At 73.9% G+C, this 56,321-nt stretch carries 56 protein-coding genes and 4 pseudogenes (1 of these 60 running past the window's edge); 24 read left to right on the forward strand and 36 right to left on the reverse strand.

The features are described from left to right. Nucleotides 1-33: 33 nt before the first annotated feature. The 3 genes from BBK14_RS38900 to BBK14_RS13480 form a co-directional block, all read right to left on the reverse strand. Nucleotides 34-213 carry a hypothetical protein gene (locus BBK14_RS38900; RefSeq protein ID WP_071062471.1) on the reverse strand — a complete coding sequence of 60 codons (180 nt, stop codon included), beginning with the start codon at nt 211-213 and terminating at the stop codon, nt 34-36. Nucleotides 214-350: 137 nt separating this feature from the next. Further along, nucleotides 351-689, reverse strand: a complete 339-nt coding sequence (locus BBK14_RS13475) for a hypothetical protein (protein ID WP_071062473.1) — start codon at nt 687-689, stop codon at nt 351-353. Nucleotides 690-695: 6 nt separating this feature from the next. Continuing rightward, complete coding sequence (locus BBK14_RS13480) at nt 696-1,508, reverse strand: DUF427 domain-containing protein (protein WP_071062476.1); 813 nt, start codon at nt 1,506-1,508, stop codon at nt 696-698. Between the two features lie 226 nt (nt 1,509-1,734). On the opposite strand from BBK14_RS13480, the gene BBK14_RS13485 reads away from it, so the two are divergent. The 6 genes and pseudogenes from BBK14_RS13485 to BBK14_RS13505 all read left to right on the forward strand — a co-directional run bounded on the left by BBK14_RS13485 (nt 1,735) and on the right by BBK14_RS13505 (nt 6,327). Continuing rightward, nucleotides 1,735-2,475 carry a CAP domain-containing protein gene (locus BBK14_RS13485; protein WP_071062478.1) on the forward strand — a complete coding sequence of 247 codons (741 nt, stop codon included), beginning with the start codon at nt 1,735-1,737 and terminating at the stop codon, nt 2,473-2,475. A gap of 128 nt (nt 2,476-2,603) precedes the next feature. Further along, nucleotides 2,604-3,932 carry a sensor histidine kinase gene (locus BBK14_RS13490; RefSeq protein ID WP_071062480.1) on the forward strand — a complete coding sequence of 443 codons (1,329 nt, stop codon included), beginning with the start codon at nt 2,604-2,606 and terminating at the stop codon, nt 3,930-3,932. An 83-nt stretch (nt 3,933-4,015) separates the two neighbouring features. After that, a pseudogene (locus BBK14_RS42820) lies at nt 4,016-4,243 on the forward strand (response regulator); the annotation flags it as partial. A gap of 277 nt (nt 4,244-4,520) precedes the next feature. Next, the gene (locus BBK14_RS42825; protein WP_241831471.1) at nt 4,521-4,679 is read left to right on the forward strand and encodes a response regulator transcription factor; all 159 of its coding nucleotides are present in this window, start codon (nt 4,521-4,523) and stop codon (nt 4,677-4,679) included. Nucleotides 4,680-4,762: 83 nt separating this feature from the next. Next, nucleotides 4,763-5,563: pseudogene (locus tag BBK14_RS13500) on the forward strand (ATP-binding cassette domain-containing protein); the annotation flags it as partial. Next, on the forward strand, nt 5,560-6,327 hold the full coding sequence (locus BBK14_RS13505; protein WP_071062484.1) for a hypothetical protein: 768 nt from the start codon (nt 5,560-5,562) through the stop codon (nt 6,325-6,327). The pseudogene BBK14_RS13500 and the gene BBK14_RS13505, both read left to right, overlap by 4 nt. Before the next feature lie 77 nt (nt 6,328-6,404). On the opposite strand, the gene BBK14_RS13510 is transcribed toward BBK14_RS13505, so the two are convergent. The 3 genes from BBK14_RS13510 to BBK14_RS38250 form a co-directional block, all read right to left on the reverse strand. Further along, entirely contained in the window at nt 6,405-6,707 is a 303-nt protein-coding gene (locus BBK14_RS13510; protein ID WP_083390919.1) for an Rdx family protein, read from the reverse strand. A gap of 33 nt (nt 6,708-6,740) precedes the next feature. Next, the gene (locus BBK14_RS13515) at nt 6,741-7,451 is read right to left on the reverse strand and encodes an MBL fold metallo-hydrolase (RefSeq protein ID WP_071062485.1); all 711 of its coding nucleotides are present in this window, start codon (nt 7,449-7,451) and stop codon (nt 6,741-6,743) included. 752 nt (nt 7,452-8,203) lie between these two features. Further along, nucleotides 8,204-8,374 carry a hypothetical protein gene (locus tag BBK14_RS38250; RefSeq protein ID WP_198541266.1) on the reverse strand — a complete coding sequence of 57 codons (171 nt, stop codon included), beginning with the start codon at nt 8,372-8,374 and terminating at the stop codon, nt 8,204-8,206. 225 nt (nt 8,375-8,599) lie between these two features. Here BBK14_RS38250 and BBK14_RS38255 point away from each other — a divergent pair, with 225 nt between their 5' ends. Continuing rightward, nucleotides 8,600-9,046 (forward strand): GGDEF domain-containing protein, encoded by a 447-nt coding sequence (locus BBK14_RS38255; protein ID WP_071062490.1) that lies wholly within the window; start codon nt 8,600-8,602, stop codon nt 9,044-9,046. Nucleotides 9,047-9,091: 45 nt separating this feature from the next. Here the strand turns inward: BBK14_RS38255 and BBK14_RS42830 are convergent. The 3 genes and pseudogenes from BBK14_RS42830 to BBK14_RS37795 form a co-directional block, all read right to left on the reverse strand. Further along, nucleotides 9,092-9,268, reverse strand: a pseudogene (locus tag BBK14_RS42830) (thioredoxin family protein); the annotation flags it as partial. Then, a complete protein-coding gene (locus BBK14_RS13530) occupies nt 9,265-9,717 on the reverse strand; it encodes a MerR family transcriptional regulator (RefSeq protein ID WP_071062492.1) in 453 nt (150 codons plus the stop codon). The gene BBK14_RS13530 and the pseudogene BBK14_RS42830, both read right to left, overlap by 4 nt. Before the next feature lie 111 nt (nt 9,718-9,828). Further along, nucleotides 9,829-10,434, reverse strand: a complete 606-nt coding sequence (locus BBK14_RS37795; RefSeq protein ID WP_241831463.1) for a CGNR zinc finger domain-containing protein — start codon at nt 10,432-10,434, stop codon at nt 9,829-9,831. A gap of 21 nt (nt 10,435-10,455) precedes the next feature. On the opposite strand from BBK14_RS37795, the gene BBK14_RS36975 reads away from it, so the two are divergent. Further along, on the forward strand, nt 10,456-11,142 hold the full coding sequence (locus BBK14_RS36975; RefSeq protein WP_071062493.1) for a maleylpyruvate isomerase N-terminal domain-containing protein: 687 nt from the start codon (nt 10,456-10,458) through the stop codon (nt 11,140-11,142). Nucleotides 11,143-11,190: 48 nt separating this feature from the next. Here BBK14_RS36975 and BBK14_RS13545 read toward each other — a convergent pair whose 3' ends face one another. Continuing rightward, on the reverse strand, nt 11,191-12,033 hold the full coding sequence (locus tag BBK14_RS13545; protein WP_235014426.1) for a CE1 family esterase: 843 nt from the start codon (nt 12,031-12,033) through the stop codon (nt 11,191-11,193). 517 nt (nt 12,034-12,550) lie between these two features. Between BBK14_RS13545 and BBK14_RS13550 the strand changes: the two genes are divergently transcribed. The 3 genes from BBK14_RS13550 to BBK14_RS13560 all read left to right on the forward strand — a co-directional run bounded on the left by BBK14_RS13550 (nt 12,551) and on the right by BBK14_RS13560 (nt 16,625). Further along, nucleotides 12,551-13,249, forward strand: coding sequence for a hypothetical protein (locus BBK14_RS13550; RefSeq protein WP_071062497.1), 699 nt, complete (start codon nt 12,551-12,553; stop codon nt 13,247-13,249). Between the two features lie 65 nt (nt 13,250-13,314). Then, nucleotides 13,315-15,063 (forward strand): NAD(P)/FAD-dependent oxidoreductase, encoded by a 1,749-nt coding sequence (locus tag BBK14_RS13555; protein ID WP_198541267.1) that lies wholly within the window; start codon nt 13,315-13,317, stop codon nt 15,061-15,063. A 41-nt stretch (nt 15,064-15,104) separates the two neighbouring features. Next, nucleotides 15,105-16,625: an ATP-binding protein gene (locus tag BBK14_RS13560; RefSeq protein ID WP_071062613.1), complete on the forward strand. Its 1,521-nt coding sequence runs from the start codon at nt 15,105-15,107 to the stop codon at nt 16,623-16,625. A gap of 102 nt (nt 16,626-16,727) precedes the next feature. Here BBK14_RS13560 and BBK14_RS13565 read toward each other — a convergent pair whose 3' ends face one another. Further along, nucleotides 16,728-17,426, reverse strand: coding sequence for an FMN-dependent NADH-azoreductase (locus tag BBK14_RS13565; RefSeq protein ID WP_241831464.1), 699 nt, complete (start codon nt 17,424-17,426; stop codon nt 16,728-16,730). A 199-nt stretch (nt 17,427-17,625) separates the two neighbouring features. On the opposite strand from BBK14_RS13565, the gene BBK14_RS13570 reads away from it, so the two are divergent. Next, on the forward strand, nt 17,626-18,573 hold the full coding sequence (locus BBK14_RS13570) for a LysR family transcriptional regulator (protein WP_071062499.1): 948 nt from the start codon (nt 17,626-17,628) through the stop codon (nt 18,571-18,573). Between the two features lie 87 nt (nt 18,574-18,660). Here BBK14_RS13570 and BBK14_RS40010 read toward each other — a convergent pair whose 3' ends face one another. Next, nucleotides 18,661-19,101, reverse strand: coding sequence for a hypothetical protein (locus BBK14_RS40010; RefSeq protein ID WP_241831472.1), 441 nt, complete (start codon nt 19,099-19,101; stop codon nt 18,661-18,663). Between BBK14_RS40010 and BBK14_RS42835 the strand changes: the two are divergent. Together BBK14_RS42835 and BBK14_RS41290 are read left to right on the forward strand one after the other, a co-directional pair. Continuing rightward, nucleotides 19,060-19,463: pseudogene (locus BBK14_RS42835) on the forward strand (winged helix-turn-helix domain-containing protein); the annotation flags it as partial. The gene BBK14_RS40010 and the pseudogene BBK14_RS42835 sit on opposite strands and share 42 nt — an antisense overlap. 15 nt (nt 19,464-19,478) lie before the next feature. After that, the gene (locus BBK14_RS41290) at nt 19,479-20,204 is read left to right on the forward strand and encodes an ATP-binding protein (RefSeq protein WP_338045460.1); all 726 of its coding nucleotides are present in this window, start codon (nt 19,479-19,481) and stop codon (nt 20,202-20,204) included. Between the two features lie 133 nt (nt 20,205-20,337). On the opposite strand, the gene BBK14_RS13585 is transcribed toward BBK14_RS41290, so the two are convergent. Next, a complete protein-coding gene (locus BBK14_RS13585; protein ID WP_083390920.1) occupies nt 20,338-20,838 on the reverse strand; it encodes a winged helix-turn-helix transcriptional regulator in 501 nt (166 codons plus the stop codon). A gap of 108 nt (nt 20,839-20,946) precedes the next feature. Between BBK14_RS13585 and BBK14_RS13590 the strand changes: the two genes are divergently transcribed. Then, nucleotides 20,947-22,500, forward strand: a complete 1,554-nt coding sequence (locus BBK14_RS13590) for an MFS transporter (RefSeq protein ID WP_241831465.1) — start codon at nt 20,947-20,949, stop codon at nt 22,498-22,500. 126 nt (nt 22,501-22,626) lie between these two features. Beyond that, nucleotides 22,627-22,923 carry a hypothetical protein gene (locus BBK14_RS13595; RefSeq protein WP_071062505.1) on the forward strand — a complete coding sequence of 99 codons (297 nt, stop codon included), beginning with the start codon at nt 22,627-22,629 and terminating at the stop codon, nt 22,921-22,923. Nucleotides 22,924-22,935: 12 nt separating this feature from the next. Here the strand turns inward: BBK14_RS13595 and BBK14_RS13600 are convergent, their stop codons facing one another. From BBK14_RS13600 to BBK14_RS13640, 10 genes are all read right to left on the reverse strand, one after another. Continuing rightward, complete coding sequence (locus tag BBK14_RS13600) at nt 22,936-23,181, reverse strand: DUF2630 family protein (RefSeq protein WP_071062507.1); 246 nt, start codon at nt 23,179-23,181, stop codon at nt 22,936-22,938. 56 nt (nt 23,182-23,237) lie between these two features. Beyond that, a complete protein-coding gene (locus BBK14_RS13605; protein ID WP_071062510.1) occupies nt 23,238-24,809 on the reverse strand; it encodes a DHA2 family efflux MFS transporter permease subunit in 1,572 nt (523 codons plus the stop codon). Next, a complete protein-coding gene (locus BBK14_RS13610) occupies nt 24,776-26,884 on the reverse strand; it encodes an MMPL family transporter (protein WP_420849156.1) in 2,109 nt (702 codons plus the stop codon). The genes BBK14_RS13605 and BBK14_RS13610 overlap by 34 nt, the downstream gene beginning before the upstream one ends. A gap of 541 nt (nt 26,885-27,425) precedes the next feature. Further along, nucleotides 27,426-27,899: a bacterioferritin gene (gene bfr, locus BBK14_RS13615; protein WP_071062512.1), complete on the reverse strand. Its 474-nt coding sequence runs from the start codon at nt 27,897-27,899 to the stop codon at nt 27,426-27,428. Between the two features lie 204 nt (nt 27,900-28,103). Continuing rightward, nucleotides 28,104-28,298: a (2Fe-2S)-binding protein gene (locus BBK14_RS35235; RefSeq protein WP_020459850.1), complete on the reverse strand. Its 195-nt coding sequence runs from the start codon at nt 28,296-28,298 to the stop codon at nt 28,104-28,106. A gap of 271 nt (nt 28,299-28,569) precedes the next feature. Then, nucleotides 28,570-29,400 carry a family 1 encapsulin nanocompartment shell protein gene (locus BBK14_RS13620; RefSeq protein ID WP_020459849.1) on the reverse strand — a complete coding sequence of 277 codons (831 nt, stop codon included), beginning with the start codon at nt 29,398-29,400 and terminating at the stop codon, nt 28,570-28,572. Then, nucleotides 29,397-29,798: an encapsulin-associated ferritin-like protein gene (locus BBK14_RS13625; protein WP_071062513.1), complete on the reverse strand. Its 402-nt coding sequence runs from the start codon at nt 29,796-29,798 to the stop codon at nt 29,397-29,399. The genes BBK14_RS13620 and BBK14_RS13625 overlap by 4 nt, the downstream gene beginning before the upstream one ends. Before the next feature lie 247 nt (nt 29,799-30,045). Continuing rightward, complete coding sequence (locus BBK14_RS13630) at nt 30,046-31,266, reverse strand: OmpA family protein (protein ID WP_071062515.1); 1,221 nt, start codon at nt 31,264-31,266, stop codon at nt 30,046-30,048. A gap of 343 nt (nt 31,267-31,609) precedes the next feature. Then, nucleotides 31,610-32,665, reverse strand: a complete 1,056-nt coding sequence (locus BBK14_RS13635) for a phosphatase PAP2 family protein (RefSeq protein WP_241831466.1) — start codon at nt 32,663-32,665, stop codon at nt 31,610-31,612. Between the two features lie 351 nt (nt 32,666-33,016). Next, on the reverse strand, nt 33,017-34,444 hold the full coding sequence (locus BBK14_RS13640; protein ID WP_071062517.1) for a L,D-transpeptidase: 1,428 nt from the start codon (nt 34,442-34,444) through the stop codon (nt 33,017-33,019). 763 nt (nt 34,445-35,207) lie between these two features. Here BBK14_RS13640 and pucL point away from each other — a divergent pair. Next, entirely contained in the window at nt 35,208-36,113 is a 906-nt protein-coding gene (gene pucL / locus BBK14_RS13645; RefSeq protein WP_020459844.1) for a factor-independent urate hydroxylase, read from the forward strand. Nucleotides 36,114-36,189: 76 nt separating this feature from the next. Here the strand turns inward: pucL and BBK14_RS13650 are convergent, their stop codons facing one another. From BBK14_RS13650 to BBK14_RS13660, 3 genes are all read right to left on the reverse strand, one after another. Beyond that, nucleotides 36,190-37,092 carry an SAM hydrolase/SAM-dependent halogenase family protein gene (locus BBK14_RS13650; protein WP_071062625.1) on the reverse strand — a complete coding sequence of 301 codons (903 nt, stop codon included), beginning with the start codon at nt 37,090-37,092 and terminating at the stop codon, nt 36,190-36,192. Nucleotides 37,093-37,177: 85 nt separating this feature from the next. After that, entirely contained in the window at nt 37,178-38,359 is a 1,182-nt protein-coding gene (locus BBK14_RS13655) for a CaiB/BaiF CoA transferase family protein (protein ID WP_071062627.1), read from the reverse strand. A gap of 10 nt (nt 38,360-38,369) precedes the next feature. Further along, nucleotides 38,370-38,822 carry a DUF3099 domain-containing protein gene (locus BBK14_RS13660; RefSeq protein WP_241831467.1) on the reverse strand — a complete coding sequence of 151 codons (453 nt, stop codon included), beginning with the start codon at nt 38,820-38,822 and terminating at the stop codon, nt 38,370-38,372. Between the two features lie 331 nt (nt 38,823-39,153). Between BBK14_RS13660 and BBK14_RS13665 the strand changes: the two genes are divergently transcribed. The 4 genes from BBK14_RS13665 to BBK14_RS13680 are packed head-to-tail and all read left to right on the forward strand — an operon-like array spanning nt 39,154 to nt 43,295. Continuing rightward, nucleotides 39,154-40,419, forward strand: coding sequence for a glycosyltransferase family 4 protein (locus BBK14_RS13665; protein WP_241831468.1), 1,266 nt, complete (start codon nt 39,154-39,156; stop codon nt 40,417-40,419). Beyond that, nucleotides 40,416-41,612 carry a glycosyltransferase gene (locus BBK14_RS13670; RefSeq protein WP_071062521.1) on the forward strand — a complete coding sequence of 399 codons (1,197 nt, stop codon included), beginning with the start codon at nt 40,416-40,418 and terminating at the stop codon, nt 41,610-41,612. The genes BBK14_RS13665 and BBK14_RS13670 overlap by 4 nt, the downstream gene beginning before the upstream one ends. A gap of 30 nt (nt 41,613-41,642) precedes the next feature. Beyond that, on the forward strand, nt 41,643-42,497 hold the full coding sequence (locus tag BBK14_RS13675; RefSeq protein ID WP_071062631.1) for an SGNH/GDSL hydrolase family protein: 855 nt from the start codon (nt 41,643-41,645) through the stop codon (nt 42,495-42,497). An 18-nt stretch (nt 42,498-42,515) separates the two neighbouring features. After that, a complete protein-coding gene (locus tag BBK14_RS13680; RefSeq protein ID WP_198541270.1) occupies nt 42,516-43,295 on the forward strand; it encodes a hypothetical protein in 780 nt (259 codons plus the stop codon). A gap of 100 nt (nt 43,296-43,395) precedes the next feature. Here the strand turns inward: BBK14_RS13680 and BBK14_RS13685 are convergent, their stop codons facing one another. The 8 genes from BBK14_RS13685 to fabG all read right to left on the reverse strand — a co-directional run bounded on the left by BBK14_RS13685 (nt 43,396) and on the right by fabG (nt 49,881). Next, nucleotides 43,396-44,121: an FtsX-like permease family protein gene (locus BBK14_RS13685; protein WP_071062523.1), complete on the reverse strand. Its 726-nt coding sequence runs from the start codon at nt 44,119-44,121 to the stop codon at nt 43,396-43,398. Next, entirely contained in the window at nt 44,118-44,591 is a 474-nt protein-coding gene (locus BBK14_RS13690) for a hypothetical protein (RefSeq protein ID WP_071062525.1), read from the reverse strand. Before BBK14_RS13690 ends, BBK14_RS13685 begins: the two co-directional genes overlap by 4 nt. Further along, nucleotides 44,585-45,712, reverse strand: a complete 1,128-nt coding sequence (locus BBK14_RS42840; protein ID WP_476739393.1) for an ABC transporter ATP-binding protein — start codon at nt 45,710-45,712, stop codon at nt 44,585-44,587. The genes BBK14_RS13690 and BBK14_RS42840 overlap by 7 nt, the downstream gene beginning before the upstream one ends. Further along, complete coding sequence (locus BBK14_RS13700; RefSeq protein ID WP_071062527.1) at nt 45,709-46,233, reverse strand: PadR family transcriptional regulator; 525 nt, start codon at nt 46,231-46,233, stop codon at nt 45,709-45,711. The genes BBK14_RS42840 and BBK14_RS13700 overlap by 4 nt, the downstream gene beginning before the upstream one ends. Before the next feature lie 439 nt (nt 46,234-46,672). Further along, on the reverse strand, nt 46,673-47,188 hold the full coding sequence (locus tag BBK14_RS13705) for a DUF3090 family protein (RefSeq protein ID WP_071062528.1): 516 nt from the start codon (nt 47,186-47,188) through the stop codon (nt 46,673-46,675). 18 nt (nt 47,189-47,206) lie between these two features. Continuing rightward, the gene (locus tag BBK14_RS13710; protein ID WP_071062531.1) at nt 47,207-48,460 is read right to left on the reverse strand and encodes a ferrochelatase; all 1,254 of its coding nucleotides are present in this window, start codon (nt 48,458-48,460) and stop codon (nt 47,207-47,209) included. A gap of 72 nt (nt 48,461-48,532) precedes the next feature. Next, nucleotides 48,533-48,838, reverse strand: coding sequence for a hypothetical protein (locus BBK14_RS13715; protein WP_071062533.1), 306 nt, complete (start codon nt 48,836-48,838; stop codon nt 48,533-48,535). Nucleotides 48,839-49,164: 326 nt separating this feature from the next. After that, nucleotides 49,165-49,881: a 3-oxoacyl-ACP reductase FabG gene (fabG, locus tag BBK14_RS13720; RefSeq protein WP_071062534.1), complete on the reverse strand. Its 717-nt coding sequence runs from the start codon at nt 49,879-49,881 to the stop codon at nt 49,165-49,167. 95 nt (nt 49,882-49,976) lie between these two features. On the opposite strand from fabG, the gene BBK14_RS13725 reads away from it, so the two are divergent. From BBK14_RS13725 to BBK14_RS13735, 3 genes are all read left to right on the forward strand, one after another. After that, a complete protein-coding gene (locus BBK14_RS13725) occupies nt 49,977-50,285 on the forward strand; it encodes a DUF167 domain-containing protein (protein WP_071062536.1) in 309 nt (102 codons plus the stop codon). Nucleotides 50,286-50,297: 12 nt separating this feature from the next. Then, nucleotides 50,298-53,345, forward strand: coding sequence for a pyruvate dehydrogenase (locus BBK14_RS13730; protein WP_071062538.1), 3,048 nt, complete (start codon nt 50,298-50,300; stop codon nt 53,343-53,345). Between the two features lie 212 nt (nt 53,346-53,557). Next, nucleotides 53,558-54,289 carry a DUF5701 family protein gene (locus BBK14_RS13735; RefSeq protein ID WP_083390925.1) on the forward strand — a complete coding sequence of 244 codons (732 nt, stop codon included), beginning with the start codon at nt 53,558-53,560 and terminating at the stop codon, nt 54,287-54,289. Between the two features lie 234 nt (nt 54,290-54,523). On the opposite strand, the gene fabI is transcribed toward BBK14_RS13735, so the two are convergent. Next, nucleotides 54,524-55,297, reverse strand: a complete 774-nt coding sequence (gene fabI / locus BBK14_RS13740; protein WP_071062540.1) for an enoyl-ACP reductase FabI — start codon at nt 55,295-55,297, stop codon at nt 54,524-54,526. A 102-nt stretch (nt 55,298-55,399) separates the two neighbouring features. Then, nucleotides 55,400-56,321: the 3' portion of a cation:proton antiporter gene (locus BBK14_RS13745; protein WP_071062542.1), read on the reverse strand. It continues 293 nt past the right edge of the window; only the last 922 of its 1,215 coding nucleotides appear in the window; its start codon lies beyond the right edge, outside the window; its stop codon occupies nt 55,400-55,402.

Here is a 56,321-nt window from a genome sequence, read left to right on the forward strand (position 1 = left end):
ATCCGCTCCCGGGTCGGGGTCGTCAACGTCCCGCTACCCGTGCTGCTGAACGCGTTGACGGGCGCGGGGCTCGTCCTCGAAAAGACCGCGGAAGACGACGGCGACCAGCCGGTCCCGGAACTGCTCGGACTTGCAGCCGCCCGGCCAGGCCACCAACGAACCCGACCACCCGACCAAGCTCGCCAAGTCCGGCGACTCGATCGGCGAGTTCACCCAAACGCTCCAGCCACCACCCCGAAGCTCCGCTGGGGCTACCACCCAGAAAAAAGCCAGATCCAATGACGGCCTCCCACCCCGGTCCCGACAACACGGGCGGCCGCCTCCAGCTCATCCTGCTCCAGCAGGCCAGTTCAAACGCCGCCTGACACTCCCCTGGAGGGGTCGGTGTCGGTCTCTCCGCGACGTCGGCGTTCGGCCTGGTAGGCGGTCCAGGCCCGTCCCCCCTGATCGGTGGAGTACCACGGGGTGCCGGTGCGCTCGCAGAACGCGGCGAAGGTCAGATCTGGTTCGGCCATCCGCCGGCGGCGTTCGACACGGGGGTCCTCGCCGAGCGCGGCGGTCTGCAGGTCGGTGACGCGGCGGGCGCGGGTGAGTTCGTCGACGTCGTAGGCGGTCCGGCGCCGGATCGCCGCGACCCGCGGCAGCCGGACTGCGACGACACACGTGTCTGGCCAGTCGTCCTGTGGCATTGCGCCTCAGGTTCCGGGGGCGGGCTCGCCGTTGACCAGAACCGTGATTCCCTTGCCGAGGAACGACACCAGCCCGGCGATCCCGGCCGACTCCGGCAGCGGTGACGGGTAGTACCAGGCGCCGTCCGTGATCACCTCGCCGCCACCACGCACCGTGTAGTACGACGCCTGGCCCTTGTAGGCGCACACCGTGTGCGTCCCGGAACCCTCCAGGGCCTCGGCCCGGACGTCCTCGAGCGGGATGTACCAGCGGGGCGGCAGGGACGTCTCGAAGAGCTTCACCGGGCGCGTGGTCCGGGCCACCGCCTCACCACCCACCAGCACCTCGACCTGGTCGGAGGCGCGGCGGGTGTCCACCCGGTGGTAGGGGTCCCTGGGGTGGCCGAAGACCTGTTCGTCCTCCTCGTACCAGGCGTCCAGGCGGTCGAAGTAGAACGCCGCCAGCCCCGCTATGGGCGGGGCGCCCGGCACCGGCTCGGGGTAGGACCACAGCACGTTCTCCTCGACCCGGTCGCCGACCCGCAGCGTCCAGTACGAGGCGGTGCCCTTGAACGGGCAGTAGGTGTGGTGATCGGTCGGCTCCAGCAGGTCCTGCCGGATGTCCTCGAGCGGGACGTACCAGACGCCCAGATGGTTGGTCTCGTACAGGATCCTGGCGCGACGGGTGTCGAGCACGGTCTGGCCGGCGAGCTCCGCCCGGACACGCTGCGCCACGTCCTCGAGGTAGAGGACGTGCGCGGGCGCGGCGGCGTCCAGGTCGAAGTTGAAGGTGCCGGCTCGGTGGCTGGCGAACGGGCCGGATCCGAGAGTCAGGCTCATGCCAGGCCCAACACGGCGGGTTCGGCACACCTTCCTGCCGTTCCACCGCCGCGGCGAACGACATCTACATGATCCGCCATCATGACCACGCGCGGCCTCGGTGGACGACCACCGGACACCCCCGGCACGACGTACCGACCACGGCTCCGGCCGCCGTGGCGGCTGGTTGTCCGGTTCGCTACAGTTCCAGACGTTGCGAGGGGGGAGATCACCCAGAGGAGTCTCCATGGCCCCGGTCCGTAAGACCGTCGCCAGCGCAGCTGCCACGGTCGCCCTGCTGGCGGCCGTCGCGTCCTGCCGGCCGGCCCCGGGCGGTCCACCAGGTGGTGGGTTCCCGGTGCCGACAGCAAGCACGAGCACATCGCCCACGGCCACGCCGACGTCGTCGGCGCCGACCACGGTGACACCGCCCCCGTCGACACCGACGGCGGCGCCCACCACCACGGCTCCCACACCGCCGGCGCCGACCACGGCACCGCCGTCCACCCGGCCGCCCCGGCCGACCGATCCGCCCGGGCCGACCGATCCGCCGGTTCCCACGAACCCGCCGGTCACGTCCGCTCCGCCGGCCCCGCCGGGGACGAGCCCTCAGGCCGACGAGGTCGTCCGGCTCACCAACGTCGAACGCGAGAAGGCCGGCTGCGGACCGCTCGCCGTCGACACCCGTCTCACCGCCGCGGCGCAGGCGCACACCGCGGACATGGCGGCGAACGACTACTTCAGCCACGACGGCCAGGACGGCAGCTCGCCGGGCGACCGGACCAGGGCGGCCGGCTTCCCGTCGGGCTTCGTCGGCGAGAACATCGCCGCCGGGTCGACCACGCCGGCCGCGACCCTCCAGATGTGGATGAACAGCTCGGGGCACCGCGCGAACATCCTCAACTGCGGCTACACCCACATCGGCGTCGGCTACGCCCAGGGCGGCTCGTACCGTTACTACTGGACGCAGGACTTCGGGAAGCTCTGACCCCGGTCTCCGTCCAGGGACCGCCGGAGCCCAGGGACCGCCGGAGCGCCAAGGCCCCGGCGGTCCCTGGGCTGCGGGCGTCGACGGTGGCCGATCGACACCGGCCGGGGTGACCGAAAGTCGATGCGGTGGCCCGCCGGGCGGCCGAGGTCGACGAGCCCGGCACGCCGGATGTCGGCCTGGTCGACGATCCCCGGTTCCGCTGGCTGCTGCCCGGCGCGCTGATCGAGCCCGCGGACGGGCCTGCGAACGAGCCGGCGGACGAGCCTGCGAACGGCTCCGCCCGGTCGCCTGGCCGCACGGCGCGCGACTGGGTGGTCGACACCGTCCTGTTCGCGTTCTCGGTGGTCTGCGGGCTGCTACTGGTCGAGCAGGCCTCGCGGCGGGCCGACGTCCCGGATCCGCTGGTGCTGGTCGATCTTGTCGTGGGCCTGGCACTGTGCGGCCTGCTGTGGTGGYGGCGGCGCCGGCCGGTGACGCTGCTCCTGCTGAGCTGGCCCACCGGGCTGTTCTCCACCACAGCGTCGGCCGCGTCGGTGGTTCTGCTGTTCACCGTGGCCGTGCACTGCCGGCTGCGCACGACCTTCCTGCTGGCGGCCGTCTACTGGACGCCCGGCCTGGTGTACTTCGCGATCTGGCCGGATCCCGACCTGCCCTACGCCGGGGCGGTCGTCTTCCTGATCGTCATGCTGGCGCTGACGGTCGGCTGGGGGGTGTTCGTCCGCTCCCGGCGCCAGCTGCTGCTGTCGCTGCGCGAGCGGGCCCGGCTGGCCGAGGCCGAGCAGCGGCGCGGGGTGGCCGCGGCCAGGCAGCTCGAGCGCACCCGGATCGCCCGCGAGATGCACGACGTCCTGGGGCATCGGCTCTCGCTGCTCACGATGCACGCCGGAGCGCTGGAGTTCCACCCGGGCGCGCCACCGGAGCAGATCGCCGGTGCCGCCGGGGTGATCCGGGAGAGCGCCCACGAGGCCCTGCGGGATCTGCGGGCGGCGATCGGGGTGCTGCGCGAAGGCCCCGAGGACCCGGCGGCCCGGCCCCAACCGACCCTGGGCGACCTGCCCGAGCTGGTGGACGAGTGCCGCCGGGCCGGCATGGAGATCCGGACCTACATTCACCTGGTCGAGGCGGCGAGCGCCCCCGCGGTGATGGCCGGCAGCGCCTTCCGCATCGCGCAGGAGGGGCTGACCAACGCCCGGCGGCACGCCCCCGGCGCACCGGCCCGGCTGATCATCGACGGGTCACCCGCCGACGGACTGCACCTCGAGATCCGCAACGCCCGCCAGCCCGGCTCCGAGCCGCCGTCCCGGACCGGGCTGCCGTCCTGGGCCCGGCCGGCCGGGACGGGGCTGCTCGGTCTCACCGAGCGGGCCGCGCTGGTCGGCGGGCGGCTCGAGCACGGCCCGACCCCCGAGGGCGAGTTCCGGCTCTACGCGTGGCTGCCCTGGGAGGGATCTTGACCACCGGCCCGCCCGACGGCGACGCGCCCGTCCGGGTCCTGGTCGTCGACGACGACGCGCTCGTCCGCTCCGCGCTGGCGATGATGTTCGACGGCGCCGACGGCGCGTGCATCGTCGGCGAGGCGACCGACGGTGACGAGGTCGCCGCGGCCGTCGACGCGCTGCGCCCGGACGTCGTCCTGATGGACATCCGGATGGCGCGGATGGACGGGCTGCGGGCCACCGAGCTGCTGCTCGCCCGCGACCAGCCGCCCCAGGTCGTCGTGCTGACCACCTTCGACGCGGACGACCAGGTGCTGCGCGCGCTGCGGGCCGGCGCGAGCGGCTTCCTGCTCAAGGACACTGCGCCGGCCGAGATCGTGCGGGCGGTGCTGCGGGTGGCGGCCGGGGAGCCGATGCTCTCCCCCACCGTCACCCGCCAGCTCATCGCCCGGATCGCGGTGGTGGAGGCCGCCCCCGCCACCGGCCACCCCGCCACCGCCCGTCGCGGCACAGGCCGTGGCGGCGGAACGCTCGGCGGCCCGCCGCACGGCTGCCCGCCGGGCCGTCGCCCAGCTCAGCGCGCGGGAGCGGGAGGTGGCGCTGGCGGTGGGCCGGGGCCTGTCGAACGCGGAGATCGCCGGCGAGCTGTTCATGAGCGTGGCGACGGCGAAGTCGTATGTCTCCCGGCTGCTGACCAAGCTCGACCTGAGCAACCGGGTGCAGCTCGCCCTGCTCGTCCACGACGCCGAGGAGCCCGCGGGATGACCGACGAGCGGGCCGGGTTCGCTGTCGAGGTCACCGACCTCACCGTGCGGCGCGGCGGGTCCCGTCTCGTCGACGGGGTCTCGTTCGCACTGCGTCCGGGGGTGGTCGCCGGACTGCTGGGCCGCGGCGGCGCGGGGAGGTCCACGATCCTGGCGATCCTGGCGGCCTACGGGCGGCCGAGCGCTGGCACGGTGCGCGTCGACGGCGCCGACCCGTTCGAGGACCCGCGCCTGATGAGCGAGATCTGCCTGGTCCGCGAGCAGGCGGACGTCGAGCGTTCGCTGCCGGTCGGCGAGGCGCTCTCGATCGCCGGTGACCTGCGCCCGCGTTGGGACGCCGCCCTCGCCGACCACCTCGCGGCGCGGTTCGGCCTGGACCGGCGGGCCAAGGTCCGCGATCTCTCCCGGGGCGGCCGCACCGCCCTGTCGCTGGTCATCGGGCTGGCCGCCCGGGCGCCGCTCACGATCTTCGACGAGCCGCATCTGGGCCTGGACGCCCCGTCGCGGGCCGCGTTCCACGAGGAGCTGCGCGCCGACCACCGGCGCCATCCCCGCACGGTCGTGCTCTGCACCGACCTGATCGACGAGATCGCCCCGCTGCTCGAGGAGGTCGTGATCCTCGACCGGGGACGGCTGCTCCTGCACACCACCGCGGACGAGGCCCGCGCGCTGGGCCACGAGATCACCGGGCCGGTGGACGCGGTCGGGGCGCTGGTCGGCGACGCGCGGGTCCTCGCCCAGCGCCAGCTCGGGTCGACCAGGTCCACGACCGTGCTCGGCCCGATCCCGCGGCTGGCGGCGGCGCCACGGGAGGTCGAGATCGGCCCGGTCTCCCTGCAGGACCTGGTCAGCCACCTCACCGGCGGGGAGACGACGCGACGATGAGCGATCTCATGGTCCCGGGACCGGTCGCACCACCGGCGGCGCGGCGCGGCGGCGGGCCGGCCCCGCTGGTGCACACCGCGGCGGTGACGACCGGTGGCACGCTGGCCTGGGTGGGCTGGGTGTGGCTGCTGGCGGCGCTCGGCTACGGCGCCGCGGTCGCCGTCATATCGTTCGTCGGCGAGCGGGACACCTCGCTGTGGCAGGTGGCCGTCGCCACCTGGCAGCGCTGGCTGATGCTGGCCGCCGGCACGACCATGACCACGACGTTCGCGCCGATGCTCATCACCAACGGCGTCACCCGGGCTCGGCTGGCCCGTTCGGTGGTCGTGTGCGCGGTGGCGGTCGGCCTGCTGGGCGGGCTCTTCCTCGGGGCCGGGTTCGCCGTCGAGAGCGTGGTCTTCGCCGGGTTCGGGTGGCCGCGGGCGCTGTCGAACGGGGTCTCGTTCGACAGCGCCGCGGCGGTGTGCCGGCTCGGCGCGGCCTACGGCCTCGGTCTCTCGGCCTGGTTCGTCTCCGGCTGGCTGGCCGGGCTGGCCCGGCACGTGCGCGAGTCGGCGTTCGCGATCCTGCTCGTCCCGGCGCTGGTGCCGGCGGTGCTCGCCGAGGGGCTCGTGCTCGGCGGTGTCGGCGCCTTCGTGCTGCCGTTCATCCCCGGCTGGCGGTTCCCGTTCGCCGTGGGCGCGCCGGTCGTCGTCACGGTGCTGGGCCTGGCCTGCGTGGCCGGCGTGCGCGCGTCCAGGGAGATCAGCCTCGTCCACCGGTGACGGCGTCCACCGCTGACGGCGTGCGCTGCGCCCGCTGGCGCACGATGCGCCCCGCTGGCGCTCGACGCGGCCCGTGCTCAGTGTTCGACGTGGCCCAGCGGCCGGCCGGGGGCGATCCTGTCCCGCAGCGCGCGTTTGACGGCGGACGGCTCGGGGAAGCCCTGCTCGCCGCGGTCCCAGATCACCTCACCGCCCAGCCGGACGGTGAACACCCCACCGGTGCCGGGCACGAGGGCGACCGCGCCGAGATCCGCCTCGAACGTGGTCAGCAGCTCCTGGGCGAGCCAGGCCGCCCGCGGGAGCCATCTGCACCGGGTGCAGTACTCGATCTCGACCCGGGGCCGTGTGCCGGCCGAGCCGTCAGTCTCCACGGCGCTCACCCCCGCTGTGGTCCATACCCGCCACGCGGGCGGTCAGGCGCCGAGCATCGCCAGCCACTGCCGGGAGCTGGTCGGCCGGAAGACGTAGTTCATCTTGCGCACCACGCCGAGCTCCGCGGCGGACTCCGCCGAGTACCGGTGACCCGGGTAGACGGTGACGTCGTCGGGCAGCGCGCCCAGGCGGCGCAGGCTGTCGTACATCGCCGCGGCGTCCCCGCCCGGGAAGTCCATCCGCCCGCAGCCCTCGAGGAACAGAGTGTCCCCGGCGACGAGCCGCCCGTCCACGAGGAAGCACTGGCTGCCCGGGGTGTGACCGGGGGTGTGCAGCAGGCGGATGTCCACCGCGCCGACGGTGACCACGTCGTCGTCGCCGTGCTCGACGAGCTCGGCGGCCCCCACGCCCGTCCCGCGCCGCACCCACTCGGCCTCGTCCCGCTGCAGGTGGATCGGGACGGACGTGCGCTCCAGCAGCTCGCGGATCCCCTCCAGCTCGATGCCGAAGGCCGTGCCGCCGACGTGGTCGGCGTGGTGGTGGGTGACCAGCGCCCCGGTCAGCCGCATGTCGTCGGCGGCCAGCACGTCGAGCAGGTCGCCCACCCGGTAGGCGGGGTCGACCACGACGGCCTCGCCCGTCTCCCGGTCACCGATGAGGTAGACGAAGTTGACCATCTGGGTCGCGGCGGGATCACCCACCGCGAAGTCGCGGCCGGACAGCAACTGGCGGAAGTACAGGCGATCGCTCACACCGCGAGCCTACGGAGCGCCGGGCCCGCACTCCAGAACCGGTGGAGCGGGCGGACCGTCACCCACCACGTGCCATCGCGGGGCGGGGCGGCGTGGGCCGAGGCTGGTGAGCCCCGCACGCCGGTCAAACCGACACCAAATAAAAATAAACTCACTCAACAAAAGATGTATTGAAATCACGCCGAACCTACGATGAGGTCATTCGTCTCCGGCCTGCGGAGGTGGACCGACGGGGACCTCGGCACGTTCCGTTCGGCGTCGCCCGCGCGTGACGCCCTGGGTGGCCTATCTCGTCGGCGGTGTCGGATACTTCGTCCTGTACACGCTTTTCGTGGCACACGAGATCGGAGCGGGCACGATCCTCACCCGCGCGGGCGTGGACGTTCCCGTCGGCCCGGAGACGCAGGTGGCCCTGCGGTGCCTGCCGACCGCGTCGACCGTCGGAGCGATCGCCCTCGGCGTGCGGAGGTGGCGCCCCGAGCCCCGCGCGCCGTGGGTGCTCTCCTTGCCGTCGCCCAGGGCCTTTACACCGTCGCCGACGCCATCTTCTATACAAATCTCATCGTATTTCACAATTCAACATTTCCATCGCTGGCCGATCTGTTCTACATCGGCCGCTACCCGTTCGCGATCGCGGCGCTGGCACTTCTGTTCTGGCAGCGGGCACCCGGCCGCAATCTCTCGGCGGTGCTGGACACGACGTCCATCGCCGTCGCCGTGTCACTGTTGTACTGGCTCTATGTGATCACACCCTACGAGCGGGCGGCCTCAGGGCAGCTCGCCCAGCTGGTCTCGGTCGCCTTCCCCGTGATGGACCTCGGCCTGCTCGTCATGTCGCTGATACTGGTGCTCGCGCCCGGCCGCCGGCCGGCCTCGTTCGTCCTGCTGGTCGCCAGCCTGGTGGTCACCCTGGCCTCCGACATCCTGTACACCATCTCGGCGCTGGGCGGCAGGTACGTCGTCGCGGACGTCACCGAGTCCCTCTGGGCCCTCGGGGACGTGCTGGTCGCCGCCGCCGCGCTGCACCCGTCGATGGCGGACCTGTCGTGCTCCCCGCAGGCCGACGACCGACGGCTCGCTCCCGGCAGGCTCGCCGCACTGCTGGCGGCCGCGCGGACCGGTCCGGGCAGCCCTTCGCGCTGCTCCTCGTGGACGTCGACAACTTCAAGTCGATCAACGACCGGTACGGCCACCCGTGCGGGGACACCGCCCTCGCGGAGATCGGCTCCCGGCTGGCCGCGGCCAGCCGGCCCGGCGAGCTGCTGGCCCGCTTCGGCGGTGAGGAGTTTGCCCTGCTCGGCCCCACCGTGGGGCCGGAGACCGTCGGCGAGCTCGCCGAACGGCTGCGGCGCAACGTGGCCCGCGACCTGATCGAGCTCGACAGCGGGGCCCGGCTACGGGCCACCGTCTCCGTCGGCGCCGCCGTCTACCCGGTGCACGCGCACGACCAGACGGACCTGCTGATCGCCGCCGACCGCAACCTGTACGCCGCGAAGGCGGCGGGCCGCAACCGGGTCGTGATCGGTTGCGGCGCGGTGATCGAGTCCCGGAGAACCGCGGACGACCCGGCCGCGCCGCCGCCCCGTCACAGCTGACCGCCCCGTCACAGCTGATCTGCGATGTCCGCCAGCAGGCGCCATCATCCGGCACGGCGGGCACCACTCTGCGGAGAAGTCGACGAGGACGGGCAGCGGCGACCGCAGGACGATCTCGTCGAACGTGGTGTCGTCGGCGTGCCACACGGTTCCGGCGGACGCGGCCGGCGCCGACCGGTCCTGGACATCGGACGTGATCATGATCAGCTCCTTCGTGGTCATCGGGTCTGCGGTGGGTAGAGCGAGCACCCCGGGATACCCTGCGGCGGCACTGCCGGCCGGGGCGGGCCGTCAGCCGGTTCGGCTCCGGGCGGCTCGGCCGTGTCCCGCGCCATCGCGAGCTGGGCGGCGAGCCGTTCGCGGGAGCGCAGGAGCCGGGCGACGTAGTCGTCGATCTGGGCGATCTTGCGCCGGTAGCCCTCGATCGAGTCCGGGCAGGAGGCCGCCGTCTCGTTCCCGGCCCGCAGGCACTCGACGAACGGACGGGTCTCCTCCAGCGCGAACCCGTCCGCGAGCAGCGCCCTGATCTCCTCGACAGCTCGCAGGTCCGCGTCGCTGTAGTCCCGGTAGCCGTTGGCCAGCCGCCGGGCGGCGAGCAACCCCTGGTCCTCGTAGTGCCGCAGCGCCCGGGGACTCGTCCCCGCCCGTCGTGCCAGCTCACCGATGCGCATCCCGACCTCCTCCGCACCGACGCTAGACGTTGACGTCCGTGTGAAGGCAAGCTCTGTCTCCGCCCCCGTGGGTGCGCGCCCGCCCGGTGATCCGCCCGAGTGCCCGGCCCGTCAGGAGTGGCGGGCGCGGTGGGCGGCGGCGCGGGCACGGTTCCCGCAGGCCCGGTCCGAGCACCACCGGCGGCGTCCCGGCCGGGACGTGTCCAGGAACAGCAGTGCGCAGTCGTGGCTGGCGCACTCGCGTACCCGGGTGATGTCCGGCCCGCCCAGCAGGTCGACGGCGTCGCGGGCGACGGTCGCGAGGGCGTCGGCGGCGGGACTGCGCCCCGGTCGCAGCTCGACGGATCGCCGCGCGGTGAGCTGGGGGGCGAGTCCGCCCCGGCGGGCGTGGGCGTTGATGACCCGACGGTCGCCGTCCACGCCCGGCTCGTCGCGCGTACCGGCCAGCGCGGTGCGGTAGATCGCCTCCCGCAGCCGGCGCGCGGAGTGCAGACCCTCTTCGGTGACGGCCGGCGGGACGTCCAGCAGGCCGGCGGCGACGAACCAGCGCCCGAGGTCGGCGGGCTGGGGCAGCCGCTCGAAGTTGCGGCGCCACCGCTCCCCGACCGTCGCCGTGAACGACAGGCACAGCCGGCTGGACAGGAAATGGAAGTTCATCTCCCAGGCGGGCAGACCGTCGACGACCATCCCGTCCGTGTTGGTTGCCGTCGTCTCCACATAACGACTATAAGTCGTTACATGGAAAGTACGAACAGGGCCGGGATCGTGGACGCGCGCGCCTCGCGGGCCCGGCGCGTCGAGTTCGACCAGGCCGCGCGCGCGTTCACGGACCTGGCCGGTCGGGCGTCCACGAGCGACCTGGCCCTGCCCGCGCTCGGCGTGTGGACGGTGCGGGACCTGCTCGGCCACGCCAGCCGGGCACTGTCGACGATCGAGGCGTACGTACCGTCGACGGCCGTTTCGACCGGCCCGCCCCCGGGCGGCTTCGACCTGACCAGCCCGGCGGACTACTACGTGTCGGCCCGCGCGGTACTCGCCGACCCGGCCGCGGTGACCGAACGCGGCCGGGCCGCCGGCCGCGCGCTCGGAGCCGACCCGGCCGGCGCCGTGCGGGAACTGGCCGACCGGGTCCTGGCACTGGTGGCGGCGACCCCCGACGACAGCCCGGTCGGCAGCCCGGTCGGCACGATGCCGTTCATCCAGTACCTGCCGACGAGGACCTTCGAGCTGACGGTGCACTGCCTCGACCTGGCCCGGGTGCTGCCCGACCACCACGGCGCGACGCCCGTCCCGGCGCTGGGACCGGCAATCGCGTCGGGCCTGGGGCTGGCGGCCGAGCTGGCCGCCGCCGGCCCGCACCCCGCCGACCTGCTTCTCCTGCTCACCGGACGGACCGGGCTGCGTCCGGGTCTCAGCGCGCTGTGACCAGGGGCCGCGGACCACGGTCAGGCGGCGCACCGACCGGTGGACGCGTCAGTGCCCGGCGAAGAAATCCAGGATGGCGGCCGTCGCCTGGTAGGAGCGGCCGGCCGGGGAGTCGACGCGGTCGGCGAGCGCGTCGGGGCTGCTCGGCCACGCGTGCGTCCCGCCGACGACGGTGTCGAGGACGACCTCGGCGCCGCCCGCGCAGCCGGTGTGGCGCATCCGCTCCACTCCCATCCCGGCCACGGTGCGCAGCACGGCGGGCGCGCAGGCGTATCGGCGTGCGTACTCGTCGATCACCTGGGTCGCGGCCGGGACCCGGGTGGTGGAACCGCTGATCACGCCCCCGGCATACGGCACGGACGGGTCGGCCGTCCCGTGGACCGCCATGGTCGCGGGAGCGGCGCCGGGTGGGCAGGTCGCGAGGCTGGTCGAGGAGACCATCGCGACGCCGGCGAACCGTGGCGCCTGGCGGCACACCAGCGCGGCGGCGAACTCGGCGCCGTTCGAATGCCCCGCGGCGTAGACCCGGCCGGGGTCGAGACACAGGTGGGCACCAAGGTCGTCGAGCAGCGCGGCGACGAAGCCGAAGTCGTCGGCCGCCTCCGGCGCGGCCGGGGTGTTCCAGCGGCGCGGTTCGCCGAGCGCGTCCGGTGTCACGACGACGAAGCCGCGATCGGCACCGAGCCGGCCCATTCCGCTCCGGGCCTCCTGGGTCTCCTTGCTCGCCTTGAAACCGTGGAAGTCGACGACGACCGGCGCCGGGGTCCGTCCGTCGTAGCCGGTCGGCAGGGCGAGGAGATAGGTGCGCTCGGCGGCGTCGTGCGACAGGTGCCGCGGGCCCACGGCAGGCGCGGTGGCGGGGTCCGCCGCGCAGCCGGCCGTGCTCGCCACCGCCGCCCCGGCCGGCGCGGCAGCCCGTCCCGGGGCGGACCGGGCAGGCGGGGACTGGACAGGCGGAGACTGGGCGGACGAGGCAGGCGTGACCGCTCCCGCGGAACCGGGCTCGGCAGGCCGGCCGCCGCCCGCGCCACACGCGGTCAGACACGCCAGGGCGGCCGTCGCGCACAGGATTCGGCTGATCCACCTGTCACCCGATTTTCCGGCCACGTCCGGACATTACGTCCCATCCCCCGGGGAATGATCCCCCCGGCGAGGACACGAAGCCGACAACAAAGGCAACCTCGGACGAGCCGGCCGCCCGGCGGAGAGCTACATTCGCCGGGTGACGGACCAGGTGACGGGGCCGCCGGGCGCAATGCCCGCGCCGATTCCGGAACAGCCTGTCCGCCCGGACGACGACGTGCCCGAGCCGATTCCGGCGGCGGGCCAACCGATTCCCGCGGGCTCTGTTCCGGCCGGCTCTGTCCCCGCGAGCCCTGTTCCCACGGGCCCTGTTCCCACGGGCCATGTGACACCCGGCCAGCTCGCCTACTGGCGGCGTTCCGGCCTGCTTCGCCCCGGCCGCGGCGAGCTGACGCAGGCGCGGGCGATCGCGGCACTGCGCCGGGCCGGGCTCAGCCTGCGTCACATCCGGGGGGCCGCCGAGCGGCTGCGCCTCCTGCCCGGCGCCGAACCGGCCGCCGGCTGGGATCCCGCCCGCCACGGGATGGCGGCCGCCTACGGCGGGGCCGCGGTGCACGCCGGTCGGGCGGAGCCGTCCCAGCTGCGGTTCGCCGTGCACGGCCAGGAGCTCTTCGTGCAGCGCGACGGCGGGGCGTGGGAGGGCGACCGCGCGCCCGGCCAGCTCATCCTGGACGGCGTGGTCCCGTTCGTCCCGGTGGACGGCGTGGCGGTGGGCCCGCTGCCCGGCGGGGTGCCGCCGGGCGGGCCGGACCCGGCCGGCCCCCGGCGGCGGGCGGCCGGCGCGGTGCGCCGGGTCCGCGCCGCCGCGCCGTCCGACCGCGACCAGATCCGCCTGTTCCTGACCCGCGAGCGCGACCTCGACCTCGGCGACTTCGTGATCGATGACGCGACCCGCCCGGACGTCCGCGAGTCACGCCCTCCGGCGTTGCGCGGCGATTCCCGCGCGAACGACGTTTCCGCCACGAACTTCGCTTCCGGCGCAAACATCACGGAGCACCCGGGGCGACCGCTGCACCGGAACTAGACTGACCGCGTGACCGGACGCAGGCGACGCATCGAAACACTCCCGGCAACCCACCCGGCGCGTTGATGGCGGCGGGCGAGAACCCGGCCGGCCAGGCACATCCAGGCTCCGGCGACGGCCAGGGTGAGCGCGGCAACCCCGGTGGCGGGCGCGGTGCCCCCCGGGCCGTGCTGCTGACCGTCGACGACGACGTGAGCGTCTCCCGCGCCGTCGCCCGCGACCTGCGCCGCCGGTACGGCGGGACGTACCGGATCGTGCGTGCCGAGTCGGGGGCGCAGGCGCTGGAGGCGCTGCGCGAGATCAAACTGCGCGGCGACGCGGTCGCCGTCCTGCTCGCCGACTACCGCATGCCCGGGATGAACGGCATCGAGTTCCTCGAGCAGGCGATGGACCTGTTCCCGGCCGCGCGGCGCGTGCTGCTGACCGCCTACGCCGACACCGAGGCCGCGATCGACGCCATCAACGTCGTCGACCTCGACCACTACCTGCTCAAGCCGTGGGACCCGCCGGAGGAGAAGCTCTACCCGGTGCTCGACGCGCTGCTCGACGCGTGGCGCGCCACCGACCACCGGCCGGTCGCCGAGACCAGGGTGGTCGGGCACCGCTGGTCGGCCCGCTCGTACGAGGTGCGCGACTTCCTGGCCCGCAACCAGGTCCCCTACCGCTGGTATCTGGCCGACGAGCCGGAGGGCGCGCGGCTGCTCACGGCCGCCGGCGCGAACCCGGAGTCGCTGCCCTGCGTCATCACGACCGACGGCTCGGCGCTGACCGACCCGACCGACACCGAGCTCGCCGCCCAGGTCGGTCTCGCGACCGCCCCCACCGGCGACTTCTACGACCTCGTCGTGGTCGGCGGCGGCCCGGCCGGCCTCGGCGCGGCGGTGTACGGCGCCTCCGAGGGCCTGCGGACGGTGCTCCTCGAGCGGCACGCGACCGGCGGCCAGGCCGGCCAGAGCTCGCGGATCGAGAACTACCTGGGCTTCCCGGACGGCGTCTCCGGCTCCCAGCTCACCGACCGGGCCCGCCGCCAGGCCGTGAAGTTCGGCGCCGAGCTGCTCACCGCCGCCGACGTCGTGACACTGGAGGCCGCCGGTCCGGCCCGCCGGCTGCTCCTCGCCGACGGCGGCCAGATCGACGCGCACACGGTGATCCTCGCCACCGGCGTCTCCTACCGCCAGCTCGCCGCCCCCGGCCTGACCGAGCTGACCGGCCGGGGCGTCTTCTACGGCTCCGCGCTGACGGAGGCGCCGAGCTGCTCCGGCCAGGACGTCTACGTCGTCGGCGGGGCGAACTCCGCCGGCCAGGCCGCGATGTACTTCTCCCGGCACGCCCGCTCGGTGACGATGCTGGTGCGCGGCAAGTCGCTCGAGGCGTCCATGTCGCACTACCTCATCCAACAGATCGCGGCCGTGCCGACGATCACGGTCCGGGTGTGCACCGAGGTCGTCTCCGCGCAGGGCACCGACCACCTGGAGAGCCTCGTCCTGCGGGACAACAGCACCGGTCAGACCGAGCAGGTCGACTCCCAGTGGCTGTTCGTCTTCATCGGTGCCGCCCCGCGCACCGACTGGCTGGACGGCGTCGTCGTGCGCGACGAGCACGGGTTCGTCGTCGCCGGGCCGGATCTCGTCGTCGACGGGCAGCGCCCGTCCGGCTGGGATCTCGACCGCGACCCGTACCACCTGGAGAGCAGCGTGCCAGGCGTGTTCGTGGCCGGCGACGCGCGCGCCGAGTCGGTGAAACGGGTGGCCTCGGCCGTCGGCGAGGGGGCCATGGCCGTCGCGCTCGTGCACCGTTACCTCGCGAAGCGCTGATACCTCGCGAAGCGCTGACCACGGAAGGCGGAGTGAGCACCATGGCGGACGACGCGGTTGGCGCCACCCAGGCCTGCGCCCAGGGCCAGGCGATGCCCTGCGATCTCGACGAGCTGCGCACACTGTTCCTGTTCGAGAAGCTCACCGACGACCAGCTGGACTGGATCTGCCGCAACGGCCACGTCGAGCTGATCGAGCCGGGCGTCGTGTTCCGCGAGGGCGAGCCGGCCACCTGCTTCTACGTGCTGGTCGAGGGCGGCCTGGTGCTGACCCGGCGGGTCGGCGACGACGACGTCGAGGTCAGCCGGACGACCCAGCGCGGCGTGTACTCCGGGGCGTGGCACTCCTACCTCGGCGACCGCGTCCCCCAGCTCTACACCAACTCGATGCGGGTCACGATCCCGTCCCGCTTCGTCGTGCTGGACGGCGCGGCGCTGGCGCGGCTGATGCGCGAGTGGTTCCCGATGGCCGTCCACATGCTGGAGGGGCTGTTCTTCGGCCTGCAGAGCACCCAGGCGCTCACCGGCCAGCGGGAGCGGCTGCTCGCGCTCGGCTCGCTGTCCGCCGGGCTGACCCACGAGCTCAACAACCCGGCGGCCGCCGCGGTGCGGGCCACGGCGTCGTTGCGGGAGCGGGTCGCCGGCATGCGGCACAAGCTCGGCCTGATCGCCGCCGGGCCGTACGACCGCAAGGCGCTGGAGACCCTGATCGGCCTGCAGGAGGAGGCCGCCGAGCGGGTGGCGAAGGCCCCGACGCTGACCCCGATGGAGACCAGCGACCGCGAGGACACCCTGACCGACTGGTTGGAGGACCACGGCTGCGACCAGGGGTGGGAGATCGCGCCGACGTTCGTCCAGGCGGGGTTCGACGTCGACTGGCTGGAGCGGGTCGCGGCGACGGTGGCGCCCGAGGTGCTGGAGGGCGCGATCCGCTGGCTGTACTACACGGTCGAGAGCGAACTGCTGATGAAGGAGATCGAGGACTCCACCACCCGGATCTCCACCCTGCTCGGGGCGGCCAAGCAGTACTCCCAGCTCGACCGGGCGCCGTACCGCAGTGTCGACGTCCACGAGCTGCTGGACAGCACGCTGGCCATGCTCGGCGGGAAGCTGTCGGGGGTGCGGGTGGTGCGCGAGTACGACCGGGCGCTGCCCGAGATCGCGGTCTACGCCGGCGAGCTCAACCAGGTCTGGACGAACCTCATCGACAACGCGGTCGCCGCGATGGCCGGCTCCGGGACGCTGACCGTCGCCACCTCGGCGGACCACGACAACCTGGTCGTCGAGGTTCGGGACTCCGGGCCCGGCGTGCCGCCGGAGATCCGCGACCGCATCTTCGAGCCGTTCTTCACCACGAAGCCGGTCGGCGAGGGCACCGGCCTCGGGCTGGACATCTCCTGGCGCATCGTCGTCGGCCGCCACCACGGTGACCTGACCGTGACGTCGGAGCCCGGCGACACCAGGTTCCGGGTGACCCTGCCGATGCATCCCGACCCGCTGATGCCCGCCGAGGCCGCGCCCCACGAGGAGCCCGCGGTCCCGACCGACACCGATCCGGCTTAGCGGGTCACAGGTAGCGCTCGACCTTCAGTACGTAGTTCCGCAGTCCGTACCCACCGTGTCTGAACAGGATTCTTGACAGCAGTCAAGAATCCTCCTCGCCCATCACCTCGGCTGGGCCGTGGCGGCCTTGGCGACCGTGTCCAGCGCCACGGCGAGGGAGTCGGCGGCCTTCTGTCGAAAACCGGCCAGCCGTGGGACGAGCTCCGACTTGGTCAACTCGGCGTGGACGAAGGTGAGGTCGTCGGCGAGACCGAGCATGCCGAACGCCGCCCTCAGGTACGGCTCCTGGAAGTCGGAGCCGGCGCGGGGCGTACCCGGCCCGTAGGCACCGCCACGCGCGGTGACGACCACGACCCGGGTGCCACTCAACGGTCCCTGGTTGGTCGCGTGGTCGACGATGAGCGGCGGGATCGCCACCCGGTCGAACCACGCCTTGAAGCTCGACGGCACCGAGAAGTTGTACATCGGCAGACCGATCAACACAGTGTCCGCGGCGGCCAGTTCCTCGACCAGAGGCCAGGTGACAGCCCAGCTCGCCCGCTCGGCCTCCGTGGTCGCCGCGGTCCGCGCGGCGACCAGCTCACGTACGCCGGTCGCCTCCATGCGGGTCATGATCTCGATCTGGGCGGAGTCCACGTGCGCGAGCGGTTGTGCCGCGAGATCGCGGTAGGTGCGTCGGCCCGTGGGGTTGTTCTCCTGCCAGACCTCGGCGAAGGCGGCGGAGAGCCGACGGGAGACCGATCCCGGTCGCGCGCTGGCGTCGAGGTGGAGTAGATGACTCACGAAGTTCTCCGGGGACACGAAGTTCTCCAGGGAGTGGAATGCCGATCGGCGGCGGGATGCCCGGATGTCGGTCCATACACGAAGCGGCACACGGAGCAGCACACGGAGCGGCCTTCCTGCGTGCCGGCCCGCCGTCCCATCAAACCCATGCCCGAACCGTTCCCAGGCGTAATCTGCCGTGACGATTGATGACGCTGACCGTCAGTGGGAGTGACGCATGCTCGACCTGCGCAAACTGATGCTCCTGCGCGAGATCGACGCTCACGGCTCCATCGCCGCCGCCGCGCGGAACCTGTCCTACAGTCGGTCCGCGGTCTCCCAGCAGATCACCGCGCTGGAACGTGAGGTCGGGACCCCACTGCTGGAGCGGACCAACCGCAGCGTCGCGCTCACCCAGGCCGCCCGGGTGCTGGTCGCCCGCACGGAGACCGTCCTCGCCGAGCTGGAAGCGGCCGAGACGGAGATCGGGAAGACGGCGGGCACGCCCAGCGGTGCCCTGCGCATCGGAGTCTCGCTGAACCACGGCCCGCCGTTGCTCGCTCGGGCACTCGTCCGGGTGCAGCGGCGGTACCCGAGCCTGCGGATCACGTTGCAGGGCGTGGCGGCCGGGGAAGGCCGGCGGGCCGTCCGCCTCGGGCGACTCGATCTGGTCCTGGCGTTCCGGTACGACCAGGTGCCCGAGCCCCGGCTCCCCGGCCTGCTGGAGATCCCGCTCGGATCCGATCCGATCCGGGTCGCCGTCGCGGCCGACCACCCGCTGGCCGGTACAGGCCCTCGGCATCTCGCCGAGTTCGCCGGGGAACGCTGGGTCCTTCAGCCGGCCTCGGCATTCGGCCAGCTGACCCTGCACGCCTGCCACGTCGCCGGCTTCGAAGCGGACGCGGCCGCGGAGATCGACGACCTGCAGGCGGCCCTGGGCCTGGTCGCTCCGGGGTGGGCGGTGAGCCTGCTGCCGGACCTCGTACCGTCCAGGCCCGAGTTCCCGGTCGCCCGACTCCCCCTCGCCGACCAGCAGCTGCACCGGCACATCGCGATCGTGGTACGCCGGGGAGTCTCCACGGCCCCGGCCATCGAGGCCTTGGTCGACGAGGTCCGGGCCCAGATTCCCGAACAGCCGGGGCCGGTGGGCGCCAGCGGCGTGGCCGTGGCGGGAGATCGCATCTGATGGGTTGCAGGAGAACAACGCGGCCCGAAGATCCGGGGCGACGTTCAGATCTCTGCCCCGGGCGCACGACACCGCCGGACGATGATCTCAGTCGCTGTGGTGGTCGTCCCGCTTCCAGGTCGCGGCAGGCTGGCCGCCCCCGCATTCGACCTTCACTTCGAGCTCCCCGGCCAAGCCGAGCGCGCGGGGCGCACCCCCGCCGCCGGCGACCCACGTGGCGGGCGACGAGGACAAGGGGGCCGCGGTGGCGAGGTCCCGGGCGAGCCGCGCCTCGCTGATCACCTCGCCGGACGGGTCGGTGATGCCGTCGCCGATCACGCTGATCGCGGCGAGGCCGGTCAGCGTCGCCGCGACGGCCGCGACCAACCAGCCCACGGCGGCGAGTGTGGCCGCGGCGGCGACGGGGCGGCCGGCACCGATCCGGCGGTGACGGTCGGCGAGCTGCGGGTCGACCCGCGGGCGCGGCGGGCCGTCCTGGCCGGTGAGGTGCTGGACCTGACGCCGCGGGAGTTCGACCTGCTGCATCACCTGGCCGTCCACGCCGACGAGGTGGTGAGCAAACGCAGCCTGCTGACCGAGGTGTGGCGGGTGCCTACGGCGGCGCGGACAAGACGGTGGACGTCCACCTCTCCTGGCTGCGCCGCAAGCTCGGTGAGACGGCGCAGGAGCCGCGCTACCTGCACACCGTCCGCGGCGTCGGGATCCGCCTGAGCGCCCCACCGGCACCGCTGGCGGTCGCGGACCGGCTGGCCCGCTCCCTTGTCGCGCCGATCATGGAGCTCGCCGAGGTGTCGCACCGGCTTGCCGGAGCGCAGCTGTCCGCCCGCGCCACGCCGGCCGGGCCGCCCGAGCTGCGCGAGGTCGCGCACGCGCTCAACCACCTGGCCGGGCGCATCCAGGAACTGCTGCGGGACGAGCGTGAGCACGTCGCGGACCTGTCCCACCGCCTGCGTACGCCGCTGACCGCGCTGCGGCTGGAGGCCGAGGCACTCACGGACCCACCGGAGGCGGCCCGGGTCACCGCGGCCGTCGACGGCCTCGAGAACGCGGTCACGGCCCTCATCCAGCAGGCCCGCCGCAACGAGATCGCCGGCGGCGGCCCCGGTCCGGACGGCGCCGCGCAGGCCGGCGGCAAGGCCGAAGTGGCCAGCTGTGACGCGGCGCGGGTGGTGCGGGAACGGGTCGCGTTCTGGTCGGTGCTCGCCGAGGACACCGGGCGCCCGCTGTCCGTCGACGTGACCGACCTGCCGGCACCGGTCCGCATGGACGCCGATACGCTCACCGCCGCCGTGGACGCCCTGCTGGGCAACGTCTTCGCGCACACCCCGGACGGGACCGCGTTCGCCGTGACGCTCCGCCGGCGCCCGGACGGCGGCGTGGATCTCACCGTCGCCGACCACGGGCCGGGGCTGCCAGACGGCGCCGCGCGCCGCGGCGAATCCCGGGCGGACTCGACCGGCCTCGGCCTCGACATCGCCCGCCGCGCCGCCAAGACCAGCGGCGGCCGACTCAAAACCGCAGACGGCCCCGCCGGCGGCGCGGCGATCACCCTGGTGCTCGAGCCGCCGACACCGGCCTCCTCGAACGCGGGCGCGGGCCCGCCAGGTCGTGGGCGGGCCCTGCGGCCGTGATCGCGCGGCCGGCGCTCAGCTGACCATCGTCTCGATACCGATCATCGCCGCGATGAGACGAAGGTGGCCTGCCGCAGGTCGGAAAGCGGGACTCGGAGTGCGGTCGGGGCCATCTACCAGGGAAGATGCCGTCTCAGCCTGCGGCCGACCCCTTCTCTGCGTTCTCCAGGTCGTAGACATGGCGGGCCTGGGCGATGGTCGTCCGGTGACGTTCCGCCCACTCGGTGAGGGCGGTCAGCGGGCCGAACAGCTCGCGGGCGGCGCTCGTCGCCGTGTACTCCACCTTCGGCGGGACGGTCGGGTAGACCTTCCGGACGAGCAGGCCGTCGCGTTCGAGCCGACGCAGGGTGAGGGTCAGCATCCGCCGGCTGATGCCGTTGACGGTGCGTTCCAGCTCGGTGAAGCGAACCGGACCGTGGGCGGCCGCGACCAGGATGCCGATGCTCCACTTGCCACTGACCTGGTCGAGGACCTCCATGATCGGGCACGCCTCGACAAGCGCCGGGGCGAACTCGCCGCAGGCCTCGGCCGGCGACGGCTGCGCCGACGGCGGCTGCGCTGCCAGTGGCCGCGCTGACAGGGGGTGGGCCGCCGGTGGCCGTTCCACGGTCACATCCGTGTGCCGCTGGGACATGAAAGTGCCTTCTTCCGCTGGTCCGGCCGCTCCCGCAGCATGGTCACAGAACATGATCCCCGGAACATCCCGTGGCGTCAGTTACAAACAATGCCCCAAGGAGAGTCCATGTCCCAGTCCCTGTCATCACCGGCGGGCACGACGACGAACCCGACCGTGCCGGACCTGTCAGACGCTCCCGACCGGGCGGACGCGAGTCCGGCCACAGCCGGCCGGACATCGCCGCATCCCGACGTGGGAGCCCTGCCTGCCGCCGGCTCCCGGTTGCTCGCGCTGATCGTGCTGTGCGCGTCGATGCTCATGGTCATCCTGGACGGCACCATCGTCACCGTGGCGCTGCCCACCATCCAGGACGACCTGGGCTTCTCCACGTCCGGTCTGGCCTGGGTCGTCAACGCCTATCTGGTCGCCTTCGGCGGTCTGCTGCTGCTCGCCGGCCGGGTGGGGGATCTCGTCGGCCGCCGGCGGGTCTTCGTCGCCGGGCTGGTGCTGTTCACCATGGCCTCGCTGCTCTGCGGGCTGGCGACCGGCGCGGGCATGCTGATCGCCGCACGGTTCGTGCAGGGCGTGGGCGGGGCGCTGTCCTCGTCGGTGGTGCTCGGGATGATCGTGGTGGCCTTCCCCGAGCCCCGGGAGCAGGCGCGGGCGATCGGGGTGTTCAGCTTCGTCGGCGCCGCCGGGGCGTCGATCGGCCTGCTCGCCGGCGGCCTGCTCGTCGAGACGCTGACCTGGCACTGGATCTTCTTCGTGAACGTGCCGATCGGCGCGGTCGCGGTCGTGCTGTCGCTGCGGGTGCTGCCCGCCGAGCGCGGTCTCGGCCTGCGCGCCGGCGCGGACGCTCCCGGGGCGGTGCTGGTCACCGCGGGTCTCATGCTCGGCGTCTACACGATCGTCGGCACCGCCGACGCGGGCTGGGCCTCCGCCCGGACCATCGGCCTCGGCGCACTCGCCCTCGCCCTGCTGGCCGCCTTCGCCGCCCGCCAGGCGACGGCGGCTCACCCGTTGCTGCCGCCACGGCTGTTCTCCTCCCGGCCGCTGACCGTCGCGAACATCGTCCAGACGCTGATGGCCGGCGGGCTGTTCGCCTTCCAGTTCGTGCTCGCGCTGTTCCTGCAGCGTGTCCTCGGCTACGGGCCGGCCGAGACGGGCCTGGCGTTCCTGCCCATCGCGGCGACGATCGGCGCGTTCTCGCTCGGGCTCTCGGGACGGCTCGCCCACCGCTTCGGCGCGGGTCTGGTGCTGCTGCCCGGTCTCGTCCTGCTCGGCCTCGGCCTGTGGCTGCTGTCCCGCCTGGCCCCGGACGCGGCCTACGCGACGGACGTGCTGCCGGTCGCGGTCGTCCTGGGGTGCGGGGGCGGCCTGACGCTGCCGGCGCTCACCCAGCTCAGCATGACCGGGGTGCCGCCGAACGACGCCGGGCTCGCCTCCGGCCTGGCCAACACCACGTTGCAGGTCGGCGGGGCGCTGGGGCTGGCGGTTCTGACCACGCTGGCGGCGTGGCGCACCGGGAACGCGGCGGACGGCGGCGCCGGGCCGGCGGAGGCCCTCACCGCCGGCTACCACCTCACCTGGATCGGCGGCGCCATCCTGATGGTCGCCGGACTGCTCCTCGCCGTCGCCTTCCTCCGCCCGAACGGTGCGGCGGGGAGCCGGGTGCCTTAACGGCCCCTTAGCGTCCGGAAAGCGCGGCCTAGCGTGATCGGCGCGAACCTCAGTGCCAGACGAACGCGACGGACGGCACCGTAACCAGGCGGGCTGCCTGTCCGGTGCGGCACACAGGAGGTTCACATGGCCAGCAGGATCAACCCCCGCTCGTCCGCCCGGCAGGTGCGGGAGCGCCTGCGGACCCGCCGCGCCGCGGTGCTGGTCAGCGTCGGTGTGCTGGCCGCGGCCGCGGCGACCGGCACGGCGCTCGCCGCAGGCGCGGACGACCGAACGACTCTCGACCGGCCCGCCGACGACAACCCCGGCGGCAGCCGCTCCGGAGACGACCACAGCGGGGGCCGGTCCAGAGACGGCCACGGTCACGGGACCGACGACCAGCCCGGAGACGACCGGGGCGGGCGTTCCGGAAGGGACGGCTGACCGCCGGGCCGCCTACTGGAGGTAGCCCTCCACCTGGTTGCCCGAGCCGGCGCGGGCCTCCTCCGGATCCTCGCCGGCCGCGCGGGCCGCCCGGCGCCGGCGCAGCAGGTCCCAGCACTGGTCGAGGGTCTGCTCCAGCTCGGCCAGGCGGTCGGACTCGGCGTCCGCGTCGATCTGGCCCTGGGTGCGCCGCTGGCGCAGCTCGTGCTCCTCCGCCACCAGGGAGTCGATGCGCTCGAAGATCTTCGTGTCGTCCATTGGTCTGAGCCAACCACGGGGCCGGCCGGCATTCCACTCCGAGGTCAGCTCCGAGGTCAGCCGGCGGGCCCGCCCGGGACGGCGGGCGGGCCCGCGGGGGACCCCGGGCCCGGTGTGGCACGCAGGCCGGGTGCGTCCAGTGGGCAACAGACCCGCTCCCCCGCCTGCCGCCCGATCCGCGCGGACGCCCGCTCCGCCGCCGGCAGCTCGGTGGCCGGCCGGCGCGGGTTGCGGATGCCAAGCGCGGCGACCAGGCCGCCGGCCGCGCACACCAGCGCCGAGATGACCATCGCCCGGCGGAACCCGCGGTCGAACAGGGCCGGGTCGAGGTAGGCGGTGCCACCCAGCCCGGCGAGGGCGGGCAGCACGGCGACGGCGACCAGGCCGCCGGTGCGCGCGACGTCGTTGTTCACCGCCGACGCCGCCCCGGCATGATGCGCCGGCACCGCGGCGAGCGTGGTGGACGTCAACGGGGCCACGCAGGTGGCGAGCCCGAGGCCCAGCACGACGGCGCCGGGCAGGACGTCCGTGAGGTAGAAGGCGTCCGGGCCGGCCCGGGTGACCAGCAGCAGGCCGGCGCCGGCGACGACGGGGCCGACCGTCATCGGCAGCCGCGGCCCGATCCGGGTGGCCAGCGCGCCGGCCCGCGCGGAGAACAGCAGCATCATCACGGTGACGGGCAGCAGCGCCGTCCCGGCGGCGAGCGGGCTGAAGCCGCTGACCTGCTGGAGCTGAATCGGCAGCAGGAACAGCGCCCCGCCCAGCGCCGCGTACTGCAGGAAGGTGACGGCGTTCGCGGCTGTGAACTGCCGGGAGGCGAACATCTCCAGCGGGACCACCGGGTCGGCCGCCCGGTGTTCGCGGGCGACGAACCCGGCCAGCAGCGCGACCCCGCCGACCAGCCCGACCAGCACCGGGGCGGACGTCCAGCCGCTGGCCGGGCCGTCGATGAGCGCGAACACGACGCCGACCAGACCGGCGGTCACCAGGGCGCCGCCGAGCAGGTCGGGCCGCCCGCGGACGTCGGGGTTGTGGCTCTCGGGGACGTGGCGCACCGCGACCACGGCCACGACCGCGGCCAGTGGCAGGTTGATCAGGAAGATCAGCCGCCAGGAGAACGCCTCGATGAGCCAGCCGCCGAGGAAGGGTCCGGCGGCCGTGGCCACCCCGCCGAGCCCCGTCCACGCGCCGATCGCCCGGCCTCGGTCGGCCTCGTCGAACGACGCCTGCAGGATCGCCAGGCTGGCCGGGGTGAGCAGGGCCGCGCCGACGCCCTGCAGCGCCCGGGCGGCGACGAGGATCTCCACGTTCGGTGCCAGCCCACACACCAGGGACATCAGCGCGAACCAGACCACGCCGACCACGAAGACCCGCCGCCGCCCGTAGCGGTCGCCGAGCGAGCCGCCGACGAGCAGCAGCCCGGCGAGCGCCAGCGCGTAGCCGTTGACCACCCACTGCAGGGCGGCAAGGTCGGCGTCGAACGCGCGCCCGAGCGCCGGCAGGGCGATGCCGACGACGGTCGCGTCGATCGACGCCAGTGCGGAGCCCAGCACCGCCGCCGCGACGACCCAGCGTCCCTGGCGGCCGGCGAGGGTCAGTCGGCCGACTTCGCCAGCTTCGACGGCCACCAGATCTTCTTCCCGATGTCGTAGCTGAGCGCCGGCACCAGGATGGAGCGGACGACGATCGTGTCCATGAGGACGCCGAAGGCCACCGCGAACCCGACCTCGGCGAGGAAGACCAGCGGCAGCACCCCGAGGACGGCGAAGGTCGCCGCCAGCACGACCCCCGCCGAGGTGATCACGCCGCCGGTGACGGACAGCCCGCGGACGATGCCGGACCGTGTTCCATGCTCGAGGGTCTCCTCCCGCACCCGGGTCATCAGGAAGATGTTGTAGTCGATGCCGAGGGCGACCAGGAACACGAAGGCGAACAGCGGGAAGCCCGGGTCGGCGTTGGCGAAGCCGAAGACGTGGTTGAACACCAGCGCGCTCACGCCGAGCGTGGCAGCGAACGACAGCACCACGGTGGCGATCAGCAGCAGCGGCGCGACGAGCGCCCGCAGCAGCACCCCGAGCACGATCAGGATGACGACCAGCACGATCGGGACGATCAGGTTCCGGTCGTGCGCGGACGCCTGCTGGGTGTCGTAGTTGATCGCCGACTGCCCGCCGACCAGGGCGTCGGCGCCCGCGATCGGGTGCAGCGCGGCCCGTAGCGCCTTGACCGTGTCGTAGGCCTCGGGCGTGTCGTAACGGTGGGTGATCGTCGCCTCGACGGCGATCCGCCCGTCGACCTCGGAGACCTGGAGGCTGGCGGGCAGGCAGCCGTCCGCCCCGGGCCGCAGCTGCGGGCTGCCTGTGGCGATCGCGCGGGCCACCTTGGCGTAGTCGATCTGGACGCACACCGCCCCGGGGTCGGTGGACACCCCCGGGACCTTCTCGGCGGCGGCGATGACCTCGTCCTTGCGGTCGACGTTGGCGATGATCACCGCCGGCGCGCCGGCGCCCTGGCTGAAGTGCGCGTCGAAGATCTCCTGGCCGAGGATCGCGTCGGGGTCGTTGGTGAAGCTGTCGGTCGTCGACAGGCCGTCGACCTTGAGCGTCGTCATCGCGCCGGCGCAGGCCAGCAGGACGATCGCGGTGGAGACCCAGGCCATCCGCGGCCGGCGCACCAGCCCGCCGGCGAAGCGCGCCCACACGCCGTGGCTGGCCAGGTCGGCCTGCTGGTCGAAGTGGGGGATGCGCGGCCAGAACACCCACCGGCCGCACAGCACCAGGAACACCGGCAGGAAGGTCAACATCACCAGCGCGGTGCAGGCGATGCCGATCGCGGTGACCGGGCCGAGGCTCTTGTTCGAGTTCAGCTCGCCCAGGTACAGGCACAGCAGGCCGAGCACGACCGTGACGGCCGACGCCGCGATGGCCGGCGCCGCACCGCGCCACGCGGTGATCATCGCCTCCACTCGGCTGGCGTGGGTGTGCAGCTCTTCTCGGTACCGGCTGACCAGCAGCAGCGCGTAGTCGGTGCCGGCGCCGATCACCAGGACGAACAGGATGCCCTGGCTCTGCCCGTTGAGCGTGAGCACGTCATGCTTGGCCAGCGGGTAGATGATCAGGACCGAGACCCCGAGGGCCAGCACCGAGCTGAAGAGCGGGAAGAACCACAGCACCGGACTCCGGTAGACCACAAGCAGGATCACGATCACGACCAGGCCGGCGGCGAGCAGCAACACGCCGTCGATGCCCTCGAACGCCTCGATGAACGCCACCAGCAGGCCACCAGGCCCCGCGCTGTGCACGGTCAGGCCGTCGGGGACGTCCTTCTTCGCGATGTCGACGACCGCGTTCTCGACGTCGACCAGCTCGTCGCCGGTGACCTCGACGTCGCCCTTCTTGCCGACGAGCGGGACGGAGACGTTGGCGGCGGTACCGTCGGTGGAGAACTGGGGATCGGCGGACTGGTCCGGGTCGACGCCCGGGACGGCGCGGAACGCCTCGGCGTCCGCGGCGATCTTGGCCTTGTCGGCGGCGGTCAGGCCGCTCTCGCGCTGGTAGACGATGAATCCCGGCAGCGTCTGGACGGACCGGAACTTCTCCGACTCGTCCGCCACCCGGGTCGACTCGGCCGACCCGGGCAGGAACGCGGCGTTGTCGTTCTTCTGCACCTCGGCGAGCTTGGCCTGGTACTGGCCGCCGAACATGCCCAGCAGCAGCCAGAGCACCGCCAGGCCCGCGAACAGGTAGAGAATCCGCGGCCGCCGCGCGCGGCCACCGCCACCGCCGGTTCCGTCGACGGTGGCCACCGCCGCGACGGCCCCGGCCGGCAGATCCGACGCCGGCACGGGCGTGGACGCCGCAGGGGTGGCCGGCGTGGGTTCGGGCGGCGTGGGCTTGTCCGCCGCGCTCACCGCGGCGGGACCGGCCGCATCGGGCGCCGTGCTGTCGGGCGCCGCGGTGTCGGCCGCGGCCTTGTCGGCCGACCCCTCGGCGGGCGCGGCCGGCTCGGAGGCCGCCGTGCCACCCGAGTGGTCGTCGTCCCGGGGGCCGGGCACGGCGTGATACTCGTCGGTCTCCGTCGGCTGGGCTCCACCCTTGTCGCTCATCTCGCCGTCCTCGATGCAGGTGGCCTACCTGCGCGGCCGCCCCCACGGACGCACACAGGTGTGGTCCGGGGCATTGTGGCGTACCGTTCATCGGCCGTATGCCGCGCCCCGCCTCCTGTCCGTCACCGTCCGGCCCGGCTCAGTCCTCGCGGATCTGCTGGGAGAGGTACTCGGTCGCGCCGAGCTGGGAAATGAGCTCAAGCTGGGAGTCGAGCCAGTCGATGTGCTCCTCTTCGGAGGTGAGGATCTCTTCCAGGAGCACGGCCGAGCCGATGTCGTTCTTCGTGCGGCTCAGCACGATCGCCTCGCGCAGCGTGTCGACCGCGTTCGTCTCGTGGGTGCGGTCGAGCCCCAGCTGCTCGGGCACGGTCTCACCAATACGCAGCGTGTGCAGCCGCTGGAGATTGGGCAGTCCGCCCAGGTAGAGCACGCGGTGGATGATCTTGTCCGCATGCTTCATCTCATCGATCGACTCGTGGTAGTAATGCTCGGATATGTACCGATATCCCCAGTTACGCTGCATTCTCGAATGCAGAAAGTACTGGTTGATCGCGGTCAGCTCGTTCGTCAGAACAGCGTTCAGGCTCTCGACGATCTGTTCGTCGCCACGCACCGCCGGTTACCTCCGCGAGGGTCGCCCGGAGCCGCCCCCGGAACGACTCGGCCGACGTCCGGCAGCGATGTCGTCACCGGCGCGGCAGACGAACCCGACCACTCCGCGACGCAAGCTCGCGAGTGGTGCGGGAGGCCCTGCGGCCGGTGGCGGAGATCCACTCCGGGCCACCGAGATCACGTCCCAGGAGGCCCCGGTGGGTCACTAGGCTGATCTGGCAACCGGACACCGCCGACGCGGCATCGCCTCGTCGAGCAGCTCGTCGATCTCCTCGAGACATCCGCCGCATCCCGTGCCGGCGTCGCACCTCGCACCGATCTCGTCAGCGTCATAGGCGCCCGACGCGATGACGCTCCGTAGCGTCCGGTCGGAGACAGCAAAGCATGAGCAGACCAGCACCGCACCTCACCACGCCCGGACTGGCCGGCGTCGGAGCCGCCGGCAAACGTTTCTTCGCCGTTCCGGGAAACTCCGTCGCACCAAGGATCAGGCTTAGCTAAGGCTTCCCTTATCGATAGAGTGCCACGGAACGGGCACCGGACGCAAGAGAGCCTTACCTACTTCACACACCTACCGCTAGCAACCGGGACCGACAGTGACCGCCGGGCACGCGATTCGCCATCACGCGAACGCTGCGCACAACCAGCGGCCACCGTCGAGGCCTGGCGACTCAGGCCTGGCTGGCCGGACGGTCAGTGCTCGACACCAGCGCGACCGCCGCGTCGGGCTCGGTGACCCGGAAGCTGAAGCTCTGCTCCAGGTACAGCTCGACCTCCTCGGCGGTGTGCGAGGAGTAGCCGACGGAGAGGTCCTGGCCCGACTCGAGGATGAAGTCACCGCCCCGCTGGCTCAGCACCACCGCGCCGCGCACCCCCGGAGCCCGCACCACAGGGCCGTCKAGGATCTGCTTGAGATGGTTGAGCAGCAGATAGCCGCCGTGCTCGGTGGCCTCCAGGATCGCGGTGTAGCCGTCCGGGTCGATGGCCAGCCCGTACGGCCCACCGATACCCGCCCGGCGCAGCAGGGCGACCGCCTTGGCGACCGTGCGCGGGTAGCTGTCGGTGTCGGCCCCCAGCTCAAGCACCGGGTGGGACGACGCCTCGGTGATGCCGATGATCCCCGCCTCGGCGTAGCCGTGGAAGACGACGGAGTTCTCGGTCGTGGCGACCCGGCGGGCCGCCTCCTCCAGCGCCGACAGGTCGATGTCGTCCGCGCCGCGGTCGATCGCGTCCAGCTCGCCGCGGTCGATGGAGAACGCCGCCCGCAGCTCCATCACGGGCAGGACCCGGCGCAGCCGGGCACGCACGCCCTCCCCCGGCGGCGCCTGCAGCGCCGTCACCCGGCCGATCGGCGTGGCCGAGTACGCCCACCCGTGCGGTCCGGCGAAGTCGATGAGCTTGCGGGCGGCGAGGTTGGTCGTGAGGCGGGAACGGGCCTCCTCGTCGACGGCCTTCCAGGCTTCCTCGCTCAGGGGCGCATGCCCACGCAGAAGATGGTTCACTCGCTCACACCTTTCAGGCTACCGATCCCCAGCGAGCCGTCCGCCGGCTCCGTGGCGCGCGCGGCCGCGTCGCCGTCGGGTCCCTCGTCGCTCATCGCCTCTTCCTCGACCTCCGTGACCGGGACCGAGGTGAACAGATACGTGCGCAGCTGCGAATCGAGGACGGGGTCGCGGCGACGCAGCCACTCCAGCGTCATCGCCGCGTGTTCCTTCTCCTCGTCCCGGTTGTGCGCCAGCACCGCGGCCAGCTCCGGATCCGTGGCCGCCTGCACCCGTTGGTCGTACCAGTCGACCGCTTCCAGCTCTTCCATCAGCGACGTGATCGCCCGGTGGCGATCGACGACGCCGGGCGTGAGCGCGTCCGCCGGCTCGTGTAGCCCCATACTTGAGTCGCCCATACGGCACTACCTACCACGCCCGGGCCCACCAACCCGCCGGGACGGCATCGGTTCACGAACAGTCGACGTCCCGATATGAGGCGATACGTCCAACTTTGTTCGTCACCGGGCGCTCGCCGGAGCCCCGGCGGACGCTCGCAGGACCTCCGCTGGACACCTACCGGACCTCCGGTGGACAACGGTTGCGGACGTTCGCCAGACGCGGGCTCGGACGTCCTCGGTGTTCGGTGCTCGGTGCTCGGAGGAGTCAGTCGGCGACCGGTGTCACGTCGACCCGGCGGTTCGCCGCGCGGCCGGACGTGCTCGCGTTGTCCGCGATCGGCTGATCCGGGCCGAAGCCGGCCGCACGGATCCGCTCCGCGGGAACCCCCCGCATCACCAGGTACTCGCGCGCGACGCGGGCCCGGTCGATCGAGAGCGCCTGGTTGAGGGCCCGCGGACCGGTGCTGTCGGTGTGCCCGCCGACGATCACCGTCAGGTCACCGGGCAGCAACGCGCGGGCCACCTTGTCCAGACCGGAGCGCGTCGAGGCGCCGAGGACGGTGTCACCCACCGGGAAGGTGAGGGCAGTGCCGTCGAGCGCCGCCCGCAGCGCCGCCCGGGTGCTGTCCGCGCTGCCAGCGGCGGCCCACCCGGCGCCACCGGTCGTGCCGGGCGCCGGTGCGGGCGCTGGCACAGCGGACGGTGCCGGCACGGTGGCCGGCGTTGGCGCGGCCGGCCGGAGGATCTCGCCCGTCGCCGGGTCGAGGGCCACGGTGGCGCCCGAGCCGACGGCAAGCCGGTTCTCCAGGGACGCGCCAGGGATCGACTGCCGGGCCGCGGCCAGGACCGCCGCCCCGATCGACGCCCGTGCCGCGTCGTCGGGGGCGCTCCCCCACAGCACGACCGACGAGCCGTCGATCGTCACCGAGCGGACGCCCGGCCCGGTGCCCAACGCCCTCGCCACGTCACCGAACGCCTCCACGGCCGGCGTCGCGACCCGCGGGTCGACCGTGACCGTCGCGGAGACGACGCCGCCGGCGGCGTCCGCCGCCGCGCCCAGCAGGGCGGCCCGGGTCGCACTGTCCGGCACGGTCGCACTCAGCACCACCCCGGCCGGCGCCCGGCCGGCGCGCTGCTCCATCCCGACCACGAGGGGCTGCGCCGGCTCCGAGGCGATGACGGCGTCCGCGGCCAGCCGGACGGAGCTGCTGCCCGAGACGGCGGCCGCCGCCGCCGCCCGGCGGGCGTCCTCGGCGCTGTCGAAGCGGCCGTGCAGCACGATCTCCCGGCCCTCGGCGCTGACCCGCACCTGGGTGGCGCCCGCGGAGCGGACGGCGTCCGCCGCCCGGCCGGTCAGGTCATTCTCGATCGGCCCGCGCCGCAGCCAGAGCGCCCCCAGCCCGAGCAGCAGCCAGGCGATGATCAACGAGACGGCGAACGCCACCAGACGGGGGCGCCGCGGGAACGCCACCGCGGGCGAGGACATGGATGCTCCGTGCTCGATGTCGAACGGGATGGTGGAACAGGCCTGTCGGACGGGACTGTCGTGCGGGATGATCTGTAGCCGTGCCGAGCAGGATCACGAGGAGCCCGCCCGGGGCGCGGCGCCGACCCGGCCAGACGCCCGGCAACCCGGCCGGCGACGCGGATCATCGCAGCGCAAAGCAACTTTCGCACATCCCCGACATCGGGAACGCACCGGGGGAAGGTGGCGAAAAAACTACCGATCGGACGGCCACGGAACGCCACCCGCCCGCAGGGTCTACCGGCGGCCCGGCGGCCCGGCGGGCCACCGGCCCCCAGCCACCAGCCTTGAGCCAGGCTCCCGGTCAGCCCGAGGCCTGGCCCACGTCAGGCTCCAGGCCCGGGCGCCCGGCCACCTTGGTCCCGGCGGCCCTGTCGGCGGCGGCCCTGTCGGCGGCGGCCCTGTCGGCGGCGGCCCTGTCGGCGGCGGCCCTGTCGGCGGTCGCCACGTCGACCGTCGCCGTCTTCGCCACGGCGGGCAGATGCACCGCGGCAGGCCGGTGCACCGCGGCGGTGGCCGGAGCGGGAGTCGGCGGAGCCTCAGCCGGCCGGCGTCGGCCGCGGGCGGTGATGGCCAGCGAGAGCAGCGTGCTCACGCCGAGCACCGCCCAGCCGGCGACGGCGTCCAGGATGTAGTGGTTCGAGGTTGCCATCACGACGAACACGGTCGCAGCGGGATAGAGACAGCCGATCACTCGAACGAGGGGTGTGCGGGCGAAACGGGCCAGCATGAAGCCGCACCACAGCGCCCACGCGCAGTGCAGCGAGGGCATGGCCGCGTACTGGTTGGCCAGCCCCTCGAGGCCGTTCGGAGCGGCGCTGGCGCCGCCGCTCCACCAGCCCCAGCCCTCGAAGTGCGACATCGTGTCGACATACGAGGTGCCGGGCAGAAGCCGGGGCGGGGCGGTGGGGAACAGGAAGAAGCCGCACAGCGAGATCAGGGTGGTGAAGACCAGGGCCCACCGGGCCCGGATGTAGCGGCCGGGGTGGCGACGGTACATCCAGACCAGCAGCGCCGGCGTGACGACGAAGTGCAGGGTCGAGTAGTAGTAGCAGGAGGCGACCGCCAGCGGCGGGATGCTCTGCAGCCACCGGTTGAGGCTGAGCTCGATGTCGATGTGCAGGTGCTGCTGCAGGCGGAGGATGTCCCAGCCCATGTCGGTCGCGGCGCCGACCGACGAGCCCGCCACGCCACGGGTGGCCGTGTAGACGTAGTAGAGCCCCACCAGGACGACGGCCTCGACCCACAGCCTGGGCAGGCCGGTCGCCGGGTTGCGGAACCGGCCTGTCCCCGGAGGCGTCGGCAGACCCGCCGGCGCCTCCGCGCGACGTTCCCGGTCCACCCGCTCCCCCCGGTCCATCCGATCCGTCCCGTCGCYCCGCGCCACCCCGCCGGCGGTAGCGGCCCCGCCACTCCGAGCCGCCCCGTCGCTCGGAATCGTCAGATCGTTCTCCTCCGGCAGGCCGGCACGGTCCGCTTCATCCACGCGGGCCGCGTGACTGTCCGGGTCCGTTGGAGCTTCCCGTTCCGCACGACTGTCCCGGTTCGTCCGATCCACCACGCCTCGACTTCCGGTCCGTCCGCCATCGTCACCCCGTCCAGCTTGCGCCGTCCAGCCAATCACGGACGGCAGATCTCGAACGACGAGGGCGGGTGGCCACGGAGACGTTCCTCCGTGGCCACCCGCCCTCGGTGCGGGAGCGGCTGCCGGTCAGGTCCGACCGGCGGGCAGCCCCACGCCGGGCGCAGCGCCCGCCAGCGCACCGCTGGCCGCGGGCTGGTCAACGGGCAGCGCGCTGCCCGCCTTCCAGATGTCCCACGGGACGGACCACTCATTGCCGAGCTGCCGGGTATCCGCCGGGCGACCGGTGTTGCTGATGTCGATGATGTCGCCGAACTGACTGAAGTTGTAGAACCACTGCGCGTCCGCCGGGGAGGCGTTCACGCACCCGTGCGAGACGTTCGCCCGGCCCTGCGACGCCACTGACCACGGAGCGGAGTGCACGTACTGCCCACCGCTGGTGTAGTGGACGGCCCACTGCACCTCTTCGTAGTAGTACTCCGGGTGGCCCTTCGGCACGCCGACCGTCGCCGAGTCCATGATCACCATCGGGGCCTTGCCCAGCACGTTGTGCGGGCCCTCCATGGTCAGGAACCCGGGCTTGCCACCGCTGATCGGCATGGTCCGCACGAGCTGGTCGTTCTGGAACACCTGCATCACGTGGGTGGCCGCGTCGACCTTGCTGATCTGGGCGGCCCCGATCGCGAAGTCCATCGAGCGGTCCTTGACCCCGATCCAGCCGGTGCCGGAGTCGAAGCCCGCGAGGTTGGCCTCCACGTGCACCTTCGTCCCGGGCGCCCAGTACTGCTGCGGGCGCCACACGGCCATCCGGTCCGACATCCAGTTCCAGGCGCCGAGGACCGGCGGGTCGGCGTTCACCGCCAGGCGGCTCTGCACCGCCGCGCGGTCCTTGACCGGAGCGCTGAAGGTCAGGCTGATCGGGGCGCCGACCCCGACGGTCTGACCGGCGACCGGCTCCCACGACACCTTGAACGCCTTGTCCGGGACGCCGGTGGTGAAGCTCGACGTGATGTTCCTGGTGCCGTCCAGCCCCTGGACCGGCGCGGTGGCCGCCTGGATGTCGTAGCGGGTGTCGGAGAACAACCCACCCGCGGACGTCCAGGTCCGGCGGTCGGCGGAGAAGGTCCCCTCCAGCGTGCCGGGGTCGGTCTTCTCCGTCGGGCTCGCGCCGCGGGCCACGGTCACCGACGCCAGCGGCGCGTTGCTCTTCACCACGATCGACTCGGTGAGCGCGATGCCGGCAGCGCCGTCGGCCGGGGTCACCGTCACGGTCGGCACGGCCGGGCGCGGTGGCTCGTTCTGGGCCGGGCCGGCGCCCCCGCCGCCCCCGGAGGAGCAGGAAGCCAGGACCACGGCCGCGGCGAGCACGCCGGAGGCCGCGGCGAGCCGCGACCGGATGATCCCGGCGGGCCGCACGGCCTCCGACCGGCGCCGGACCAGCGGACGGCGGGTGGCGGGCGAGCACCTCCGGTCGGAGGCCCGATCCTGATCAGAACCGGAACCGGACGGAACGGCGCCTCGGGGCGCGCGTATCAAGCTCATCATCGAGCGGGACATGCGTGGCCTACTTCCGAAGACCGAACCGGTGAGGCGGGGCAACGCATCGCGCCGGTTCGTGGCTTGCCGGACAGCGGGCCGCCGTGACCTGCGGACACCGCGCGGAGTGCGGGGATGACGAAACGCGATGCCACCACGGAAAGCGACGTCTTGGAAGCAGAATGTGCGCTCGCTCGACCACTCACGAGCGGACCGTACCCACAGCCCAGAACCACGTCCCGTCGATCACGGGAAAACCCCACCACACTCGCCGGACAACTACTTTTCGTCAATACTTCGACTGCGGAGAGCGACACTCTCCGGCTAGCTGCCATAAACCCCTCCCACGCCGGTTGATCCGACGCACGACTCTTATCCGACGTTGCGCGCCAAGGCTGCACCGGGCCCGACACGGAAGCCCCTCACCGCCACATTGTCGGTAATCAGACAGCGATGGCAACGATAAGTGCCACAAAAATCACGGAACGAAGCCAGCCTTTCGTGCCATGCGACGGATACGCCGGCACCGGCCTACCGGCCGGCGCCCGAACGCGCGCTCCACGGCTGCCATCCGCCGGGACGGCGGGCCCACCCGGGAGAGATCAGCCGCGCCCGATCGGGAAACGGCGCCGAAACGGTCCCCCAACCGAACCGCACCCGCGGTCGCACCAGAATGAGGCGTCCGGCGGTCGGGGCCGGGCCGTGGCACCGCCACGGCCGGTGCGCCACGACCGGTGCGCCACGGCCCCGCCCGGCCCGCCCCGCTCGATCACGGAAGGTGCTCATGGCCATCGTTCTCGGACCGAACCAGTACGGCAAGGCCGAGGTACGGCTCGTCCACGTGGACCGGTCCACACCGGCGCACCGGATCACCGACCTGACGGTCTCCACCGCGCTGCGCGGCGACTTCACCGCCGCCCACACCCGCGGCGACAACAGCCACGTTCTCACCACCGACACCCAGAAGAACGTCGTGTACGCCTTCGCCCGGGAAGGCGGCGTAGGCGAGATCGAACAGTTCGCGAGCCGGCTGGGACGGCATTTCACGACCACCGCCGACTGGATCACCGGGGCGCGGATCGAGATCGAGCAGCACGAGTGGGAACGGATCACGGTCGACGGGCGGGAACACGACCACTCCTTCGTCCGGTCGGGACGCGGAACACGAACGACCGTGGTCACGGTGGAGGCGGACGCCGTCCACGCCGTGTCCGGACTCGCCGGGCTGGTCGTTCTCAGGTCAACCGGCTCGGAGTTCCACGGATTCCCGCGCGACCGGTACACCACCCTGGCCGAGACGTCCGATCGAATCCTCGCCACCGAGGTCACAGCGCGGTGGCGTTACCTGGACGCGGACGGCATGTCCGGCGCCGACTTCGCGCGTCTCGCCGCCGGGATACCGCGCGCGCTCGTCGAGACCTTCGCGGCCGAGCACAGCCTCGCGCTGCAGCAGACCCTGCACCAGATGGGCGAGGCCGTCCTCACCGCTTTCCCGGAAGTCGCCGAGATTCGCATGTCGATGCCGAACAAGCACCATTTCCTGGTCGACCTGGAACCGTTCGGCCTGGACAACCCGAACACCGTCTACCTGGCCGCGGACCGTCCCTACGGGCGGATCGAGGGCACGGTGCGGCGCGACGACGTCCCGGAGGCCCCCGCCGCCTGGTACGGCACGCCCGGCTTCTGCTGAGCCGCCCTGTTCCCGCTGAGCCGGCCGGCTTCGCCTGAGCCGGCCGGCCTCCGCTTCCGCCGTCAAGCCGGCGGGCTCAGGCCGGGGTGATGATCACCCTGTCCCCGGGTACCAGCCGCAGGCTGCGCGCCGCGTCGCCGTCCCGGCGGGCCACCGCGACCAGACCGCCCGAATCCAGGTAGAGCACCAGCTCCCCGGGCTCGACGGAGCCGAAGGTGACGCCGACGGCGAGCTCCACCGGCCCCGCCGGCCCGGGCACGAGCTCGGGCTCCCCCACGGCTCGCCGCTCGCCGGACGGCCGGATCCGCCCGCCGGTCGGCGGAACCCGGTCGCCGGACGGCCGGGCCCGCTCGGCGGTCAGCCGGACCCGGTCGCCGGGCCGCAGGCCGGCCTGGGTGAGCAGCTCCGCCGCCGCGGCCAGTGCCACGTTGCCGAAGCCGTCCACGGTCAGGACATCCGCCTCCAGCCGGGACCCGGCGGGCCCGCGCAGCACGCGGGCGAACGGCTCGGGCAGCCGCACCACGGAGGCGGGATCGATCCGCTCGCCCAGCGCGTCCAGGGGGCGGCCGGTGGCCAGCGCGGCCGCCGCCGGCGCGAAGACGTCCCGGCCGTGGAAGGTCGCCGGGATGCCCTCGGGCATGGTGAGGTCCGCCGCCGCCAGCAGCCCGCCCAGGGCCTCTGCGGCGGGCACGAGCAGCCCGTTGTCGGGGCCGACCACGAACCCACCGGGCGTGCGCGCGGCGAGCGCCCGCCGGGAGGTGCCGACCCCCGGATCGACCACGGCGACGTGGACCCCACGCGGCAGATGCCGCACCGTGGAAGCGAGGACCGCGGCCCCGCGCCGGACGTCCCCGCGCGGCACGAGGTGGGTCACGTCCACGATCGGCACCCCCGGGGCCAGCCGGAGCAGGACGCCGTGGCACGCGGCGACGAAACCGTCCAGCAGGCCGTAGTCGGTCGTCAGGCTGACGCAGCTCATGCCGCCCGAGCGTGCCAGAAGGCGCGCTGGCGGGAGGCGGGGCACGCTTCTCGTCCGCCCCCGGGTCTGTCTCCGGGGTCCGGCGTCAGATCGCGCCGACGGCGCGCAGGTCGGCGATCTCGGTCGGGTCGAGGCCGAGTTCGCCGAGGATGCGGTCGGTGTGCTCGCCGAGCGCGGGCACCGGGCCAAGACGGGCGTCCTCCCCGGGGAACTCGACCACCGGCCGGGTCTGGCGCACCGGGCCGACCGGCGAGCCGACCTCGACCCAGCGCCCGCGGGCGGCGAGCTGGGGGTGGGCGAGCACGCCGGCGACGGTGCTCACCCGGGCGTACGCCACCCCGGCCGCGGCAAGGCCCGCCTCCAGCTCGGCCGTGCCCAGGGTGGCGACGACAGCTGCGACCACGGCGTCGGTGCGCTCCCGGTTCCGCGCCCGGGCCTGGTTCGTCGCGAAGTCGGGGTCGTCCGCCAGTTCGGGGCGGCTCAGCGGGCCCCGGGCGAGCCGCGCCCACTCTCCGTCGTTCTGGACGCCGATGAGCACGTCGTCGCCGTCCGCCGTCCGGAAGGCCTCGTACGGCGCGATCGACTGGTGGCCGATCCCGGACCGGGCCAGCTCGACCCCGGTGTGCTCGACGGTCTGCACCGGGTAGCCCATCCATTCGGTGAGGGCGTCGAGCATGGCGATCTCCAGCACGGCGCCGGCGCCCGACCGCTCCCGGCGCAGCAGCGCGGAGAGCACACCCTGGATCACGTAGCTGCCCGCGGCGACGTCACCGGCGGCGAACCCGGCCTTGGCGGGATGGTCCGGGGTGCCGGTGACGGCGATCAGGCCCGCCTCGGCCTGGACAAGCATGTCGTAGGCCTTCCGCCCGCGGTAGGGGCCACTCGGGCCGTAGCCGGACAGGTCCACCGCGACGAGCTCGGGACGGCGGGCGACGAGCGTGGCCGCGTCGAGGCCCAGCCGCGCCGCGGCTCCCGGCCCGAGATTCTGCGCGACGACGTCGGCGCGCTCGATGAGACGATCGAGCACGGCCCGGGCGCGGGGCACCTTCAGGTCGAGGGTCAGCGACTCCTTGGAACGGTTCAGCCAGGAGAAGTGGGCCGACATCCCGCCGCGCACCGCGCGGTCGTAGTCGCGCGCGAAGTCCCCCTGCCCCGGGCGCTCCACCTTGATCACCCGGGCGCCCAGCTCGGCCAGGTGCCGGGTCGCGAACGGCAGCGCCACGGCATGCTCCAGGCTGACGACGGTCACACCCGCGAGCGGAAGCACACCGGCCAGGCTAGCGGCCCGGCCGGGCCTCACCGTCGACGATCCGGCCGTTGACGACCTCGCCGTCGACAACCTCGCCGTCGACAACCTCGGCGTCGACAACCTCGGCGTCGGCGGCCTTGCCGTCCTGGAAGCCGCCGTCGACGAGGTCACCGTCCAGCACGTCGGCGTCGACGATCCGGTGGCCGCCCGCGGCGAGGGCGCGGGGCTCGTCGCCCGCGGTGGTCTTCGGGGCGAAGCCGGCCTGCCGGCGGTCCGAGCGCGCCGGGCCGCCGTTGGCGATGACGACCGCGATCCACGGAAGGATGATGGCGAGGCCCACGGCGACGAGCCGCAGCCACCCGGTGAACACGACGACCGCCAGCACGAAGCAGACCACCCGGACCAGCATCGTCAGGATGTAGCGCTGCTCCCGGCGCCGGATCTCCGCCGGCCGGGCCTCCTCCGCCGAGGTGATCAGCACGGGCTCGGCCCGCCGCCACCTCACACCGATCGCCCGCTCACAGTGCCCACTGCCCGCTCACGACGTCCATGGCCCGCTCAACGCCCATCGCCGAGGATCCGGAGCGGGACGGTCGTCCCCTCCTGGCGACATCCTGCCCACGCGGGCGCGGACGGAACAACGATCCCCGTCGCGAGATCCGACACCTGGAAGAGTTCCCACCCCACCAATCTGTGTCCGAATGTTTACGCGGTGGACGGATGATGGTCCTCGCCTGGGCGCTGGTCGCTGCCACCGTGCTCGTGTGCGAGTCGCCGTGGTCAGTGAGTCGTTTCTACCCCAGGTCGACGGCGTGACGAACTCGGTGTGCCGGGTGCTGGAGCATCTGCGCGACACCGGTCACGAGGCGCTCGTCGTCGCCCCGGCGCCGGCTCCGGCCGCCCGCCGGACCGCCCCGCGCAGCTACGCCGGGGCCCCGGTGCTGTGGAGCCCGTCAGCGCCGATGCCCGGCTACCCCGAGTTCCGCTTCGCGACCCCGTGGCCGGGGCTGGCCGCGGCGCTGCGCGAGTTCCGCCCGGACATCGTCCACCTTGCCGCCCCGGCCGGCCTGGGCGCCCAGGCCGCCTACGCCGCGCGCCGGCTGGGCGTACCGAGCATCGCCGTCTACCAGACCGACATCGCGGCGTTCGCGACCCGCTACGGGCTCTCCGCGGCCGAGCGGACGATCTGGCGCTGGCTGGCCAGCGTGCACCGCCTCGCCGCCCGCACGCTGGCGCCGTCCTGGGACGCGGTGGACACCCTTCTCGCCGAGGGCGTGCAGCGGGTCGCCCGCTGGAGCCGGGGCGTCGACCTCGAGCGCTTCCACCCCGATCACCGCGACGAGCGGCTGCGGGCCGCCCTGGCGCCGCGCGGCGAGGTCCTCGTCGGGTATGTGGGACGGCTCGCCCGGGAGAAGCGCGTCGAGCTGCTCGCCGGCATCGCCGACCTGCCGGGGGCGCGACTCGTCGTCGTCGGCGACGGGCCCTGCCGGCCGGCGCTGACGAGGGCGCTGCCCGGGGCGGCGTTCCTGGGCTTCCGCACCGGCGCCGACCTGTCGGCCGCCGTCGCCAGCCTGGACGTCTTCGTCCACACCGGCACGCATGAGACGTTCTGCCAGGCGGCGCAGGAGGCGAAGGCCAGCGGGGTCGCGGTCGTGGGGCCGGCGGCCGGGGGGCTGCTCGACGTCATCGAGCACGAGCGGACCGGCCTGCACTACACGCCCGGCGACCCGCACGCACTGCGCCGCGAGGTCACCCGGCTGGTCGAGGACGGCGAGCTGCGGGCCCGGCTGGCGAGCGCGGCGCGCGCCTCGGTGGCCGGCTGCGACTGGTACGCCATCGGCGACGAGCTGCTCGGGCACTACCGGGACGTGCTGGGCACCGCGCAGCCCGCGGCCGGGCGGCGCCACCGCCTGCCCACCCGGCTCACCCGGGCCCGCCGCGGGCCCGGCGGCACGCGGATCGCCGGACCGGCGGAGGCCGCGCGCCCCGCGTGGACGGCGATGACACCGATGACCGCGGTGCCGGCGCTCGCCGTGACGACCGTGACGACCGCGACGACCGACGGGTGGCCAGGATGAGGATCGTGCAGGCGGCGAGTTTCGTCGCGCCGGCGTCGGGCGGCATCCGGACGACGCTGCGGCACCTCGCCGCGGGGTACGCGGGGGCCGGCCACGAGGTGGTGCAGATCGTCCCGGGCGCCGCGGACGGAGAGGAGCGCACCGCACACGCGCGGATCATCACCCTGCGCGCGCCGCTGCTGCCCGGCACCGGCTACCGGGTGCTGGCCGAGCCGTGGCGGGTGGCCGCGGTGATGGAGCGGGAGCGCGCCGACCGGATCGAGATCCACGACCGCGCGACGCTGCGCCCGCTCGGCCGGTGGGCCCGCCGGCAGGGCGTCCGCTCGCTCGTGGTCAGCCACGAGCGGCTCGACCGCCTGCTGGGCCTGTGGACGCCCGCTCCGCTGCGCGGGGTGCTGCCGGTCCGGGCCGCGGCCGACCGGTCGAACCGGGCGCTCGCCGCGGGCTTCGACACCGTGGTCGCGACGACGGGGTGGGCGGCCACCGAGTTCGTCCGGATCGGCGCGCCGAACCTGAGCCAGGTCCCGCTCGGCGTCGAGCTGGACCGCTTCCAACCGGCCAACCACGACCGCACGCTGCGCCGCGCGTTCGCCCGGGACCGGGAGATCCTGATCGTCGCGGCGACCCGGCTCTCCCCGGAGAAGCGGGTCGACATCGCGCTCGCCGCGGTGGCCGAGCTGGTGCGCCGCCGGGTGCCGGTACGCCTCGTCATCGCCGGTGACGGAGCCAGCCGCGCCCGCCTGGAACGCCTCGCCGCGGGCCTGCCGGTGGCCTTCCTCGGGTTCGTCGCCGACCCGCGGCGGCTCGCCGGCCTGCTCGCGACCGCCGATCTGGCCTTCGCCCCGGGCCCGATCGAGACGTTCGGCCTGGCCGCACTGGAGGCGATGGCCAGTGGGACGGCGCCAGTCGTCCACCACGCGAGCGCGCTCGCGGAGCTCGTCGCCGACCCCGCCGGCGACGGGGCCGCCGGGACGAGCGCCGCGGGAACCGGGTTCACGTTCGCCGACGCCGCTCTCGACCTGCTGTCGATCGACCCCCACCATCGACGGGACGCCGCCCGGGCCCGCGCCGAGCGGTTCCCGTGGAGCGCCACCATCGACGGGTTCCTGCGCTGCCACGACCTGCCCGCCGCGTCCCCCGCGGTGGACGCGGCTCCCGCGACCGGTCCGGTCTCGGGCCCCCTCGCGGCCTGACGCCACGACGCCGCCGTGGACGACACCGCCGTGGACGACGACCCGCGCACCGCGCCGACGCGCCCGCTCTGCCTGGTCCGCCCGGACGGCGTCCTCGGCTTCGTCGCGCTCGGCGACAGCCTCACCGCCGGCCTGGGCGACGGAGTCAGCATGGGCCGCGACCGCGGGCCGGGGGCGCTGGCCGGCCGCGGCTTCGCGGCGCTGCTCGCGGCGGCGCTGGCCCCGCCCGGGCTCGTCCACTACGAGAACCTGGCCCGCACGGGCGCGACCGCCCGGGACGTCCGCGTCCGCCAGCTCCCCGTGGCCCTGGCGCTGCGGCCCGCGCTGGCCTGCGTGGTCGCCGGCATGAACGACGTCTTCAAGCCGACCTTCGACCCGCTGCGGCTGCGCCAGGACATGGTGTGGAGCATCGGCCGGCTCCGCACCGACGGCATTGTCGTGCTGACCGCGCGGCTGCCCGATCCGGGTGGTCTGCTGCCGCTGCCCGGCCCGATCGAGCGGCTGCTCGCCGAGCGGGTCGGACATCTCAACGCGGCGGTCGACGCCGCCGCCGCGCGCGACGACGGGGTGCTCGTCGTGGACCTCGGCCGGCACCCGGCCGTCCGCCGGCGCTCCACCTTCGACGTCGACCTGGTGCACCCGGGACCGCACGGACATCGCCTTATCGCAGGGGCCTTCGCCGAGAAGCTGCGGGAGACCGGGATGGCTGTCGGCGAGCTGCCGGACCCCCGGCACGTGCCCCCGCCGCCGGGAACCGCGGACCACCTGCGCTGGGTCGCCACGATCGGGATCCCCTGGCTGCTGGGCCGCGCGCACGCCCCGCGGCGTGATTTGCGTCCGCGAAACCACGGTTTCCGGCGACTCGGTACCGCGTTTGGCCGGTGAATTCCCTACGGTAGGCATGTGCTTGCCGACCTGCCCGCTTCCCCGCGCTCCGGCGTCCTCGCCGGCTGGGGCAACGCCTGGCTGGCCGGACTCGTCGGCCTCGACGACGTCATCACCCAGGTTCACGAGGCGCTGGGCGGCAGTGCGCCGCATACCGTCGGTGACGAACCTCTGGTCCTCGGCCTCGGAGCGCTGCGCCGCGCCGGAGCCGAACGGATGCGCCTGGTGCTCCCGGTGCCCGGTGACGTGAGCGGCCTGCCGGGTCCGCCCGACGTGAACAGGGACGCGCTCACCGCCGGCGAGGCGCTGGTGGTGATCGGGCCCACGCCCCCGCTCGTCCTCGTGCCGTCCGTGATCGTGCACGGCCCGGCCGTCGAGGGCGGCCTGGAGTCCGTGCACTGGCGGGTGCTGCGGGCCGGCCGGGTTCCACCGCCACCCGCCGGGCTGCGCGCCGCCGACCACGAGCTGTCGGTCGCGATCAGGCAGACCACGGCGGCGCTGGTGGACCTCGACATCGCCAGCGCCCGGCCGGAGGTGCTGGCCCTGCTGCGCGACCGCGGCGAGCCCGAGCCCGGCCCCGGGCTGGGGCCGGGCTACCCGCCGAACGCGCACGCCCTGCTCGCCCGCGCCGAGCGGCTCGCCGAACTGCTGGAGCTCGCCGCCCGCGACGACGGCGCCGCGGTCACCGCGACCGAGGTCAGCCGCCGCTCCGCGGCCCTGCGGGGCCTGTCCGGCGCGGTCCGGCGGGCCTACGAGGCGGCCTACGACGCCTTCGACCCGGCCTACGCCAGCCACTGATCCGCGCAGGCCGCTGACCCCGCCCGCCGCGTTCCCCGCCAGTCGTGTTCCCCGCCAGTCGCTGATCCGCGTGGCGGACGTCCGCTCGGCACGCGGGGGCCTACCCGACGCGCAGGCCGTCGGGACGCATGAGCCGGCCCAGCGCCGGGAGGCTGGCCGCCGTCGTGACGAGGACGACGGCGAACGCCGTCGCGCAGACCACCACGATGTTCGTCCAGGGAACGGTCGGAGCCACGCCGGCCACCCGGAGCAGGGCGGCTCCCAGACCCAGGCCGGCCCCGAGGGCGAGCGGCACCCCGAGGATCATCGGGATGGCCGTCTGCCACAGCACCCACCCGGCCACGGTGCGCCGCCGCGCGCCCACCGCGGAAAGCACCGCCAGCGCCCGCCGCCGTTCCCGGGACTCCTCCACGACGGTGATGACCAGGCCGGTCCCGACCGCACCGAACAACGCGACGATCACGAGGTCCATGGCGGTCCGGACCGGCGCGTAGGCGGGATCGTCGCCGAGCAGCGCCCCGGACAGCGACCGCAGCGGGGCGACGCCCGCGATCGCGTTGGCCACGTTGTCCGCGGCGTCCGGGTCAGCCAGGTCGATCCGGACGATGCCGGTCACCGTCGACGCCGGCCGGAGGTCGCCCGCCAGGGCCCCCGGGGTGACGAACAGGCTGCCGAGCAGGCTGTCCGCGGTCCCGAGAAGCGCCCCGGAACGGACGGTCGCCGCCCTCATGGTGGCGGGAACGGTCCAGCGTGGATCTCCGGGGGCGGCGACGGTCACGGTCACCCCGGGCCCGGGGATCAGCGGATCGCCGCCCGCGCGGGTCACGACATCCGGGTCGGTGAGCTGGTCGACACCGACGACGGACAGTCACCGACGACCAGCGGTGTGAACGCCCCCCAGTCGAACGCCTGATCTCCACCGACCGACTGCCCCCAGGACACGCTGGACGTCGAGTACGCATGGACGGAGCGGACCCCGTGGGCGGCGGACAGCACCCGCGTGAGCCCGTCCGCGGTCGCGGCGGTGGCGGGTACCTCGACCGCCAGCAGATCGCGGTCGCGGGCCGGGTCGACGCCGGCCAGGTACTCCCGGTCCGCGGCCGAGAAGAGCATCTGCAGCGCGACCACGCCGGCGATGGTGACCGACACCGCGGCCACGGTCCGCACCGTGACGCCGCCACCGAGCTGGAGCCGGCGTACGGCGAACGTCCAGCCGAGCGGTCCGCCGGGCAGCCGTCGAACCACCTTCTCCACCAGCCACGGCGTCAGGGCCGCGACACCCAGCAGCGTCAGCACGGCGCCCGCGACGAGCTGGACGTCGTCGCGCGATCCGCCGGACCAGCCAAGCCCCTCCGGAAGCGTGAGCAGCGAAGCGACCCCGGCGGCGAGGGCCGGGAGGCGCCACCACAACCTCCGGCGGCCGGCACCGCGAGCAGCACCGCGGCTACGAAGAGCGGGCCGGGCCAGACGTCCGAGGCGAAGACGCTGGTGCCTATCAGGGCGAGGTACCCGGCGGCACCACGCCCGGTGACGAACAGCGCCGCCCCGGCGGCGCACCCGAGCACAGCGCCGGGCAGCGCGCCACCGACGGCGATCCAGCGGGCGGTGCGGGCGTCCGCGCCGAGCAGGCGCACCGCGGCGAGCTGACCGTCACGCGCCCCGCCGCCGAACCGGGTCGCGGCGACGGTGAGCATGCCGACCGGCAGCAGGAGCACGACGACGCAGAGAAGACTGAAGATCCTGATCAGGACGGACGGGGGCCCCTCGACCGACACGACCCCCGAGTCGGAGGTGGGCCCTTCGATCACCTCCATCCCGAAGTGGTCGATCCGGACGGGTCTGAAGTTCGTGGTGAACAGCGCGCCGGTCGGCTCGTCGGCGAAGATCACCTTCGGCTCGCCGACGAGGGCGCGGGCGACCGCGACCCGCTGCGCCTCGCCGCCGGACACCTCCCCCGGCCGCTTGCGGGCCAGCCCTTCGAGGCCGAGCCGGTCGAGCCAGCCCAACGCGCGGCGGTGGGCGTCGCGGCGGCCGGCGCCGTTCAGCTGCAACGGCAGCGCGATGTTCTCGACGCAGGACAGCTCGGGCACCAGCTGACCGAACTGGAACACGAAGCCGAACTCGCGGCGGCGCAGCGCGCTGCGCTCGGCGTCGGACATCCCGGAGATCACCCGGTCGCGGTAGCGCACATGCCCGCGCTCCGGCCCGATGATCCCGGCCAGGCAGTGCAGCAGTGTCGACTTGCCGGCCCCGGACGGGCCCATCAGCGCGACGACCTCACCCGCCCGGATCTCGAGGGACGCCCCGGCGAGCGCGGGTGTGGCGCCGAAGCTCTTGTACAGGTCGACCGCGCGCAGCAGCGACGTGACGGCCTCGGCAGGGCCCATGGCAACGCCTGCGGCGGCGGTGTCGGTCATGAACGGACCTTCGCCGCGAGCTGGTCGAGGCGGGCCGCGGCCAGCTCCAGGAACCGCAGATCGGCCTCGAGGTGGAACAGCGCGTGATCACAGACGAGCTGGTCGGCCAGGTCTCCGCCAGCCTTGCGCCGGGTGAGCTCCCGCATCAGCCGAAGGTGCTCGGCGCGCTGGGCGTCCAGGAGGTCGACCGCCGGCCGCCCGGTCAGCAGCGCGAGCACGATCTTCGTGTAGAGCGTGCTCTGCAGGTAGAGATCAGGCTTCTCCGGCTGGGCCAGCCAGTGCTCGACGTCGGCGATACCGGTGTCGGTGATCGCGTAGCGCTTTCGGTCCGGGCCGCCGCCGGGCGCGACGCCCTCGACCTCCACCAGGCCGTTCTTCAGCAGCCTGGCCAGGGTCGCGTAGACCTGCCCGTAGTGAAGCGGACGGTCGTGCCCGAACCGGTCGTCGTAGGACCGTTTGAGGTCGTAGCCGTGTCGCGGGCCGGACTCGAGGAGCCCGAGCAGCGCGTGTCCAATCGACATGATCGCGACTATACATTGCATGTATACATGTCATGCATAGAGGGTCGCAGGCCAGCCGACGCCCCCCGTGACGACGTCAACCGGCAGGCGGACCGTCCAGGGCGGGAGGCAGCCCGCAGGGCGCCCGCAGGGCCCAGAGGGCTGGTTCCTCGACCAGCGCCCGGCCCGACACCGTCGAGCTTCGGCGCGAGCGCGTCTCGGGCTGAGACCGGGCTGAGACCGGGGCGAGGTGGGGCCCGGCCTCGATGGCTGATCGGAGGCCCCCGACGGGCGTTTTGTCCGGTAGATGGCGATCCGGCGGGCCGTGATGATCGAAGACCGAGGTGGCCATCGGTGGTGGGGATCGCCGGTACCCGACGGGGGCCCGGTACCCGACGGGGGCCCGGTACCCGACGGCGGCCCGACAGCCCGACAGCCGGCGGCCTTGCCGCTGCGCGGCTCAGTTCAGGCGCGGGCAGAAGTGGCCGGACGGGCCGTCCGGGCGGCCGCAGAGCACGCACGGCGGGCGGCCGGCGGCCACGATGCTGCGGGCCCGTTCGATGAAGGCCTTGGTCTGCTCGATCGAGAGGCCGACGCGCAGCGAGTCGACGTCGCTCTCGGTGTCGGTGATCCGCGGCTCGCTCGAGGCGAGTCCGGCGGCCTCGACGAACACCCGCTGCCCGTCCCACGACACCGTCAGCTGGCCGAGGTGGAAGTCCTCCTCGAACGGGGCGTCGAGGGGGGCGAGGTCGACCTCGACGTCGGAGGCGGCCGGCAGCGCGATCCCCTGGGTCTGGCCCACCTGGCCGAGCAGGGCCGTCAGCCCTTCGGCGAGCGCCGTCACCTCGGTCTTCTCCAGACCCACCGTGACGAGTTGCCCACGAGCCGCCGCCTGGAGGAAGAACACGCGGTCACCGGGCTGCCCGACGGTCCCGACCACGAACCGCTCCGGCGGGTCGAACACAAATCGCTGCATGTCTCGGATCGCTCCGTCTTATTCGCCTGCGGGGTGAGAGTCGGACCGCGACGTACCTGCCCGCTCATCCACCAGTATCGTCGCTTCGTTGCGCGGTTCACCATGCCGGGAGCGCTCCGCGTTCGCCGGCCTGCCCGGCTGTGACGCCGTCACGCCGGAACGTGCCGGGCCGTGCGCGCACAGATCCGCCGGGACACCGGCGGCCGCCGGGCGCCGAGCGCCCGGGTCACAGCAGTGCAGCGGGCAGACGTCGTGCGACGGCCCCTCGCCGCTCAGCGCGGGCCGCTCCCACTCGGGGGAACGGCGCTCGGCGACCAGATCGGCCACCATCGCGACGAAGCGGGGATCCGTGCCGACGGTACCCGCCCGGGCGACCGCCAGGCCGCGTTCCGAGGCGGTGCGCACCGCCTCGACGTCGAGATCGTAGACGACCTCCATGTGGTCGCTGACGAAACCGACCGGCACGATCACCGCGGCGCGCGCGCCGCCGTCCGCGAGCGCCGCCAGGGCGTCGTTGACGTCCGGTTCGAGCCAGGGCACGCTCGGTGGGCCGCTGCGGCTGCAGTAGGCGACCTGCCACTCGTGCCGGGTACCGACGCGCGCGGCGACGCGCTGCGCGATCACACCGGCGGCCGCGCGGAGCTGGCGCTCGTAGGCTCCGCCGTCCGGCCCGCTCGCGGCCGCCTGCGAGCGGGGCAGCGCGTGGGCGGTGAACACCAGCCGGGCCTCGTCGCGCACCGCCACCGGCAGCGTCGCGAGCGCCCGCACGCAGTGGTCGACCATCGGCTCGACGAATCCCGGGTGGTCGAAGAACAGCCGCAGCTTCACCAGGTCGGGGGCGCCCGGGCCGACCTGCTCCAGGGCCGCCGCCAGATCCTCCCGGTACTGCCGGCACCCCGAGTAGGACGCGAACGCGGACGTCACGAAGCAGGCCGCCCGGCGCACGCCGTCGGCCCGCATGCGCGCCACGGCGTCGGCGAGGTACGGCTGCCAGTTCCGGTTGCCCCAGTACACGGGCATCGGGGCCAGCCGCTCCCGCAGCGCGGCGAGCAGCGCCCGGTTCTGGTCGTTGATCGGGCTGCGCCCACCGAAGCGGTCGTAGTGCGCCGCGACCTCGGCCAGCCGCGCCTCGGGCACGCCGCGGCCGCGGGTCACGTTGCGCAGGAACGGCAGGACGTCCTCCGGCCCCTCCGGACCGCCGAAGGAGACGAGCAGCAGCGCGTCCACGTCGATCCCGCGGCCGTGGCCGGCGGCGTCCGTCGGCACCGTCATGTCCCCTTTCCGTGTACGTCGCCCCCGTCGTACGTCGTACGTCGCGCCCGTCCGCCAGCCGGGCCCGCGCAGTCAGCGCGGCACCCGGCCCCGGATCTCGTCGAGGTACGTCGGGAAGTACCGCGAGATCGTCGACAGGTCGAACGAGCGCAGGATGTCGCCCGCCGGCTCGCGGGCCAGCAGGAACGCGAAGGACTCCCGGACGAGGGCGGTCAGCGCCGCGTCGTCGTCCGGATCCAGCCCCAGCGCGTCGACGACCTCGTCGTCCACCCGGACGGAGTAGGAGAACGCCAGCCCGTGCGCCCCGGGCGCGGTCTCCTCGGCGACCTCGACCGCGTAGCCGCGGCCTCCCCGCGACTCGACCCTGATCATGCTCACGGCGCCACCTCCACCGGCCCTCGCGCACCCGGCCCTCGCGGCGCTCCGGCGCGCCGCGCTGGGGGACGGCCGCCCGCCCGCCCGGCGATCCGTCCACTCCCACCGTGGCCCATCAGCACCCGCCGCGTCGACCCGTGGGCCGCCCGGGCGGGCGGCACGCTCCCCGCCGGGGGCGTCGCCACGGGCCGTGGCCGGCGACGGGCGGGCGGCACCGTCCGTCACTGTCATCTCACGGCTGCTGTCATCTCAGGGCTGCAACGCCACGCGCCGGGCGCGTCATTCCGCTGGCCGCGCCGCCGACGCGCGCCGGTTGCCGGTGTGGGCCGTCAGTGGCCCATGCCGGCGCCACCGTCGACCGGGATGACCGCGCCGTTCACATACGCGGCACCCTGCGACGCGAGGAAGACCACCGCCGCGGCGACCTCCGCGGGGTCGCCCATCCGTCCGGCGGGGGTGGCGGCGACGAGGAACTCGCGCTGGGTGTCGGTGAGCGCGTCCGTCATGTCCGTGCGGATCGGACCCGGGGCGATCACGTTCGAGGTGATCCCGCGGCCGCCGAGCTCGCGTGCCAGCGACCGGGCGAAACCCACCAGGCCCGCCTTGGAGGCGGCGTAGTTCGACTGCCCCGGACCGCCGGAGAGCCCCACCACCGACGAGATGAAGATCAACCGACCGTTGCGGCGCCGGATCATCGAGCGCGACGCGCGCTTCGCCACCCGGTAGGCCCCGAGCAGGTTGGTGTCGACGACGTCGCGGAAGGAGTCCTCCGACATCATGAGCATCAGCGTGTCGCGCACGATGCCGGCGTTGGACACGACGATCTCGACCGGGCCGAGCGCGGCCTCGACCTCGCTGAACGCCTTGTCGACGCTGTCCGCGCTGGTGACGTCCATCCGCACCCCGAGCATCCCGTCGGGTGCCTCGCCACCGCGGCTGGCCACGGCCACCCGGTCACCCGAGGCCGCGAGCGCCGCCGCGCACGCGGCGCCGATCCCACGGTTGCCACCGGTCACCAGTGCGACTCGACCTTCGTTCTCGACCATGGCCGGGATCGTAGCGGCCCACCGGGTCGCGCGAGCCCATGCCACCCGGGACACTCCCCGCCCCGTGCCGCCGGCCCGTCGGGGACGATGGGCGGGTGCGCGTAGCGATCCGGGTGCGTCCCGCCGCCGACCGGACGGCCGTGGGGCCGGCGACGTCCGACCCGACCCACGGCCGGCTGCTGGTCGTGCGCGTACGGGAACCGGCGGTCGAGGGCCGGGCGAACGAGGCGGCGCTGCGCGCCCTCGCGCAGGCACTGGGTGTCCGCCGGTCCGACGTGGCCCTGATCCGCTCGATCGGCAGGGTCAAGTTCATCGAGGTGGACGCTCCGGACGACGTCATCACGCGGCGAGTCGAGGAACTGGCGCAACATTCCGACCCGGCCGCACGTCTGGACTCCAGGTAGGTCGTCGAGGCGATGGGACGGAGGCGGGGGTTGCGCAGGACGGACATCCGAGCCGGCGAGTACACGCACGGCCACGGCCGCCGGGACGACCTGACGATCGATCCCGCGATGCCGGCCGAGTCGCCCGCCGACGACGCCGCGTCGGGCCGTGACGGCCATGACAACCGCGGCGACGCCGGCCGCGCCGACACCGGCCCCGGCGAGGTACGCCCCGGCGGGTCAGGTCCCGGCGACGCGGCCGGTGCCGCTACGAGCCTCGGTGACTCGGCCGGGCACGGTAACCGGAGCGGGCCCGATGCCATGGGCGGGCCTGGCGGCGCGACGGGTGCCGCCGGGGAAGACACCGGTGGCGGTTCGGAGGAGGCGGCGCGACTCGGCGAGATCGTTCCCGGGCCGCCCGGCGGCGTGCTCGACCTCGCGGCGCTGGCCGCCGTGGAGGCCCGGCTGCGCGAGCTCGCGGCGGCAGGCATCGACCACGCCGTCTCGACCGGCGCCCGCGGCCCACGAGGGGCGGCCGCCGACCGGGCCATGTGCGAGGCCGCGTCCACGATCGCCGCGGCGCTGTGGTTCGACACGCTGCGGGTCGCCGACCGGGTCTCCGCCACCCCGCACGCGGGGCCGCTGCTGGGAGCCGTCCACCAGGTTCTGCGGTCCGCGCTCGACGGTGACGAGCCGCCGATGCCCGGCGGCCCTCCGCTCGCCGCCGCGTTTCCGGTCGCCGCCGGCCTTCCGGTCGCCGCCGGTCCGCGGCCACCCGACCGCTTGCCGTCCCTCGACCGGGTGGACGGCGCCGCCGCGGCGGGGCCGTCCACCCGGCGGCCGCCGCGCGCGACCGGGGCCGGCAACGTCGGGCCGAACGGGACCATCTGGTCGGCGCTGGCCAGCCGCTTCGCGGGTGAGCGCTTCGACCGTGCCCCGAGCGGCCGCCAGATCTGCCTGATCGATTTCGCGGAGCTGCGCGACTCCGCGGTCTGGGAGGCCGTGACCGACGAGCGGGTCTCCCACCTGGGCGAGCTGTTCTGGGTGGTCCTGGTGACCGGCGGCGCGCCGACCGACTCCGGGGCGCCGGGGACGCCAGCCGGCCCCGGCCCGGGCGGGCCGCCCGGTGGCGTCGGCGGGCCGGCCCGGGCGGCGCGGATGTTCGAGGCCGCCGGCTGGCAGGTGCTGACCCTGCGCTACGGCCGCCGGCTCGCCGCCCTGTTCCGGGCCCCCGGCGGCGCGGCGCTGCGGGCCCGGCTGGACGCGATGTCGCCCGCCGAGTACCTCGCTCTGCTTCAACTGGACGGGACCGAGCTGCGGCGCCGGCTCGCCGGTCCGGGAGCCTCCGGGGCCGGTGTCGACCGGCTGCTCGACGGACTGAGCGACGAGCAGATCCACGATGCGCTGCGCGATCTGGGCGGCCACGACCTCGCGCTGATCATCGACGCGTTCGACGAGGTCGAGGCCGGGCGACCGACCGTCCTGTTCGCCTACACCGGCCCGCTGCCCGCGCCCGCCCGCCCGGCCGCGCCGCCCACCGCCCCGGCACCACCGCCCACCACGGCACCGCTACCTGGGGCACCGCTACCCGGGGCATTGCTACCTGGGGCGCCCTCGGCCGCGCTGGTGCCGGCGGGGCCGAGGCCTGGGGCCGGGGCGCCGGGGCGGCCGTCCGCGGCACTGCCCGTGGCACTGCCGGCGGGCCGGCTCGCCCGGCACGTGGCGGCCTACCTCGACCGCGCCCCGCAGTCGCTCGGCGCGGCACCCGCGGTGCCGGTCGACGCCGGCCGCCCGCCGACCGGCTGGTGGTCGACGCAGGAGGCCTTCGGTGCCACCCTGCGGGACCTGCCCTCGCTCGCCCCGGAGGCCGCGGCGGCCGTCGTGACGATCTCGACCCGCGACGCCGACCGGGTGCTCACCGGGTGGATCGAGGCCGCCCGCGGCGGTGCGGCCCGCGGCGGTGCGGAACCCGTCCGGGGCGCCCCCGTCCTCGGCCGCCCGGCGGGTGCCCGCCCCGCCGAACCGGCTGGCCCCGCCCGCTCACCCGAACCGGCGGGGCTCCCAGGGTCGGCGGGCCCCGCAGGGCCGGCGGGACAACCAGGCCCTGCGGGGCCGGGGCCGGAGGGGGCTCGTTCCGGCGGCGGGCGGCATGTGGCCGGCGGCCTGTCCGCCGGCGCGTTCGGTGGGGTGCTGGCCTCGCTCGGCGTGGCGTGGAGCCGGCTGGGTCTTCCGCTGCTGCCCATCGGGGTGAGTGACGAGATGTCGGTCACCCGGGTACTGCCCGGATGGGCCTCCGGCGGGGCGGCCGACGGACGCTCCCTGCTGACCGTCGCGGACACCGGTGTCGACCCGGTGCGCCCGGGCGGGTGGCGCCACGGCGCGATCGGCGTCCCGGGTATCGCCTGCTGGGAGCCGGCCTTCGCGCAGGACCTGGTCTGGTGCCTGCTCGAGGCGCTGCGCCGGCTCGGGCGCGTCGACGGCGCGTCCAGCCTGATCCGGCTGAGCGCGCGGCCCGTCGACCAGCGGCTCGCCGGGCTGCCCGGCGACGCCGCCGGCTGGTGGCGGCGTCGCGCGGCGGTGCTGGCCGGCGGGTACCGGCTGCGCCCGGGCGAGCCGTCCGCGCCGCTCACCCTGGTCGGGATGGGCGCCGTCATGCCGGAGGTGCTGCGGGCCGCCGACGAGCTGAGCTCCGGGCTGCGCCGGGAGATCGGCGTGGTCTGCGTGACGTCCCCGGACCTGCTTTTCGACGCGCTACAGGCCCGGCGCGGACTCGCCGACGGCGACGACGCCGTCCTCGGTGAGCTCTTCCCACCCAACCGCCGCGGCCCGCTGCTGACCGTGGTCGACGGCGACGCGCGGACGCTGGGTTTCCTCGCCGGTGTGCACGGCGAGCACGTCACGACACTCGGCTCGGCCGCCCCGATCCCGACCGCCCCGGGCCAAACCGCGCAGGTCCCGAGCGCGCCGGCCGATCCCCGCTCCCCCGGTGGTCCCGCCGCCGGCGGCGCGGGCGCCCCGGTGGACACCGCGACCATCGTCGGAGCCGCGCTCGACCTGATCGACGAGGCCGCCGCGTACTGAGCCGCCGCCTGCCGGGCCGGGACGCGTCAGCCGTCGGGAGAGACACCCGGATCGACTGGCTCGACCCGGCCAGCCCGTCCCGACAGCGCTCGGAACCCGTTGGGAACGCTCGGCGTTGAGGGTGGGACGTCCGAGATCCGGCACCGGGACCGGTGCCGGGAAACGGGGTCGTACGACGCCACCCAACCCACCGAAAGCCGAGGGGATGCCGCATGCCGAGCCGCACCGCGACGTTGAGCACCGCCGTGCGAACCGACGAGGTCGACCCGATCACGGAAGGAACCGGTGGCTGGCCCGATCCACTCGACCAGGCGTTCAACAGGCAGGTAGCCGGCCTGGTGCGGTTGGGGTACCCCGAGCTGGCGGGGATGTCTCCGGCCGACTTCGAGGCGCTCTGCGAGCCGCTGCGGACGGTCGCCCACGCCGCCGTGCCCGGCCCGTTCCGGCCCGCGACCCGGTCGTGGATGCCCTTCGTCCTGGTTGTGTCGGGGGAGCTCGTCCGGGCGGAGGAGATCGTGCCGCTGCTCACGCTCGCCGGGCGCGCCGACACCGGGACCGTCGACCGCAACCACGGCGAGGAGGGCCTCGCGCCCTACCGGCCGCTGCCGGAGCTGAACGTGCCCCACGCGGGTGTGTACCTGCTCACCGACGTCGAGCGCGGGGAGGAGTTCCGCGGCATCCGGCCCGCGGACGCGCTGCCACCGATTCTCGAGCGCGGGCGCTCGCCGCTGACGATCCACGAGGGGATCGCGGTGGTCACCCACTTCCCCGAGGCGCTGGAGAAGAACAACTGTTTCATGCTGTCCGGATCACGCCGGGGCGACCGCCGCGTGCCGGCGATGTGGATCTCGGGCCGGGCACCGAAGCTGGGCTGGTGCTGGGAGGGCAACCCGCACACCTGGCTGGGCACCGCCTCCGCCGCCACCCGCCACGCCGCCCGCTGACCCTCGCCCCTCCTCGCCCTTTCCTCGGCTCCTCGTCCTTTCCGGAGCCCCAGACCCCGAATCCGCTCCGGAAACGGCGAGACCGTCACAAAAGGGCGAGGAGGCGAGGCAGTGAAGAGATAACTGAACTGATGGAATTCCGATGCCCCACCGCCGGGCCGCGGTTTCAAGGCCCCGCGGCCGGGCTGTGGTTTCAGGGGCCGGCCAGGGCTGCGTGGGGCGCCGTCCCGGAGGTCAGGCGCCGACCGCGTGGAAGCCGCCGTCGACGTGCACGATCTCGCCCGTCGTCGCGGGGAACCAGTCCGAGAGGAGGGCGACGCAGGCGCGCGCCGCGGGCGTGGTGTCCGCGATGTCCCAGCCGAGCGGTGCCCGGGTGCCCCAGACCTCCTCGAACTTGCTGAACCCGGGGATGCTCTTGGCCGCCATCGTGCGCAGCGGGCCGGCGGCGACCAGGTTCACCCGCACTCCGCTGGGGCCAAGGTCCCGGGCCAGGTAGCGGGCGGCGGAGGCGAGCCCGGCCTTGGCGACCCCCATCCAGTCGTAGGACGGCCAGGCGACCGAGGCGTCGAAGTCCAGGCCGACGATGCTGGCGCGCTCGCCGAACAGCGGCATGGTCGCGCGGGTCAGGGACGCGAGCGACCAGGTGGAGACCTGAAGCGCGGTACCGACCTCCGACCAGGCCGCCTCGACGAACGGCTTGCCGCCCAGCACCGATTCCGGCGCGAACCCGATCGCGTGCATCACCCCGTCGAGGCCGTCGACGTGCTCGAGGACCTTCGCGGAGAGCTCGGCGAGATGCTCCTCGTCAGTCACGTCGAGCTCGACGACCGGCGGCTCGGTGGGTAGGCGGCGCGCGATCCGGCGGGTGAGGGACAGGCCGCGGCCAAACCCGGTGAGCACCACGGAGGCACCCTGCTCCTGGGCGATGCGGGCAACACTGAACGCGATGGACGCCTCGGTCAGGACGCCGGTGACGAGAACGCGCTTGCCTTCGAGAAGTCCGGTCATGGAGCGTCATCCTGCCAAACATCGCCGGGTGAATCCCGCCAGCCCGGCCGAGATTCGCGCGCCGGCGCCCAGCCGCGGGTCACACGGCCCGCGGCAGGGCGGTCACCCGCCGCGCGCGGTGGCGTGGTCCGGTGGCCTGCGGGCCTGTGACCAGCGGCGGATCGTTCGCACGACCGGTTCGACGAACCGCGCCGCCAGCGGGCCGAGTACCGCCATCAGCAGGACGTAGCACGCGGCCAGCGGCCCGAGCTGCGGGTTCACTCCGGCGGCGACCGCCAGCCCGGCGATGACGATCGAGAACTCGCCGCGGGCGACCAGCGCGGCGCCGGCGCGGTAGCGGCCCATCGTCGCGATGCCCGCGCGCCGCGCGGCCCACCATCCGGTCACGATCTTCGTCGCCACGCCGGCGAGCGCGAGCAGGGACGCGGCGAGCAACACGGGCGGGATCTCGACCGGATCGGTCTGCAGGCCGAAGAACACGAAGAACACGGCGGCGAACAGGTCGCGCAGCGGCGTCAGCACCTCGTGCGCGCTCTCCGCRACCGGCCCGGACAGCGCGATGCCGACCAGGAACGCGCCGACCGCGGCGGAGACCTGCATGCGCTGGGCGACGCCGGCGACGAGCAGGGTCAGCCCCAGCGACCGCAGCAGCAGGACCTCGTCGTTGCGGTCCGCGGTCGGGCTGAAGACGAGCAGGGTGACCTTGTCGCTGTGCCGCAGCGCGACGTACAGGACGGCGACGAGCGCACCCAGCGCCACCGCGACTGTCAGCGAGCCCCGGGCGAAGGTGTGATGGGCCAGCAGCGCGGTGACCACCGGCAGGTAGACGGCCATCGCGAGGTCCTCGAGCACGAGCACCGACAGCACGACCGGGGTCTCCCGGTTACCGATGCGGCCCAGATCCCCCAGGACCTTGGCGATGATCCCGGACGAGGAGATCGCGGTGACGCCGCCCATGACCACCGCCGCCAGCGGCCCCCAGCCGAGCAGGAACGCGGCCGCCACGCCGGGGGCGGCGTTGAGC

The organism is Parafrankia soli (genome assembly GCF_001854695.1).
GTDB lineage: Bacteria > Actinomycetota > Actinomycetes > Frankiales > Frankiaceae > Parafrankia > Parafrankia soli.

Bases quoted from the DNA above. Each gene is read 5' to 3' on its own strand.
- BBK14_RS13635 (WP_241831466.1), bottom strand. From the start codon at position 32,665: ATGGACCGGGGGGAGCGGGTGGACCGGGAACGTCGCGCGGAGGCGCCG.
- pucL (WP_020459844.1), top strand. From the start codon at position 35,208: ATGGCCATCGTTCTCGGACCGAACCAGTACGGCAAGGCCGAGGTACGG.
- BBK14_RS36975 (WP_071062493.1), top strand. From the start codon at position 10,456: ATGGAAAGTACGAACAGGGCCGGGATCGTGGACGCGCGCGCCTCGCGG.
- BBK14_RS13530 (WP_071062492.1), bottom strand. From the start codon at position 9,717: ATGCGCATCGGTGAGCTGGCACGACGGGCGGGGACGAGTCCCCGGGCG.
- BBK14_RS13650 (WP_071062625.1), bottom strand. From the start codon at position 37,092: ATGAGCTGCGTCAGCCTGACGACCGACTACGGCCTGCTGGACGGTTTC.
- BBK14_RS13590 (WP_241831465.1), top strand. From the start codon at position 20,947: ATGTCCCAGTCCCTGTCATCACCGGCGGGCACGACGACGAACCCGACC.
- BBK14_RS38250 (WP_198541266.1), bottom strand. From the start codon at position 8,374: ATGTCGGAGGCCAGGGTGACCACCAGGCTGGCGACCAGCAGGACGAAC.
- BBK14_RS13705 (WP_071062528.1), bottom strand. From the start codon at position 47,188: ATGCAGCGATTTGTGTTCGACCCGCCGGAGCGGTTCGTGGTCGGGACC.
- BBK14_RS13735 (WP_083390925.1), top strand. From the start codon at position 53,558: ATGCCGAGCCGCACCGCGACGTTGAGCACCGCCGTGCGAACCGACGAG.
- BBK14_RS13560 (WP_071062613.1), top strand. From the start codon at position 15,105: ATGGCGGACGACGCGGTTGGCGCCACCCAGGCCTGCGCCCAGGGCCAG.
- BBK14_RS13480 (WP_071062476.1), bottom strand. From the start codon at position 1,508: ATGAGCCTGACTCTCGGATCCGGCCCGTTCGCCAGCCACCGAGCCGGC.
- BBK14_RS13595 (WP_071062505.1), top strand. From the start codon at position 22,627: ATGGCCAGCAGGATCAACCCCCGCTCGTCCGCCCGGCAGGTGCGGGAG.
- fabI (WP_071062540.1), bottom strand. From the start codon at position 55,297: ATGACCGGACTTCTCGAAGGCAAGCGCGTTCTCGTCACCGGCGTCCTG.
- BBK14_RS13710 (WP_071062531.1), bottom strand. From the start codon at position 48,460: ATGACGGTGCCGACGGACGCCGCCGGCCACGGCCGCGGGATCGACGTG.
- BBK14_RS42840 (WP_476739393.1), bottom strand. From the start codon at position 45,712: ATGACCGACACCGCCGCCGCAGGCGTTGCCATGGGCCCTGCCGAGGCC.
- BBK14_RS13670 (WP_071062521.1), top strand. From the start codon at position 40,416: ATGAGGATCGTGCAGGCGGCGAGTTTCGTCGCGCCGGCGTCGGGCGGC.
- BBK14_RS13630 (WP_071062515.1), bottom strand. From the start codon at position 31,266: ATGTCCTCGCCCGCGGTGGCGTTCCCGCGGCGCCCCCGTCTGGTGGCG.
- BBK14_RS13505 (WP_071062484.1), top strand. From the start codon at position 5,560: ATGAGCGATCTCATGGTCCCGGGACCGGTCGCACCACCGGCGGCGCGG.
- BBK14_RS13555 (WP_198541267.1), top strand. From the start codon at position 13,315: ATGGCGGCGGGCGAGAACCCGGCCGGCCAGGCACATCCAGGCTCCGGC.
- BBK14_RS13585 (WP_083390920.1), bottom strand. From the start codon at position 20,838: ATGTCCCAGCGGCACACGGATGTGACCGTGGAACGGCCACCGGCGGCC.
- BBK14_RS13625 (WP_071062513.1), bottom strand. From the start codon at position 29,798: ATGGGCGACTCAAGTATGGGGCTACACGAGCCGGCGGACGCGCTCACG.
- BBK14_RS13730 (WP_071062538.1), top strand. From the start codon at position 50,298: ATGGGACGGAGGCGGGGGTTGCGCAGGACGGACATCCGAGCCGGCGAG.
- BBK14_RS13485 (WP_071062478.1), top strand. From the start codon at position 1,735: ATGGCCCCGGTCCGTAAGACCGTCGCCAGCGCAGCTGCCACGGTCGCC.
- BBK14_RS13640 (WP_071062517.1), bottom strand. From the start codon at position 34,444: ATGTCCCGCTCGATGATGAGCTTGATACGCGCGCCCCGAGGCGCCGTT.
- BBK14_RS13610 (WP_420849156.1), bottom strand. From the start codon at position 26,884: ATGTTCGGCGGCCAGTACCAGGCCAAGCTCGCCGAGGTGCAGAAGAAC.
- BBK14_RS13570 (WP_071062499.1), top strand. From the start codon at position 17,626: ATGCTCGACCTGCGCAAACTGATGCTCCTGCGCGAGATCGACGCTCAC.
- BBK14_RS13700 (WP_071062527.1), bottom strand. From the start codon at position 46,233: ATGTCGATTGGACACGCGCTGCTCGGGCTCCTCGAGTCCGGCCCGCGA.
- BBK14_RS13475 (WP_071062473.1), bottom strand. From the start codon at position 689: ATGCCACAGGACGACTGGCCAGACACGTGTGTCGTCGCAGTCCGGCTG.
- BBK14_RS13600 (WP_071062507.1), bottom strand. From the start codon at position 23,181: ATGGACGACACGAAGATCTTCGAGCGCATCGACTCCCTGGTGGCGGAG.
- fabG (WP_071062534.1), bottom strand. From the start codon at position 49,881: ATGGTCGAGAACGAAGGTCGAGTCGCACTGGTGACCGGTGGCAACCGT.